The sequence below is a fragment of the Micromonospora orduensis genome, from assembly GCF_006228125.1.
Classification (GTDB): Bacteria; Actinomycetota; Actinomycetes; order Mycobacteriales; family Micromonosporaceae; genus Micromonospora; species Micromonospora orduensis.
In genome coordinates, this window is sequence record NZ_VDFY01000181.1 from 1 (window position 1) to 46,399 (window position 46,399).

Here is a 46,399-nt window from a genome sequence, read left to right on the forward strand (position 1 = left end):
CCCGTCCCTTGCGCAAGATCCGGGCACCTTCCCCGATGTTGCTGCCTCCGGCGCGCGGAAGGCAGCAACATCCCTGATCCTGCCCGGATCTTGCGCAAGGGACGGGCACGCCGGCGCAAGGTCGTGCTCGATCCAGAATCGAGTGGCATCCCACGACGCCGAGGCCACTACTTCCTGGATGTAGCGCGATCATGGCCGGCCGGTCCGGCGGGTCCGACGGGTCCGGCGGGTCCGGCGGGTCCGGCGGGTCCGGCGGGTCCGGCGGGGGCGGATCCGCCAGGTCCGGCGGCGGGTCGGGCGCGGTCGGCGCGATCACGACCAGCGCGACCAGCGCGACCAGCAAGTCCAGCGCGGGCTGACTGCGGTGCGCGGGTGGGGTGGCGGCCCCACGGCTTGTAGGTGGAGAGCACCGTCGCGATGATCATCAGGCTGGTCGAGACGGCGGGGGCGATCACCAGGTCGGCGCGGTCCCGGGCGGGCAGTGCGGCGCCCAGCGTTCCGGCGTGGCGCAGGTTCGGCGTGAGCAGGAACAGGACCAGCCCCACCATCACGGTGGTGATCACGAGCTTGACAAGTACCCAGCGGTAGCGCAGCAGTCCCCACGGGGTGAGCAGTGCGCTGGCCACGCCGATCAGCCAGACCAGCACGCTCAGCGGCGCGAACAGCACGGTGCCGAGCAGCGCGGTGACCGGGTAGACGGCGGCCGGGTCGGCGCCGCTCTGGACCGCCACGCCGAGGGTGAGCAGCACCAGGTCGGTGCCGAGCCAGCCGAGGGAGGTGACCAGGTGCAGGGTGAGCAGCGCCTTGCGGGCCGTGGGCGGAAGTCGCATGGGAACGATGCTGCCGCCGGGCCCCCGCCGGGTCGTCCGACCGTCGGCGACATCCGGGGTACGCCCGCTGACGTACCCGTGGCCGGCACCCCGCTTCGGGCGCCGGCCACGGGTGAGGTCAGTACACCGACAGGTGCACGTGGTTGGTGTGGTCGCTGGACGGGTCGCCACCCGCCCCGCTGTACGACTTCCACCCGCTGCTGGGCAGCCAGATCTGCCTGTACCAGATCACGTACAGCACGGCGAGCCGGTCGGCGTTGCGGATGAAGTACGCGGCCAGGTTGTTGCCGTACGTCTTGTCGCCGCCGGTGGCGTCACCGCCGAAGCCGTTCTTCTGCGCGGCGAAGTCGCAGGCGCGACCCTTGGGGTGTTCGCCGGAGCCGCCGGAGCGGTGGCAGGAGACGTACCTGGTGAAGCCGGCGGCCTTGGCCTGGTTGAGCGCGTGCAGGGTGCGCGGGGTGATGCAGCCGCTGGCCGGGGTGGGATCGTTGATGCTGCACGACTCCGAGGGCCAGGAGCCGTCGGAGTTGCGCGGCGCGGCCGTGGCGTTCGCGCTGGAGGTGCCCCGGTTGGAGCCGCTGTCGGCGGTGGTCTGCGGCTTGGGTGTGGTGGCCACGGTCAGGGCGCGTTCGGCCTGTTCCTTGCGTTTGGCCATCACCGCGACCTGCTTGCGCTGCTCGCGGATCTCGCCGTCCAGGGCGACCCGGGTGCGGGTGGCCTCGTCCTTGGTGGCGAGCAGGTCGCGCAGCACCCGGTCCTCGTTGGCGGCGACCGCGTCCAGCGCGGCGGCCCGGTCCATGAAGCCTTCCGGGGTGTTGCTGTTGAGCAGCGCCGACATCGCGCCGAGGCGGCCGGTGCGGTAGGCGACGCCGGCGATCTCGCCGACCTTGCCGCTGCGGGCGTCCAGCTCGGCCTCGGTGGTCTTGAGCTGGGTGGCGAGCTGCTGCTGCCGCTGCACGGAGGTGTCCAGGGCGCGCTTGGCGTCCAGGTACCCCTTGCTGGCGGCTTCCAGTTGCGCCCGCAGCGCCGGGGTGCCGCCCTCTTCGTCGCCGTCGGGCGCCGCGGCGGCCCGTTGGGTGGTCGGGGGAGCGGCCGCCGCGCCGGCCGGGAGTGCGACGCCGAGGGCGAGCATCGCGACGATCAGGGCCGCCAGGCGGGCGGCGGGTGGTCGTGCTGGTGCCACTACTCATGTCCTTCCGTCAGCCGCCGACCGGGTTAGCTGACGGGTTCGGGACGGAAGATCCCTACCGCTGACGCGGATGCACCCCTGGAACATGGTTCCCCGGTTCGCCCGCTCGGGCGATTAGGCGGCGGCCGCCACCGGCGCCGGGAGGGCGCCGCCTGGTGGAGGCCGGGACCGAGCCTACCGGGGCAGGTGGGGCGCTTGCAGCCGATGTGACGGACGGTGCGTGCGCCATGACCAAAAAGTCAGACAAATCCGAGCGTACTTCTCTAAACGCGGTCACCATTCGACCGAGCCGCAGGCGCCAGGTGCGGCACCGGGCTCGATCTGGAGCGTCGCGTGCTCGATCCGGAAGTCGTCCCGCAGGGCGGTGCGCGCGGCGCTGAGCACCGTGCCGACCTCCGCTCCGGGCGCCATGGTCAGGTGCGCGGAGGCCACCTCCATGCCCGAGGTGAGCGTCCAGACGTGCAGGTCGTGCACCTCGACCACGCCGGGCACGGCGGCGAGCCGGTCGTGTACGGCGGTGACCTGGAGGTGCTCCGGGGCGGCCTGCACCAGGATGCGGACGGCGGCCCGGCCGAGTCGCCACGTGCGCGGCAGGATGAACACGCCGATGGCGACCGCGACCAGTGGGTCGGCCCACCACCAGTCGGTGACCGTGATGAGCAGCGCCGCGCCGATCACGCCGAGCGAGCCGAGGAGGTCGCCGAGTACCTCCAGGTACGCCCCCTGGAGGTTGATGCTCTCCCGCGCGCCGGCACGCAGCAGCGCGAAGGCGGCCACGTTCGCGAGCAGACCGAGCACGGCGACCGCGAGCATCGGGCCGGCCAGCACCTCGTGCGGGTCACCGAACCGGCGGATCGCCTCGATCACCACGTAGACCGCGACACCGGAGAGCAGGACGGCGTTGGCGAGCGCGGCGAGCACCTCGAGACGGTAGAGCCCGAAGGTGTGCTGCGGGTCGCCGGTCGCCCGGCGGGTGGCGGTGATCGCGGCGAGTGCCATGCCGATGCCGAGCACGTCGGTGAACATGTGCCCGGCGTCGGAGAGCAGAGCCAGCGAGCCGGTGCGGAAGGCCGCCACCGCCTCGACCACCATCAGGGCGGCGAGCAGCCCGAACGCTGCCCAGAGCCGTCCCCGGTGCTGGTGTGCGGCATTGGCGACCGACGCGTGGTGGTGGTCATGACCTGCGCCCACGAAACCCACCCTCCGTCGCCAGTCGGAACCCGGTCAAATGTATGCGCACATCGCTATGTGTGCAACTGTACGGCGGCGCCCGGCCCCGACGGTGCTGGTCCGGGCCGGATCAGCCGGTCGGGTCGACGGTGGTGAGCCGCTGCGTGGCCCGGGAGAGCGCGACGTAGAGCGTCCGCACCCCGGCACCCGGATCCGCCCGGATCTCGCTCGGGGCGACCAGCACCACCCCGTCGTACTCCATGCCCTTGGCCTCCAGGCTGGTCACCACCTGAAGGCGCGGTGCGCCGAGCGTGCCGAGCCAGCCGGCGACCTCGTCGCGGCGGGGGACCGGCGTGATCACGCCGACCGTGCCGTCCACCTCCGCCAGCAGACCAGTGGCCGCCTCCACGACGGCCGTCTCCAACCCGGCGGCGGGCACGACCAGCTCGACCGGGTCGACCCCGGTGGACCGCACGGCCGTCGGCAGCGGCAGGTCCGGGTAGAGCCGGCGGATCTCCGCCGCCGCCACCGCGAAGATCTCCGACGAGTTGCGGTAGTTGGTGGTGAGCGTGAAGTCGTGCCGCTTGCGCCGGCCCAGCGCCTGGTCCCGCGCGCGGGTCAGCTCCTCCGGGTCGCCGGTCCACGCCGTCTGCGCCGGATCGCCCACCACCGTCCAGGACGCCAACCGACCGCGCCGACCGATCATGCGCCACTGCATCGGCGAGACGTCCTGCGCCTCGTCGACCACCACGTGCGCGTACTCCCGGTAGTCCGCCGGCCGCTCCCGGGCCGCCGCCCGCGCGGCGCGCTGCCGGTCGCCGAAGGTGCTCAGCTCGCGGACCCCGCCCGCGAGCTGGAACGGGTCGCGCCGCGCCCGCGCCGGCTGCGCCGGCTTGCCGAGCAGCGCGTCCAACTCGTCCAGCAGCGCCACGTCCGCGATGGTCAACCCGGTTGAGTCCAGCTCCCGGTACGCCGCGCCCAGCAGCCGGATCTCCGCGCCGGAGAGGATCCCACCCGCGTAGCGGCGCAGGCGGTCCGGTCGGGCCAGCCAGCCGAGCACGTGCCGGGGGTGCAGTCGCGGCCACCAGGCCTTGAGGAACTCCCGGAACTCCGTGCGCTCGGCGATCTCGTCCTCGAAGGCCCGCTGCTCCGGCAACCGGCCCACGTTCAGCCGGCGGGCCTGCGCCCAGAGCGCGGCGAACACCCCGTCGAAGCCGGCCCGCCGTACCTCGTTGCGCCGGGCGCCCCGGTGCAGCGCGCGGTCCCGGATCGCGTCCAACTCGGCCCGGTCCAGCCGCAGCAGCGCACCCCGGTAGAGCAACCGCAGCTCGCCCGGCCCGCCCGGCACCGCGTCGCGCACCGCCCGCTCCAACACCCGGCGCATCCGCAGTGAACCCTTCACCGCAGCCACCTCAGGCGGGTCGGTGCGGGTCGCGGTCATACCCGGGAAGAGGGTGCCCAACGAGTGCAGGGTCGCGGTGTCCTCACCGAGCGACGGCAGCACCGAGGCGATGTACTCGACGAAGACCGACGACGGGCCGACCACCAGGATGCCGCCGCCGGCGTACCGGCTGCGGTCGGAGTACAGCAGGAAGGCGGCCCGGTGCAGGGCGACCGCCGTCTTGCCGGTCCCCGGACCACCGGCGACGATCGTCACACCGGAACCGGGCGAGCGGATCGCCTCGTCCTGCTCCCGCTGGATCGTCGCCACGATGTCGCGCATGCCCCGGCCGGTGGCCCGCGACAGGGTGGCCAGCAGTGCGCCGTCACCGACCACCGTCATCCCCTCCGGGGCGGCGGTCGGGTCCAGCAGGTCGTCCTCGATACGGGTGACCCGTTCACCACGCGACTGGATGGTGCGGCGACGCACCACACCCAGCGGCTGGTTCGGGGTGGCCTGGTAGAAGGCGGCGGCGGCCGGCGCCCGCCAGTCGACGACGAGCGTGCTGGCGTCCTCGTCGCGGATGCCGAGCCGCCCGACGTGCAGCGTCTGCCGTTCCCGCAGGTCCAGCCGGCCGAAGACCAGCCCCTCGTGCTCGGCGTCGAGGGTGTGCCGCCGCTGTGCGGCGTGGAAGACCATCGCGTCGCGTTCGACGAGCGCGCCGAACGTGCCCACCCGCGCCATCCGGTAGCCGTCCCGCTCGGCGCGAACCGCCGACCGGCGCAGCTCGGCCAGCCGGGCGTACACCCGGTCGAGGTGCCGTTGCTCTACGGCTATCTCCTGCTCCAGGGCGGTCTGGTCGGTCAACGCACGCTCCTTCGATGTCGCCGGCAGACGGCGCGAACCGCGCGGGCCAACCGCAGAAGGGTACGGCCCCGAGCCCGGCCCGCCGCGCCCGAGGTGCGCGAACGTGCGCTCAGGCGCCCGTGCCGGCGGAAGTCGCGCCGCCCACCGGCGTCCCGGCGAGTACGCGACGCAGGACACCTGTCAACGCGGAGTTCACCTCGTCCGGGCGTTCCATCATCAGCATGTGCCCGGCGCCTGGGCAGACGGTCAGCTCGGTGGCCGGCAGCGCCGCGGCGATCGACTCGGCACACGGGGGCGGGGTCAGCCGGTCGCGGTCGCCGACGAGCGCGGCGGCCGGGAGGTGGGCCAGCGCGGCGAGGGTGTCCAGCCGGTGCTGGGCGCCGATGGAGGCGCGGAAACCACCGATCGAGCGCAGCGAGGCGCGGGCGACCGCCGAGGTCACCAGCCGGATGTCGGCCGGTTCGCACCGGTCGCCGAAGAGCATCCACCGGATGCTCGGTTGCAGCGCGCGCAGCAGCGCCCGGGGCGCCCGCCAGGACCCGCACCGGGCCAGCACCCCGGCGCCGGTGGTCTCGGCGAGCCGGATCAGCCGGGCGATGCGGGGCGAGAGGCCGTACACCGTGTGCGTGTGCCCCTCGGCGGTGGTCGAGACGAAGACCAGCCCGGCCGTACGGGCGGCGAAGTGCGCGGGATGGCGGTGCGCGTACTCCATGATCGTCATGCCGCCCATCGAGTGCCCGACCAGGACGGCCCGCCCGGTCGGCGCCACGGTGTCGAGCACGGCTGCCAGGTCGTCGCCGAGCTGTGCCAGGGTGGCGGTCGGCAGCGCCATGCAGCTGGACCGCCCGTGCCCCCGCGCGTCGTAGGTGACCACCCGCACCGCCCCGCCGCCCGCTGCCGCGGTGAGCGCCTCGACCTGCCGGTGCCAGGCACGCCCGTCCAGAGTCCAGCCGTGCAGCAGAACGGCCGTGACCTCAGCGTCTGCCGGTCCCGTCGCCTCGACGTGCAGCCGCACACCGTCGGGCATACCGACCTCGAAACGCTCCGGCATCGCCACCTCCCCAGGGCCGCCCGGCACCATCAGCACCGGGATACCCGGCGGTAACACCGGCTACCCGCCATCAGACCACGTCAATCGCGCCGTGACGAACATTCCCGACCCCGCCCGCGAACCGTGCACGGCGGGCCAAGCTGAACGGCATGGGGTCGTCGGGAGCGCCCTTGGGCGCGACGCCGGAGCCGGAGCGGCTGGCCGGTGGCACGCCCCGCGCCGCGCTGGCCGACCTGCTCAGCGGCAACCGGCGGTTCGTCAGCGGCCGACCGATCCACGGACACGACGTGACGGCCGCAGCGGCGACCGCCTCCGGCGATCAGCAGCCGTACGCCGTGGTGCTCGGCTGCATCGACTCGCGGGTCCCGCTGGAGGCGATCTTCGACCAGACCTTCGGCGCGATCTGCGTGATCCGCACCGGCGGCCACGTGCTCGACCGCGCGGTGTGCGGCTCCATCGAGTACGTGGTCGGCCAGCTCGGCGTACCTCTGGTGATGGTGCTCGGCCACGAGCGGTGCGGCGCGGTGGGCGCCACGGTGGACGCGCTGCGCGGCGGTGAGCGCCCCGGAGGTTCGCTGGCCCACCTGGTCGACGAGATCGCCCCGGCGGTGCTGGAGGTGGGGTTGGACGACCCGGCGGTGCTCGCGCTGGCGATCCGCCGGCACGTCCGCCGCACGGCTGACGCCCTACGGGTCGACGACCTGCTGGCCGGGCCGGTCGGCGCGGGGCGGGTGGCCGTGGTTGGTGGCCTCTACGACCTGGCCACCGGCGAGGTGGCCCTGATCGACCCGGCCTGACTCCGGCCCCGGCCTGACCCCGCTCGGCTCCAGCGCGGCCCGCTCCGGGGCCGGGGTGCCGCGCGCGCCCCCACGTGCTGGATGGCCCGAGCGCGGCGTACCTGCGGGTCGTGGACGCGAAACCGCCCGCCGGGACATCCCGGCGGGCGGTTCGGCGGTGCTGTGGTGGGGAGAGGTCAGCCCTCGAAGACGCCGGCCGCGACCAGGCGCTTCTCGGTGGCCTCCCAGCCGTCGTTCGGGTAGGTGGTGGCCAGGTTGTTGATCTCCGCCCGGATCTTGGCGGCGTGGCCGGCGGCGGCCAGCACCCGGATCTCCTCGACGAAGGCGTCGGAGTCGGTGCGCAGGTGCGCGGTCTTGCCGTTGGTCAGGTTCCGCACGTAGGCGTGCTTGCCGCCGTTGAGCGGGATGAGGTACTTGAACTCGCCCAGCACGCTGAGGGCGCCACCCTGGCCAGCCTGGCCGGCCCGGACGGACGCGCGCGCGGTCTTAGAGGTGTTGCTCGCCACGGAGGTACTCCTTGCAAGACGTACGGGAGGACTGGACGTCCGGGGGCTGTGTGCGGACCACACTGACTCGGCCCGCGAGGGTGTAACGCGGCATAAGCCGCCGGTGGAACTGTACATGACCACGACATCAGGCTGGTCGTCGCGGTGTCCTGAGAGGCAACGGAGACCACCCGTCCGGCTATTCCACCCGGCGTTTTTTCCGATTCCCTGGCGCACCATCCGTCACACGAGTCATCATGTGTTGCAGCAACCACTCGGGTGGACGAGGTCGTAGGGGAAGACGCACCTCGCTCTCCGGGAGGTCACCGTGCCAACGCGTGGCGTCGTATACGTCCACTCGACCCCGCTCGCCGTGTGCTCGCACGTCGAGTGGGCGATCGCGCGCGTCCTAGCCGCGCCGGTCAACCTGCAGTGGACGGCTCAACCCGTCGATACCGGCGCCCGCCGGGCCGAATGCGGGTGGACCGGTCGTCCGGGGACGGGCGCCGAGCTGGCTGCTGCCCTACGGCAGTGGCCCATGATCCGTTTCGAGGTCACCGAGGAGCCGAGCGCCGGCGCCGATGGTGAACGATTCATGTACGTGCCGGCCCGTGGTCTGTTCCGGGCCACCGTCGGCGCGGCCGGTGACATCCAGCTCGGCGAGGACCGGCTGCGGGCCCTGATGGCCGGCTCCCGTGCCCCGGAGGCGTTGGCGCACGCTCTGGACAAGGCGCTCGGCACCGCGTGGGACACCGACCTGGAGCCCTACCGGTACGCCGGGGACGGTGCGCCGGTGACCTTGCTCACCAGGGTCGGCTGACCAGGCGGTCACCCTGGTGCTCACCGGGCGGCGACCACGCCGACCGGTAAGGTCAAGTTGCCCCGATAAGGGGGAACTGGTGGGATGGTCGGCGTGCCGATTCGCCCGCTACGCGCCAGCGTCGCCGTCGCCGCCCTGACCGCCCTGCTCGTCTCCGGCTGCTCGGGGACGCCGAAGGGCCCCGAGCCGACGCCCGGCCCGACCGGCACGTCCGCCGGCCCCAGCGCCCCCGCCACGACGCCGCCCGCCGACCCCGCCGCCCGTGCCGCCGCTCTGGTCGCCACGCTCTCCGACGAGGACCTCGTCGGCCAGGTGCTGATGCCGTACGCGTACGGCGACTCGGCGACGAAGGTCTCACCCGGCTCGGCGGCCGGCAACCAGGCCCTCGCCGGTGTCGACACCCCCGCCCAGATGATCACCAAGTACCGGTTGGGTGGGCTGATCCTGGTCGGGTTCAGCGCGGACGACCCGACCAAGGGCAACCAGGAGACCACAAACGTCGACAACCCGAAGCAGGTGCACGAGCTGACCATGGGACTGCGCGCCGCCGCCGCCCGGCTCGCCACCGGCCCGGCGCCCTTCCTGGTCGGCACCGACCAGGAGTTCGGCGTGGTCACCCGCATCAGCGACGGCGTCACCGTGCTGCCCAGCGCCCTCGCGGCCGGCGCGGCAGGCGACCCGAAGCTCACCGAGGCCGCGTGGCGGGCCGCCGGCACCGAACTGGCCGCCATGGGGATCAACGTCGACTTCGCCCCGGTCGCCGACGTGCTGGCCACCCGCAGCACCGTGATCGGCTCCCGGTCGTACGGGGCGGACCCGAAGCGGGCCGCCGCGCAGGTCGGCGGCGCCGTCCGAGGCCTCCAGTCCGGTGGCGTCGCGGCCACCCTCAAGCACTTCCCGGGGCACGGCCACAGCGCCGACGACTCGCACCAGGACCTGCCGGTGCTCACCCAGTCCGCGGCCACGCTGAAGAGCGGCGCCTGGCCGCCGTTCACCGCCGGCATCGACGCGGGAGCGATGGCCGTCATGTCCGGGCACCTGGACGCGCGGGCCATCGACCCGGGGACCCCGGCGACCTTCTCGCACAAGCTGCTCACCGACGTGCTGCGCGGCCAGCTCGGATTCCAGGGCGTGGTGATCACCGACGGGATGAACATGGCGCCGGCGAAGCGCTGGGCGCCCGGAGAGGCCGCCGTCCGCGCGTTGAACGCCGGCAACGACCTCATCCTGATGACCCCGAACGTCGGCCAGGCGTACGACGGGCTGCTCGCCGCGCTGCGCGGCGGGTCGCTGCCCCGGGCCCGGCTCGTCGAGGCGGTCACCCGGGTGCTCACCATGAAGTTCCGGCTCGGCGGGCTGCCGACCGCGCCGATGTCCACGCTCAACACCCCGGCGCACCGGTCGGCCGCGGAGGCGCTGGCCGCCGGCGCCGTCACCGTGCTGCGCGGCGCCTGCGGTGGCGCGGTACGCGGACCGGTGACCGTCACCTCGTCGGACGGCCGGGACGGCACCCGGGCGGCCCTCACCTCCGCGCTGACCGCGGCCGGCGTGTCGGTCAAGCCCAGCGGCGGCACGGTGGTCCATTTGGTGGGCTATGGCGACGGTGACGGTGACCTGCGCGCCGACGCCGCCGTCACTGTCGCCATGGACACCCCGTACGTGCTGGCCAAGGCGAAGTCGCCGACACTGCTGGCCACGTACTCCTCCACCCGGGCGTCGATGACCGCACTGGCCGCGGTGCTGGCCGGCAAGGCCCGACCCGGCGGGCGCTCGCCGGTGGCGGTGCCCGGCCTGCCCGCCACCACGTGCGTCAGCGACTGACCCGGGATCTCACTTCGGGGTCGCGAGGCCCCGCACCGCGAGCCGGTACGCCGGCAGCACGTCGCCCCGTTCGGTGACGAGGCCCTCGTTGACGGTGAAGACCAGGGTCTGCCCCGTCGACTGGACGGCCAGCGCCCAGGCTCGCGACGTCTCCCCGGTCAGCTCGCTGGTGGTCAGCCAGGTGGTCTCGGTGGCGTCGAAGGCGCCGGCCCGGACGTCGCGGAACTGCTGGCCGCTGACGGTGTCGTCGGTGCCTGCGGCGAACCCCTCCAGCACGGCGCGCGGCGCGAGCGCCGGCGAGTCCGCCGTCCAGATCCGCAGGAATCCGCCGCCGGCACGTCGCCCGTCCACCTCGCAGCGGGCGGTGGTGCCGCCCTGTCTGGTGAGCGCCTCACCGATCAGCTCGGCCAACTCGCCCTCGGGGACCTCGACCGCCTCCGCCGTCCACCCGTCGGCAAGCGGAAACGAGACCGGTATCGGGCAGGGCGAGCCGGTACCGCCGGCGGTGCCGCTGGACGGGGCCGGGGCCACCTCGTCGTACCAGGGCTCGCCGGTGGCCTGCGGGGCCGGCTGCCCGGTCGTCCGCCCGGCGGGAGCGCCGGACTCCTCGCCGCAGCCGGCCAGCAGGCAGAGGGTGAGGGCGCCCAGCGCGGCGGCGCGGGTACGAGTGTCCATGGCGGCGAGTCCCCCGTGAGTCGATCTTCAGTCGGCCCATCAAAGCGGTACGGCACCGCGACGTCAATCGGGCTTGTGTCGCACCGCCGTCGGGGAAATCGGGTCGCCCCGCCCCGGCTCGGTCTGACAGCCTTCGCGGATGGGCGTGGCAGAGGGATTCCGGTTCGTGCACCGGGCGGACGGCACGGTGGTGATAACCCATCACGGGCGGGTGGCCGGCACGCTGCGCGGCGCCCGGGCGGCGCAGTTCCTCGCCGAGGTCGACGACGACCCGCAGTTGGTGATGGCCCGCTGGACGGGCAACTACCGCCGGGGCAACGAGCGCGCCGCGCGGCAACACCCCCGCAACCGGGGGTGAGAACGCGCAGCGGGCCCCCTCCGGTGCAAAGGAGGCCCGCTGCGGGGCAGGCTCAGGGACGCGTGAACACGAGCGCCACGTTGTGCCCGCCGAAGCCGAACGCGTTGTTCAGCGCGGCGGGGATCTCCATGTGCCGGGCCTTGTGCGCGGCCACCTCAAGGGTGAGGCCGGGCTCCGGGTCGTCCAGGTTGATCGTCGGGGGGACGACGCCGTCGCGGATGGCCAGGATGGTGGCGATCGACTCCAGCGCGCCAGCCGCACCGAGCAGGTGACCGGTCATCGACTTGGTGGCGGCGAGCACCGGGTGATCGCCGAGCGCCTTGTGCAGCGCGCCGATCTCCAGCATGTCACCGACCGGGGTCGAGGTGGCGTGCGCGTTGACGTGCACGATGTCCCGCTTGGCCACGTCCGCGTCCGCGATCGCCTTGGCGATGGCCCGGATGGCGCCCTCACCCTCGGCGTGCGGCTGCACGATGTCGTACGCGTCGGACGTGATGCCGGCGCCGGCCAGACGCGCGTACACCCGGGCGCCTCGGGCGGCGGCGTGGTCGGCCCGCTCCAGCACCACCACGCCCGCGCCCTCGCCGAGGACGAAGCCGTCGCGGCCGGTGTCCCACGGGCGGGAGGCGCGCTCCGGTTCGTCGTTGCGGGTCGACATGGCCCGCATCGAGCTGAACCCGGCGATCGGCAGCGGGTGGATGACCGCTTCGGTGCCGCCGGCCACCACCACGTCGGCGCGGCCGGCGCGGATGATGTCCAGACCGAGCGCGATCGCCTCGGCGCCTGTCGCGCAGGCGCTGGCCACCGTGTGTACGCCGGCCTTGGCGCCCAGCTCCAGCCCGACCCACGCGGCCGGGCCGTTCGGCATGAGCATCGGGATGGTGTGCGGGGAGACCCGCCGCGGCCCGGACGCCTCCAGGATGTCGTCCTGGGCGAGCAGGGTGGTGGCACCGCCGATACCGGAGCCGACGCTTACCGCCAGGCGCTCGGAGTCGATGCCGGAGTCGGTCAGGCCGGCATCCGCCCAGGCCTGCTGGGCCGCGATGAGCGCGATCGCCTCGGAACGGTCGAGCCGGCGCAGTCGGACCCGGTCCAGCACCTCGGACGGCTCCACGGCCAGCTGGGCGGCGATCCGGACCGGCAGTTGCTCGGCCCACTCCTGGGTGAGCGCACTCACCCCGGAGCGGCCGGCGAGCATGGCGTCCCAGGTCGACGCGACGTCCCCGCCAAGCGGGGTCGTCGCGCCGAGCCCGGTGACGACGACGTCAGGACGACTCATGATCAGGACTGCGCCTCGATGTAGCTGACGGCGTCCCCGACGGTCTTCAGGTTCTGCACCTCGTTGTCCGGGATCTTGACGCCGAACTTCTCCTCGGCGGCCACGACGACCTCGACCATGGACAGCGAGTCGACATCGAGGTCGTCGGTGAAGGACTTCCCCTCGGCCACGTCGTCCGGGTTCACCCCGGCAACCTCTTCGAGGATCTCGGCGAGGCCGCTGGTGATCTCGTCACGGGTCATTGCGGTTGGTTCCTTTCATCGGGGGTTGTCCGACGGTCGGCGTCGCCGGCCGCCACTCCTGGGCGCGTACGCGCCCGAGGGGATCTCAGGGACAGCGGACGACCTGACCGGCGTAGGTCAGACCGCCGCCGAAGCCGAACAGCAGCACCGGTGCGCCCGAGGGCACCTCCCGCCGCTCGACCAGCTTGGACAGGGCCAGCGGGACGCTCGCCGCCGAGGTGTTGCCCGACTCGACGATGTCCTTGGCGATGATCGCGTCGGGGATGTTGAGCCGCTTGGCGATGCCGTCGATGATCCGGGAGTTGGCCTGGTGCGGCACGAACGCGGCAAGCTCCGACGGGGCGACCCCGGCGCGCTCGCACGCCTGCAGGGCCAGCGGCGCCAGCGCGGTGGTGGCCCAGCGGAACACCGCCTGCCCCTCCTGCTGGATGTACGGGCGCCAGCCCTCGATGCGGACCGCGTCGCTCTTCTCCGGCACCGAACCCCAGACCACCGGGCCGATGCCGGCCGGCTCGTCCTCGGCACTCGCGGTCACCACTGCGGCGCCGGCGCCGTCGGCGAAGATGATGCAGGTGGAGCGGTCGGTCCAGTCGGTGAAGTCGGAGAGCTTCTCCGCGCCGATGACTATCGCGTTGCGCGACGCGCCGGCCCGGATGGCGTGGTCGACGATGCCCAGTGCGTACGCGAAGCCCGAGCAGGCGGTGTTGACGTCGAACGCGCCCGGCGCGGTGATGCCCAGCTTCGCGGCGACCCGGCAGGCCACGTTGGGGCTGCGGTCGATCGAGGAGCAGGTGGCGACCACGACCAGGTCGATGTCGGCGGGGCTCAGGCCGGAGTTGGCGAGCGCCTTGCCGGCGGCGGCGGTGGCCATGTCGGCGACCGTCTCGCTGTCGGCGATCCGCCGGCTGACGATGCCGACCCGGTCCCGGATCCACTCGTCGTTGGTGTCGACGAGCTGGGCGATGTCGTCGTTGGTCACCACCCGCGAGGGCTGGTAGTGCCCCATCGAGACGATGCGACTGCCAGTCATGAGAGACCTCCGGTGGGGGCGGGCGGTTGGCCGGGCGTGCCGTGTCGGGCGATGAGGTCGCGGGCGGCGGGCAGGTCGTCCGGGGTGTTCAGGGTGACGATCTCCGGGGCGCCGTCGCCCTTCAGCTCGCGCTTGACCAGCCCGGCGAGCGTGCCCGCCGGGGGCAGCTCGATCACGCCGGTCACCCCGAGGTCGGCCAGCGCGCGCATGCACAGGTCCCACCGGACCGGGGCGGTGACCTGGCGGACCAGGCGCCGCACCATCTCCTGGCCGTCCTCGACGGCGGTGCCGTCGAGGTTGGACAGCAGGATCCGCTGCGGGTCGGCGGGCGTGATCCCGGCGGCGACAGCGGCCAGCGCGGTCTCGGCCGGCGCCATGTACGGGGTGTGGAACGCGCCGGCCACCTGGAGCCGGATGACCCGGGCCTTCGCCGGCGGTTCGGCGGCGAGCTTGTCCAGCCCGTCGACCGAGCCGGCGGCGACGATCTGGCCGGCCCCGTTGCGGTTGGCGGCGTGCAGTGCGTGCGCCGCGATGGCGGCGAGCACCTCCTCGGGGTCCCCACCGAGAACGGCCGCCATGCCGGTCGGCTCCAGCGCGCACGCCGCGGCCATCTCCCGGCCGCGTACGCCGGCGAGGGTGATCGCGGCGTCGGCGGTCAGGACTCCGGCCAGCGCCGCCGCGCCCAGCTCGCCGACGCTGTGGCCGGCGGTGAGCGTCACGTTCTGCAGCGGCAGGTGCTCGGCGGCGAGCAGCGCGGCGGCGACGAGCAGCGGCTGGGTGCGGGCGGTGTCCTTGATCTCGTCCGCGTCGGCGGTGGTGCCCAGGTGCGTCAGGTCGACCCCGGCCAGCGCGGACCACGAGCGCAGGCGCGCCTCGGTGCCGGTCAGGTCGAGCCAGGGGGTCAGGAAGCCGGGTTTCTGGGAACCCTGGCCAGGACTAAGTACGGCGAGCACGACTATGACTCTCCCGGATAAGCGCCGCCGACGCGGTGCCGGCCCCGACCAAACCGCACTAGAACGCTTGGAGGTTTCCTACAAAGATCGTCGGTGATCATCATCGGTTTGGGCGGTTTTCCGGGTGGTCGGGGTCATTGTCTGAGTCGGGACCGACGAGGTCACCGGGACCGGATCCAGCCGGCCGACGGTCAGGGCCACCTGGAGCGCGAACGCGTCCCGGGGCGACAGCGGCGAGAATCCCGTCACCTCGGCGATCCGGCGCAGCCGGTACCGCACCGTGTTCGGGTGCACGAACAGCGCCCGCGCGGCGCTCTCCAGCGTGCCACCGGCCGCCAGGAACGCGTCCAGGGTGCCCAGCAGTTCGCCTCCGGCGCGCACCAGCGTCGCGTACACGTCGTGCCGCAGCCGGCGGCGGGCCTCCGCGTCGCCGGCGAGGGCCCGCTCGGGCAGCAGGTCGGCTGCCGGCACCGGTCGGGGGGCCGTCGGCCACGCGGGCGCCGCCCGGAAGCCGGACAGCGCGGCCCGCGCCGACTCCGTCGCCTCGTCCAGGCTCGGTACGGCCGGACCGACCACCACCGGACCGTCCCCGAACGCCTCCAGCAGGTTGGCCGTCGCCGTCAACGGGTCCGCCGCACCGCCCAGCACGATCACCAGCCGGTCGCCGTGCACCCCGCCGATCACCTCCACGCCGATCCGGCGGGCCTGGCGGTAGACCACGTGCAGCACGGCGGAGACCTCCCCGCCGGGGGAACGACCGACCGCCACGGCGACCGGTGGCGCGTCCGCCCAGCCCAGCGCGGCGGCCCGGCTGGCCAGCACGTCCGGCGAGTCGCCCCGCAGCAGCGCGTCGACCAGCAGGGCCTGCAACCGGGCGTCCCACGCGCCGCGCGACTCGGCGGCCCGCGCGTACACCCGGGCGGCGGCGAACGCGATCTCCCGGGAGAAGCGCAGCACCGCCTCGCGCAGTTGCTGCTCCTCGCCCTCGGCGGCCAGGTGCGACACCTGCTCCTCGACCACGTCGATGGTCACCTTGATCAACGCAACGGTCTGCTGGAGGGTGATCGACCGGGCCAGCGCCTGCGGGGCGGCGGCGAAGACCTCGTCGGAGACCTCCTGGGTGCTGTCCGCCGTGCCGCCGCCGTCCCGCAGCCACTGCACCAGCGACCGGGCGCCCGCCTGAGCCACAAGCATCACCCAGGACCGCTGGTCGGCCGGCAGGGCGCGGAACCAGGGCAGGGTGTCGTCCATCCGGGCCACGCTCGCGGTGGCGAGGGCCCCCGCCGCGCGCTCGATGCGGCGCAGCGTGGCCGTCAGCTCTCCACCGCCCGGCGTACCCACGGGCCTAGCCTGACACGCGCTGACCTGGATCTTCCGGTCGGGCCGGGGTGGGCGCGGTCACGGCGGCGCGGGCAGCCCCACCTCCTGGGCCAGGATCGCGGCCTGCACCCGGCTGCGCAGGTCCAACTTCGCCAGGATCCGGCTCACGTGTGTCTTGGTGGTGCTCTCCGCCATCGCCAGCCGCTCGGCGATCTGCTGGTTGGACAGTCCCAGCCCCAGGCAGGCCAGGACGTCCCGTTCCCGTGGGGTGAGCGTGCCGAGCGCGGCGTGGGTGGCCGTCGACGCGCCCGGCGCGGTCGACGCGAAGGCCGCGATCAGCCGGCGGGTCACGGCGGGCGCGATGAACCCGTCCCCGCGCGCCACCGTCCGCACCGCCTCGACCAGTCCGGCGGCGTCGGTGTGCTTGAGCAGGAAACCGGCCGCTCCGGCGCGCAGCGCGCCGAAGACGTACTCGTCCAGGTCGAAGGTGGTGAGCACCAGCACGTCGGCGAGCCCTTCGGCGACGATGGCGCGGGTCGCGGAGATCCCGTCCCGGCGCGGCATCCGGATGTCGAGCACCGCCACGTCCGGGCGCAGCTCCCGGCACAGCCCGACCGCCTCGTCGCCGTCGCCGGCCTCGCCGACCACCTCGACGCCGGGAGCGCCGGCCAGGATGAGCGTCAGCCCGGCGCGGACCGCCGGCTGGTCGTCCGCCAGCACCACCCGGACCGCCGTCTCGACGTCGGCCGGCCCGCTCACCGGTCGGCCCCGGTGGGCAGCGACGCCCGGACCTGCCAGCGGCCGTCCCGCGGCCCGGCGCTGAACCGCCCGGCGAGCAGCGTGGCGCGTTCCCGCATCCCGATCAGCCCGGCTCCGGCGCCGGGCAGCCCGGCCCCGCCTCGGCGCACCGGGTTCTCCACCGTCACCACCACCTCCGCCGGCCGGTACGCGATTGTCAGCTCCGCGTCGCCGGCGCCGTGCTTGAGCGCGTTGGTCAGCGACTCCTGCACGATCCGGTACGCGGCCAGGTCCACCCCCACCGGCAGCGGGCCCGGCGTGCCGTCGGTACGGACCCGCACCGCGAGCCCGGCGGCCCGGATGCCCTCGACCAACCGGTCCGTCTCGGCGAGCCGCGCGGTGACCGTCTCGGCCGGCGCGTCGTCCGGTGGCGTGCCGCCGGTTACCGGATCACGCAGCACCTCGATCATCTGCCGCATCTCCGCCAGGCCCTGCACGCTGCTCTCCCGGATCACCCGCAACGCCGACTCGACCTGGCCGCGATCCAACCCGCGCACCGACAGCGCGGCTGTCGCGTGGATGGCCACCGCGCTCAGGTGGTTGGCCACCACGTCGTGCAGCTCCCGCGCCATCCGGGCCCGTTCGGCGCTGACCGCCTGCCGGCGGTCCAGCTCGACCAGTCGGGCGGTCTGCTCGGCCCGGGCCCGCTCGGCGACCGCCTGGTCGCGGTACTGCCGCACGCTGATCCCGGTCAGCACCGGTAGCAGTCCCGCGAGCACCACCGGAACCCCGACCGCCGCACCGCGCCACTGGCCGAACCCCAGCACGCCGGCCGCGACACCGATCAGGCTCAGCGCCACGGTGATCCGCAGCAGCCACCGCCACAGCCGGGGCGGGCCGTACACGCAGGCGTCGTAGAGCACCTGCGTGTAGACCACGACGGTGCCCAGCGAGTTGCCCAACGCCGTGTCCACCACGAGCGCCGCCGTCCCCACGGCCAGGCTGGTGCGCGGTGCGGCCCGACGGAGGCCGACGGCGACGCACACCGCCAGCAGGGGCGCCAGGAAGAGGGCGGGCGGTACGTCCGGGTGCGGATTGATCTGCGGTTGCATGCCCAGGCCGTACAGCACCAGGCCACCGCCCAGCGACGCGCCGGCCAGCGTGAGGTCCCGGCCGGGTGTGCCGGAGCCGAGCCACGATGGCAGTCGCATGCTCCGATCCCACCACAGCCGTCGCCCCGCGGGCTCCGACCGGGGGAGGACCCTGCCGGCCCCGGCATGCGCCGAAAGGGGTACGCGCACCCCGCGCCGGCCACCGCGCCCGATCGGCGGGTCCGTCGAAGGGTGGACCCGGATCTCCTCTTCCACGTCGAGGCCGACGCCTTCCTGATCGGCGACGCTTGTGGTGAGACGGGGGAGGTCGACGTGCTGGTCGCTGTGATCATCGGCTGCGAGATCGCGTTCTGGGTGGTGCTCGCCGCCGGACTGGTGGCCCGCTATCCGCTGCGGCGGCCCCGGCTCGGGGCGGCGCTGCTGGTCTGCGTACCGCTTGTGGACCTGGCGCTGCTCGCCGCGTCGGTGCTGGACCTGCGCCGAGGCGCGACCGCTGGCGTCAGCCACGGTCTCGCCGCCGCCTACCTCGGCTTCTCGGTGGCCTTCGGGCACTCGATGGTGCGCTGGGCGGACCAGCGCTTCGCCCACCGGTTCGCCGGTGGACCGCCGCCGGTCCGGCCACCCCGATACGGCTGGGCGCGTACCCGGTACGAGTGGCGGGAGTGGGCCAAGGCGCTGCTCGGCTGGGCCGTCGCGTGCGGCCTGCTCGGCGCCGCGATCCTCTGGGTGGACGACGCGGACCGCACCCGCGAGCTGGTGGGCTGGATCCACAAGCTCACCGTCGCCATCGTGATCTGGCTGGTCGCCTTCCCGGTCTGGGAGACGATCTTCCCGCGCCGCCCGAAGCACTGACCCCGGGGTACGCCGTGCAGGCCCGTCGGTCCCGGCCAGTACGGTGGCAGGGCACGGGGGAGCACCCGCGGGTGAGTGTGAGCGTGAGGAGACCGGGATGGCGCACGGGGAGGCCGAACACGGCTGCGCCCAGGGCGAGCCCTGCCGGCCGGGGCACCATGACCCTCAGTCGGCCGCCAAGCACCGCCGACCGGTGGGCGGTACGCCGTCGCACCCGGTCGAGCCGCTCCCCGGCCGCCCCGACGACGAGGCCATGCTCCCGCGTCAGCGCTCCGCCGAGCCCGCGGCCCTCGCCGAGTCGGAGTCGGACGTCCCGCCTGGTTGCCTCAGTGAACGTCCCGGGTGGGCCGGGGCCCACCGGCACGGTCCGGTCCGGCCCCGTCAGCGGGCCACCCGCCGCGAGCGCCCGCCGCGCCGCTGGTGCTGACCCGGGGCCGCCCGGCGGCTGGCGTGGTCTGACCCGCCGGTCGGCTCAGCTCATCGGGTGCGGCGGCGGATCAGCAGCGCGATCCCGGCGAGGCCGACCGTGATGGTCAGCATCACCGCGACGTTGAGCAGCAGCAGGTGCTGCAACTCGCCGAGCGCCTCGTCGAGGTCCTTGGCCGGATCGAGAGTGTCCTCCGGGAGCACCCGCTCGCCGCCGCCCACACCACCGCTGACGGTGTCGAACTGCCGCTCCAACGGCACGCCGGCGGCGCGCAGCGTCTCGGACATGCTGAGCCGGCCGAGGAACCAGCCGGCGCTGGTCTTGTGACCGTCCGGCTGCTTCGCCGGGCGGAAGATCCGTGGACCGCCGGCCGCCTCGGGGTAGAGGTCGTACGTCTGCTTCGGCGTGTCCCCGACGAGCACCACGACCGTGTACTTCGGACCGAGGGCGGCCGCCTTCGGCCCGGTCTGAGCGCCGGTGCGGCCGAGGAAGTTCACCTGGTCGATGACCGCGACCACGAGGTCGGGTTGCGTGTCCGCGCGCAGCCGCAGCGGCTCGGGCAGATCCGCGCCGGAGATGTCCACCCCGGCGGGCGCCGGAGCCGGTGCCGCGGCGGCCGGACCAGCGGTGCCGAGCGACAGCAGCGCCGCCGCCAACGTGCCCGCCAGCACGGTGGCCCACCGCCTCATCTGTCGGACCATCCCGCCTCCTCGCCCCGTTCGATGGATGGCTTTCGTCGCGACGTCCGGACCGGTCGGCCGGTGACGACACCGACCTGGTGGCCGGGCCCACCCTTACAGACTCGCAGAACGTCGATGAAGTGCCGCTTGTGGAACAGTAATTGGAACTATCTGCGATCTCTGCTCGACTAATGAGGAGCGGTTTGATCAGCGGGCGGATCGTACCCTTACGGAGGGGTTCATGGGGGGCAGGGTTACACGTTTGGGACGGGTCGTGCCAGTGGTCTTCGGCGTGGCGTTCGGTGTGTCGTTGATGGCCCCGGCCACGCCGGCCGCCGCCCACAACGAGCTGACCGGCAGCGACCCGCGCGACGGCGCTCGCGTGGCGACGGCACCCGCCCGGATCGAGCTGCGGTTCCTGGCCAGGCCGGCGCCGACCACGACGAAGATCACAATAACCGGACCGGACAATGTGGTCGCTGGCGGGCAGCCGACGTTCGACGGCAGCCGGGTACGGGTGCCGTTCAAGCCGGCCGCCGCGGGGCTCTACATCGTCGGCTACCAGCTCGCCTCCGCCGACGGGCACCCGGTCAAGGGTGAGGTGCGGTTCACCCTCACGACCGGCACCGCCGCCGACCCGTCCGCGACACCGTCGGCCGCTGGCGGCGCCGGCCCGTCGGGAGCGCCGGTCGGTTCGCCCTCGGCGTCTACAGTCGGCCCCTCCACGGGCAGCCCGACGGCGTCCACCGTGCCGGCGGCGTCGGAGCAGTCCGACTCCGGCGGTCGCGGCTGGCTGTGGGCGCTCGGTGCCCTGGTGCTGCTCGCCGCGCTGGTGACCGGCCTCGTGGTGCGCCGACGGCGCGGAGCTCAGTGATCATGTGATGCCCAGCAGCTCAGGATCGGTCCCTGGAAACTGCTGGGCATCACATGATCAACCGGCGGTGCTCCGTCAGACCAGGCGGAGGCGGGCGGCGCGCATCCGGGTCAGGGTGCGCTCGCGGCCGAGCACCTCAAGCGACTCGAACAGCGGCAGGCCCACGGTGCGGCCGGTGACCGCGACCCGGACCGGCGCCTGCGTCTTGCCGAGCTTGAGGCCGCGCGCGGTGCCGACCGCCTCCAGCGTCGACTTCAGCGACTCGGCGTCCCAGGACTCCAACGCCTCGAAGGCCGCGACGGCCTCGTCCAGCAGCTCCGCCGAGCCGTCCTTCATGGTCTTGGTCCAGGCCGCCTCGTCGATCAGCGGCGAGGCCAGGAAGAGGAAGTCGACGTTCGGCACGATCTCGCTGAGCACCGCGATCCGGGTCTGGGCCAGCGGCGCGACGGCGGCGAACGCGTCGGCGTCGTACTCCTCGGGCTGCCACGGCGGCGGCGCGATGGTGCCGGTGCCGGTCAGCCACGGCTGACAGGCGTCGATGAACTCGGGCACCGGCAGCGCGCGGATGTACTCACCGTTGAACGCGCGCAGCTTCTTCTCGTCGAAGAACGCGGGTGAGGGGTTGACCTCCTCCAGCCGGAACTCCTCCTCGATGACCGACCAGGGAACGATCTCCCGGTCGCCGGAGGGCGCCCAGCCGAGCAGCATGAGGTAGTTGCGCATCGCGCCGGAGAGGTAGCCCTCCTCGCGGTACGCCTCCAGGGCCACCTTGTCCCGGCGCTTGGAGAGCTTCTGCCGCTTCTCGTTGACCACCACCGGCACGTGCGCCCAGACCGGCGGCTTGACCCCGAGGGCGTCCCAGAGCAGCTGCTGCTTGGGCGTGTTGGGCAGGTGCTCCTCGGCCCGGATCACATGCGTGATCCCCATGGTCATGTCGTCGACGACGTTTGCCAGCAGGAAGACCGGCGAGCCGTCGCCCCGGGCGATGACGAAGTCCTCGATGAGCTTGTTCTCGAAGGTGGGCTCGCCGCGGATCAGGTCCACCACGACGGTCAGGCCCTCGTCGGGCGTACGGAAGCGCAGCGCCCGACCCTCGCCCGGGCCGAGGCCCAGGTCGCGGTGGTAGCCGTCGTAGCCCTGGTACTGCGAGCCGGTGCGCGCCTGGACGTCCTCGCGGGTGCAGTCACAGTAGTAGGCGCGGCCGGACTCGTAGAGCCGGGCGGCGGCGGCGCGGTGCTCGCCGGCGTTCTCCGACTGGAAGTACGGCCCCTCGTAGCTGCCCCGGGAGATGCCGATCCAGTCCAGCGCGGAGAGGATGCCCTCGGTCCATTCGGGCTTGTTGCGCGCCGCGTCGGTGTCCTCGATGCGCAGCACGAACACGCCGCCCTGCTGCTTGGCGTAGATCCAGTTCTGCAGCGCCGAGCGGGCGCCGCCGACGTGGAACATACCGGTCGGGGAGGGGGCGAAGCGCACACGTACTGTCACGTCCCCCAGCCTACGGCGGCGGTCGAGCGCATTCCGCCAGGGGCCTCGACTCAGGGAACCGAACGGATCTTGACGACCAGGACGCTGCCGATGAGGGTGATCGCGGCGGTGACCGCGTAGAGCGTCGGATAGCCGCCCAGGTGCACGACGAGCGGCGCGGAGAGCGCGGGGCCGAGCACCTGCGGTGCCGAGTTGGCGATGTTGATCACGCCGAGGTCCTTGGCCCGGTCGGTCGCCCGGGGAAGCACCTGGGTGATCAGCGCGGCGTCGACCGAGAGGTAGACGCCGTAGCCGGCGCCGAGCAGCAGCGCGGCGACGATGGCCATCGGCCAGACCGGCGCGACCGCGAGCAGCAGCGCCGCCACCGCCATGACCAGTCCGGAGGTGATCACGTAGATCTTGCGTCGCCCGGAGCGGTCGGACAGCCGGCCGGCGACCACGGCGGTCAGCATCATGCCGAGCGTGTAGAGCAGGATCAGCACCAGCAGACCACCCTCGGGGTCGGGGTGGCGCACCCCGTCGGTGAGGAAGTACAGCAGGTAGAGGGTGCCCAGGGCGTTGCCCAACTGGACCAGGAACCGGGTGATCCACGCCCAGGCGAAGTCCGGGTGCCGGCGGGGGCTGATCCACATCGAGGCCAGCAGCGCCCGGGCCCGCAGCGCCGGCCGGTGCGTACGCGGCAGCGGCTCGTCGGCTGTGAACAGCGCGAACGGCAGCGACAGCAGCAGGATGGCCACCGCGATGGCCAGGTAGCCGGCCGCGTTGCCGGTGACCACTGCGGTGACCAGCACCGCGCCGAGCACCAGCCCGAGCGCCTGCGGGATGCCCACCCAGCCGGAGACCCCGCCACGCTGCGTCACCGGCACCCGGTCCGGGATGGCGGCGGTGAGGCTGGCGAGCATCGCGTTGAAGCACACCTGGGCGGCGACCCAGCCCAGGGCGACCCCGAGGATGGTTCGCTGCTGGGCCAGCAGCACCAGCGCGGCCGCGCCGATCAGCGCCCCGCCCGCCGTCCAGACGTGCCGCCGGCCGAACTCTCGGCCGCCGATCCGCAGGCAGGTCCGGTCGGACAGCGCGCCCGCGAGGGGGTTGGCGAGCACCGCGGCCAGCGCGCCCAGGCCGGTGACCACGGCCAGCATGTTCTCCTTGTCGCCCGGCGCGATCTGCTCGATCTGCTGCGGCAGCAGCACCTGGATGGGCGTGAAGAACGCCATCCAGACGCCCAGGTTGGCCGCGAAGATCAGGCCGATCCAGCCGCGCCGCACCGGGTCCGTCGGCTCGGCGAGGGCCACCGGCAGCGACGCCGGCGTCGGGTCGAGGGTGGTCACCGCGCCGACCCCGGCCGGCTGGCCGCGATCACGTCCCGCAGCCAGGTGTACGACGACTTGGGCGTACGCCTCTGGGTGGCGTAGTCGACGTGCACCAGACCGAAGCGCTTGGTGAACCCCTCGGCCCACTCCCAGTTGTCCAGCAGCGACCAGACGAAGTACCCGCGCACGTCCACCCCGTCGTCGATGGCGGCCCGGACGGCGCGCAGGTGCCCGTCGAGGTATGCGATCCGCTCCGGGTCGGCCACCTGGCCGTCCGCGCCCGGCACGTCGTCGTACGCGCAGCCGCTCTCGGTGATCTCGATGGGTGGCAGGGCGCCGCCGTACGTGTCGTGGAGCCAGCCGAGCAGTTCGCGCAGCCCGTCGGGGGCCACCGGCCAGTCGAAGGCGGTACGCGGGTAGCCGTCCAGCGGCACCAGGTCGAAGGGGAGCGGCGAGCCCTCCTCGGCGGCCCGTACGCCTGTGGGGTTGTAGTAGTTGACCCCCAGCACGTCGATCGGCGCGGCGATGGTGTCGAGGTCGCCGGGGTGGACGAGGCCCGGGTCGAAGCCGGGCAGGTCCGGGTAGCCCCGCCCGAGCAGCGGGTCGGTGAAGAGCCGGTTGTGCAGCGTTCCGTACGCGGCCCCGGCGGCGCGGTCGGCGTCGCTGTCGCCGAGCACCCGCACCGGGGAGTAGTTGTTGGCGATCGCCACCGGGCTGGTGGTGCGGGCGCGCAGCGCGGCGACCGCGAGCCCGTGCCCGAGCAGTTGGTGGTGGGCGACGCCGAAGGCGTCGAAGAGCAGCATTCGGCCGGGGGCGTGCGTGCCCATGCCGTAGCCGAGGCTCATGTGGATGAACGGTTCGTTCAGGGTGATCCAGAGCCGGACCCGGTCACCGAGCCGGGTGGCGGCCAGGTCGGCGTACTCGGCGAAGCGGGCGGCGGTGTCGCGGTTCAGCCAGCCACCGGCGTCCTCCAGGGACTGGGGCAGGTCCCAGTGGTAGAGCGTCGCCACCGGGTCGACGCCGGCGGCCAGCAGCTCGTCGACGAGCCGGTCGTAGAAGTCCAGGCCCGCGGCGTTGACCGGGCCGGCGCCGGTGGGCTGCACCCGGGGCCAGGCGATCGAGAACCGGTACGCGGAGACGCCCAGCCCCGCCATCAGCGCGACGTCCTCGGCGTACCGGTGGTAGTGGTCGCAGGCGACCGCGCCGCTGCTGCCGTCGCCGATCCGGCCGGGGGAGTGCGCGAACGTGTCCCAGATGGACGGTCCGCGTCCGTCGGCCGTGGCGGCGCCCTCGATCTGGTGGGCGGACGTGGAGACGCCCCAGCGGAAGCCGCCGGGGAACTCGGGCATCGGTGCGGTCGGCATGCGCCCTCCCGGTCAATGTGAAACGTGCTCGGGACTCTAGGACGCCGTCGATGAATGCGCCATAGGCCGGGCTGCCGCTTTCCGCAATGGTTGATCGGCGTGTCTTTTTCCGAACCCGTCCAGGTAAGTCCGATTTAGCGCATAGAGTGCCGATATCGTGGGATGTCCTCACTGGAGGAAAGACGGAAATGATCCTCGTGGAACGCAGTGCGCACGTGGCGGCGCCGATGGAAGTGGTCTGGGACGTCGTCCAGCGGGCCGAGCAGTTGCCGGCCTGGCTGGCGGGGGTCCGCGCGGCCGAAGTGCTCTCCGGAGAGGGCTTCGGGCGGCGGCAGTTGGTCCAGGCGGGGCGCGGTTCGGCGCATGAGGCCGAGGTGATCGCCTATCAGGAGCCGACCCTGATCGGCTGGCGGGAACGGGCCAAGGGCGCCGGTGCCCGCGCGGAGGCGCGCACCGAGATCTACGTCCAGCTCACTCCGGACGAGGAGGAGGGCGGGACCATCGTGCGGCTCATCGTCGTCCGCTGGCCGGCCGGCCCGGTCAAGGCGGCCCTGCTGCGCCTCGGCCTGCGCCGGGTGGGCGCCGACCTGGAAGACTCGCTGGCCCGCCTGACCGACCTGGCCGCCGTCGGCTGACGCCCTCCCCGGCCCCGCCCCCCGCCCCGGCGTCGATCATGGAGTTGTGGCGCCTCGCGAAAGCCGCATCCACCGCATCTCGACCACCAGAAGTCCATGATCGACGCGGCCAACCCGGCGCGGGCCGTCAGAGGCGCTCGAAGCCACGGGTCAGCTCCCAGTCCGTCACCGCCGCGTCGAAGGCCGCCAGCTCGACTCTGGCCTGGTTGGCGTAGTGGGCGACCACCTCGTCGCCAAAGGCTTCCCGGGCCACCGCCGAGCCCTCCCAGAGGGTCAGGGCGTCGCGCAGGGTGCCGGGGACCCGCTCGGCCCGCGGGTCGTCGTACGCGTTGCCGGTGCACTCCTCGCCCAGCTCCAGCTCCCGGTCGATGCCGTGCAGCGCGCCGGCGACCAGACCGGCGATCGCCAGGTACGGGTTGACGTCGGCGCCGGGCACCCGGTTCTCCACCCGCATGCCCTGCCCGTGCCCGACCACCCGCAGCGCGCAGGTGCGGTTGTCCACACCCCAGCGCAGCGCCGTCGGGGCGAACGACCCCGGCTGGTAGCGCTTGTAGGAGTTGATGTTCGGCGCGAAGAGCAGGCTGAACTCGCGCATGGTGGCGAGCAGCCCGGCGAGCACCCGCTGCCCGGTCTGCGACAGGTGTGCCGGCCCGTCACCGAGCATCGCCGACGAGCCGGACGGGTCCCGCAGTGAGAAGTGGATGTGGCAGGAGTTGCCCTCCCGCTCGTTCGGCTTGGCCATGAAGGTGATCGACATACCCTCCTGGGCGGCGATCTCCTTGGCGCCGTTCTTGTAGATCACGTGGTGGTCCGCGCAGGCCACCGCCTCGTCGTACCGGAAGGCGATCTCGTGCTGGCCGAGGTTGCACTCGCCCTTGGCGCTCTCCGGGGTGAGCCCGGCGCCGGCCATCTCGGTGCGGATCCGGCGCAGCAGCGGCTCGACCCGGGCGGTGCCGAGCAGGGAGTAGTCCACGTTGTACTGGTTCGCCGGGGTGAGGTCGCGGTAGCCGCGCCGCCAGGCGTCCTCGTACGAGTCACGGAACAGCACGAACTCCAGCTCGGTGCCGGCGTACGCGGTGAGCCCGTGCTCGGCCAGCCGGTCCAGTTGCCGGCGCAGGATCTGCCGGGGTGAGGCGACCACGTCACCGGAGCCGTCCAGCCAGGTCAGGTCGGCCAGCAGCAGCGCGGATCCGGGTTGCCAGGGCACCCGGCGCAGGGTGGCGAAGTCCGGCACCATCGCGAAGTCGCCGTAGCCGCGTTCCCAGCTCGACATCGCGTACCCGTCGACGGTGTTCATGTCGACGTCCACGGCGAGCAGGTAGTTGCAGCCCTCGCTGCCGTTGGCGACCACCTGGTCGAGGAAGAACGGCGCGTGGAACCGTTTGCCCTGGAGGCGGCCCTGCATGTCGACGAGGGCCAGCACCACGGTGTCGATCTCACCCTCGGCGACGGCGACCCGCAGTTGTTCCAGCGTAAGCGGTGCTTTCCTCATGGGTGCGCCTCCATCACCAAGGTCTACTGGCAAACCGGATCACCGTCAATGCCCCCGGCGCCGAGGGCGGCAAACCCGGCGGGGCGGCAGTGGGTGCCCGCCCCGCCGGGCGCGGGTCAGGCCGGGCCGTCGACCGGTGCCGGGTCCGCCACCGGCGTGGTCTCCTCGACGGTACGGACCGGACCGGTGAACCACTTGCGGGCCGAGGCGTACCACCAGACGGCGACCACCAGCAGCACCCCGCCGACGGCGAGCGGCGCGTAGTTCACCGCCGACCAGGTGAAGTCGTCGTTGCCGGGCACACCGGCGGGCACGATCGGCAGCACGAAGTAGACGGCGATGACCGCGATCTCGACGACCGCGATCCAGCCGAGCAGCTTGTACTTCCGCCCGAGCGTCCACGGGCCGGGGCTGAACCGGTCGCCCATCCGCAGCCGCAGCGCGATCGGGATGAGGAACGACAGGTAGAGCCCGAGCACCGCGACGGACACCACCGCGTAGAAGGCGATGGGGATGCCGGCGGAGCTCTCGTAGAGCGCCGGAAGGGTCAGCACCAGGCCGGCCAGGGTGGCCCCGATGATCGCGTTGACCGGGGTGCCGTTGCGGTCGACCTTCGACCAGAGCCGCCAGCCCGGCACCGCCCGGTCGCGGCTGAACGCGTACGCCATCCGGCTCATCGAGGTCACGCAGCTCATCCCGCAGAAGAACTGCCCGATGGTGGAGATGATGATGACGACCTTGAAGAAGACCGGGGTCAGCGCGGACTCGAAGATGGCACCGGAGAAGCCGCCGGCGGCGTTGACCGCCTCGACGTCGGTGGCCGCGAAGAGGAACGCCAGCAGCAGGATCCAGCCGCCGACCGCCGAGTAGAAGATCGACTGCCAGAGGCCTCGGGCGGCTGCCTGCGACGCACCCCGGGTCTCCTCCGAGACGTGCGCGCAGGCGTCGAAGCCCGTGATCGTGTACTGGGTGAGCAGGAAGCCCAGCGGCAGCACGTAGAACCAGAAGGTGAGCCCGCCGACGTCCCCGTCGCCGAAGCCGGAGTTGTTGAACCGCTCGGTGAACACGAACTGGAAGCTCTGGTGGTTGTCCGGGACGAAGACCAGGATGGCCACCACGACTGCCGCGCCGGCCACGTGCCACCAGACCGAGACGTTCTGGAGTACGTCGATGATGCGGTGCCCGAAGATGTTGATCAGACCGTGCAGCACCAGGATGATCACGAAGAGGACGAACGCCTGTCGCAGCGTCCCCACCCAGCCGTCGAAGAGCGCCGACAGGGTGAGGTTGAGGAACGTCGCGCAGCCGTAGTCGACCGACGCGGTGACCGCTACCAGGCCGATCAGGTTCAGCCAGCCCGTGAACCAGCCGTGCACCGGACGACCCATGGTCGCCGCCCACCAGTAGATCCCGCCCGCGGTCGGGTACGCGGACACCAGCTCGGCCATGCAGAAGCCGATGATCAGGATGAACAGCGAGATCAGCGGCCAGCCCCAGGAGATGGCGACCGGCCCGCCGTTGTTCCACGCCTGCCCGAAGGTCGTGAAACAGCCGGCCAGGATCGAAATGATCGAGAACGAGATGGCGAAGTTGGAGAAGCCACTCCATTTGCGGCGCAGCTCCTGTTTGTAGCCGAGTTCGGCGAGCCGTCGGGCATCGTCGTCCATCGGCTGCTCGGCGGTCGGCACGGGCGTCGTGGCCACTGCACACCTCCCTGAGGTGATTCCGCGTACGAGTGCGCAAAGTGTGATCCCGGTCGATCAAGGCGGTCAATACGTACCCGGGTGGGAATCTCACCGCCTTCGGCTAATTGCGTTGCCCTGACCCCGGCCAGACGCCATCCTTGACCCCGTGACCAGGCCCGATCGGGCCGACCTCCGGGCACTCGGACCGCCCGGACCTCGGCGGCGCGGGGCACACCTCTCTCTCACGTACGGCGTTCCGCCGTACCCGACCAGTGCCCCGCGCCCCTCCACCGTGTTGATCAAGAGATTCGCGTCAGAATCCGGGTCCCGCCTGACGCGAAGCTCTTGATCACCGACAAGAAGGGGGGCCGGTCAGGTCAGGAGCAGGCCGGCCAGCCAGAGCGCGGCGACGAGCAGGCCGGCGGTGAACTCCACGAGCATGGACAGGCCGGCGGCCTTGAGCGCCTGCACGGTGGACGGCCAGGCCAGGCGATTGCTGCCCAGCCGGAGCCGTTCCGCTCCCCACACCCCGGCGACGAAGCCGAGCACCAACCCGACCACCGGCACCACGAAGAACCCGATGATGCCGAGCACCGCGCCGGCGAGCAGCGTGGACGTGGGCACGCCGGTGCGCTTCAGGTTCCGGCCGGGCCAGGCGTACTTGACCACAGTGCCGCCGGCGGCGACAAGCGTCGCGGCGGCGAACACCGCCCAGCCACCCGGGCCGGCGCCGCCGAAGATCGCCCAGACGAGCACCCCGCCCCAGCACAGCGGCAGCGCCGGCAGGCCGGGCACCACCACGCCCGCCAGCCCGGCGACGATGGCAAGGGCTGCCACCACCGTCACCACCGTCTGCGAGTCGTTCAGGCTCACGCCGCCACCCTCCGTCGCCACCATCGGGGCCGTACCGACCCCGCGCTCACCCGGCCGCCCCACCGCGCAGCCGGGCGGTGATCACCTCGGCCGGGGCGGGAGCGCCGAAGTACCGCCCCTGCCCGGTGTCGCAGCGCAGCGCGCGCAGCCGTTCGGCCTGCACCCCGGTCTCCACCGCCTCGGCGGTGACCCACAGCTCCAGGGCGTGCGCCAGCCGGACCAACGCGTCGACGATCCGCTCGTCGCGATGGTCCGCCGCGACGTCCGTACCGTCGGCGCGGATGCCCTCGACGAACGGGCCGGCCAACTTCAGGCAGTGGATCGGCAGCCGGCGCAGGTACGCCAGGTTGGAGTAGCCGGTGCCGAAGTCGTCCACGGCCAGCCGGATGCCCAACGCGGCGAGCCGGTGCAGGCTGCGCAGCGGCTCACCGGCGCTGCCCATCACGGCGCTCTCGGTCAGCTCCAGTTGCAGCAGTTCCGCCGGCAGCCCGGTGGTGGCCAGCACGTCGGCGACGGTGTCCACGATCGCGGGGTCGTCGGCCTGCCGGGCGGCGAGGTTGACGCTGACCACCAGCCGCGCGTCGGGGAACTCCCGCCACCACCGCTCGGCGTCCCGGCACGCGGTGCGCAGCACCCATTCGCCGAGTCCGACGATCAGGCCGGTCTCCTCGGCGAGGCCGATGAACCGGTCCGGTCCGATGAGGCCCAGCTCGGGGTGCTGCCAGCGGACCAACGCCTCCACGGCGAGCATCCGGCCCTCCAGCAGCGACACGATCGGCTGGTAGTGCAGCACGAATTCGCCCCGCTCCAGCGCCGCCGGCAGCCCGGCGACCAGCGCCGCGCGGGCCAGGTCCCGGGCGCTGCGCTCCGGGTCGTAGACCGCGTACCGGCCCCGGCCCGCCGCCTTCGCCCAGTAGAGCGTCGCATCGGCGGCCTTCATCAGCTCCGAGGCGGTGGTCTCCTCGGCCGGGCACTCCACGACGCCGACACTTGCCGACACCGCCAGCTGCTGATCGCCGACGTGCACCGGGGCCGCGACGGCGGCCAGCGCCGTCTGCGCCACCGCCACGGCGTCCTGGCCGCCGTCGACCAGGATCACGAACTCGTCGCCGCCCATCCGGGCCACCAGGTGACCGTGCTCGGCCACGCACTCGGCCAGCCGACGGCCGATCACCACCAGCAGCCGGTCGCCGAGGTCGTGGCCGAGACTGTCGTTGATCGCCTTGAAGCCGTCCAGGTCGAGGAAGCACACCCCGACGCGGCGTTCCGGCGCGGCGGAGTCGAAGACCCGGCCCAGCGTCTCGAAGAAGAGCGTCCGGTTGGGCAGCCCGGTCAGCGGGTCGTGCAGGGCCTGGAAGCGCAGCCGCTGCTGGAGTTCGTACCGCTCGGTGATGTCCTCGATCATCGCGACGGTGAACCGGGGCCGGCCGTCGTCGTGCCGGATCAGCGACACGGCCAGGTCCGTCCAGACGACGCTGCCGTCCTTGCGGTAGTAGCGCTTCTCCAGCCGGGCCGAGTCCTGCTTGCCCTCGACCATCTCCTGGTACAGGTCCCACATGCCGGCGGCGTCGTCGGCGTGGAACAACTCCGCCACGTTGGCCTGGCACAGCTCCTCGATCGAGTAGCCGAGCATGTCGGCGAACGCCTGGTTGACGTCGATGATCTGACCGTCCACCCCGGCGATGCCGATCCCGATCGCCGCACCGGTGAACACCGCCCGGAACCGTGCCTCGCTGTCGCGCAGCGCCTGCTCGACCTCGTCGCGCGCCTGCCAGGCCGACCGGGCGATCCGTTCCTGCTGGGCGAAGGTGCGGTCGCGCAGCGCGCGAGCGTACCCGGCGGCCAGCCCGCCCTGCACGGCCGCGATCCGCTCGCTCAGGTCCGCCGGCCGGCCGGCGGCGGCAAGCACCCGGTGGGGGAAGTCCGCACCGAGGGCACGCAACGCCCATTCCAGTGCCCGAGGCTCGGTGAGGTGCGCCTCCACCAGGGCCCGGCCGACCTCCTCCGCGGGGCGGGCGGTGAACGGCTCCGCGCGCACCGCCTGCGCCAACCGGACGGTGTGCACCAGCAGCAGCCGCTCGGTCTCGGCCGCGCTGAGCGGCACGAAACCGAGCCGGCGTACCGCACGGGCCCAGTCGGCGGCGTAGCCCTGGGCACCGCCCCGGCCGACGTCGGCCCCGATGGGCTCCGGGACGGCGGCCACGGGATCAGCCGGCGGACTGGTCGTACCGGGCGACGCCCCCGAACGCGCCGAACCGCTCCGGGTGCTCGTCCACGTCGGACGGCGAGTCGGGACGCCAGAGCGGCATGTGCACGACGCCCGGTTCGAGGACGGTCCAGTCGCCGAAGAAGCCGGTGATCTGGGCGCGGGAGCGCAGGGTGATCTCCGTGTCGGTACGCGCGGAGAGGCGCTGGGCGTCCAGCATCTCCTGTGGCTGGTCCTCGAAGGTGGAGTGTGAGATGACCAGGAAGCTGCCCGGCGCGGCGGCGGCCCGCAGGGTGGAGAGGATCTCCTCGGGACGGGCGGCGTCCGGGACGAAGTGCACAACCCCGGCCAGCAGGATGCCCATCGGCCGGCTGAAGTCGATCAGGTTGAGCTGGTGGGTCTCGGTGAGGATCCGCTCCGGCTCGCGCAGGTCGGCGTGGACCACGCCGGTCAGGTCGTTGCCGGCGAGCAGTTCCCGGCTGTGCGCGACGGCCACCGGGTCGATGTCGACGTACACCACCCGGGCCTTGGGGTTCGCCGCCTGGGCCACCTCGTGCACGTTGCCCACGGTGGGAATTCCGGAGCCGATGTCGAGGAACTGGTCGATGCCCGCGTCGAGCAGCGCGCGGACGGCTCGGCGCAGGAACTCCCGACCGGACCGCATGGTGGCGGCGAGGTTCGGGGTCATGCTGGCGATCTGCTCGGCCAACTGCCTGTCGATCTCGAAATTGTGCGCCCCACCCAGGAAATAGTCGTACACCCGGGCCGCACTCGGCCTGGTCAGATCGATCTCGGTCGGCAGTCCGTCCGGCATCAGCGTGCTCCCCAGTTCATCGCCGCGGCGCGGGGCGGCACCGGCGTCGGCGGGCGTGCGCGACCACCGGCGGCCCCATGGGTCGTGTGGTGTGGACCACTCTAGGCCGCCGACTCCAGCGTTCGGGAGATCCGTTCACGCTGTTTCCACGCTCAGTCGGCGGACTCCAGCAGCAGCGAGATGCCCTGCCCGACGCCGATGCACATGGTGGCCAGGGCGCGACGGCCTCCGCGCCGGCGCAACTCCAGGGCGGCGGTCAGTGCCAGCCGGGCGCCGCTGGCACCGAGCGGGTGCCCCAACGCGATGGCGCCGCCGTTCGGGTTGACGTGCTCGGCGTCGACGGGCAACCCCAGCTCGCGCAGCACCGCCACGGACTGCGCGGCGAACGCCTCGTTCAGCTCCACCACGTCCACCGCGCCCACCTCGACGCCGACCCGGTCGAGGAGCTTGCGGGTGGCCGGCACCGGCCCGATCCCCATGATCCGGGGCGGTACGCCGGCCGCGGCCGCTCCGCCGATGCGGGCCAGCGGGGTGAGGCCGTACCGGGCCACCGCCGCCTCGCTGGCCACCAGCAGCGCGACAGCGCCGTCGTTGACACCCGACGAGTTGCCGGCGGTCACCGTGCCGCCGTCGCGGAACGGGGTGGGCAGCGCGGCCAGCTTCTCCAGCGACGTCTCCCTGGGGTGCTCGTCCACCTCGACGAGGCGGGTCTCCCGGCGGCCGGCCGGCACGGACACCGGCACGATCTCCTCGGCGAACCGGCCGTCGGCCTGCGCCCTGGCCGCCCGCTGCTGCGAGCGGTACGCGAACGCGTCCTGCTCGGCCCGGCTCACGCCGTACTCGGCGGCCACGTTCTCCGCCGTCTCCGGCATCGAGTCGATCCCCCACCCGTCGCGCATGAGCGGGTTGACCAGCCGCCAGCCCAGCGTGGTGTCGTACACCTCGGCCGAGCGGGAGTACGCCGACGTCGCCTTCGGCATGACGAACGGCGCCCGGCTCATACTCTCCACGCCGCCCGCGACCACCAGCTCGGCGTCCCCGGCGACGATCGACCGCGCGGCGGTGGCCAGGGCGTCCAGGCCGGAGCCGCAGAGCCGGTTGACCGTGCTGCCCGGCACCTCCTCGGGCAGGCCGGCGAGCAGCGCCGCCATCCGGGCCACGTTCCGGTTGTCCTCGCCGGCCTGGTTGGCGCAGCCGAGCACCACGTCGTCCACCCGCGCCCAGTCCACCGACGGGTGGCGGGCGACCAGCTCACGGATCACGTGCGCGGCCAGGTCGTCGGGGCGGACTCCGGCAAGCGCGCCGGCGTACCGGCCGATCGGGGTGCGGACACCGGCCACCAGGTATGCCACGGTCATCGCGAGTGTCCTTCGGGGGTGCGGACGGCGGGGGTGGGGCACGCCCACCGGTCACGGAGGGCTGCCGGCCGCCAGGATATCCGCGCCCGCAGCGGATAGGTTGACGGCATGGCCCGGGCCCAGTTCAGCGCAGAGAGCAGCAGTGGTGGCGCGTTCGTCCGCCAGCCCAACCGGTTCACCGGTCGGGTCACCCCGCACTCGACCTCGCCGCCCGGCGGCGGCCCGGACGAGCAGGACCGCTGGCCGCTGGAGGCCGGCCGTTACCGGCTGATCTGGTGCCGCGCCTGCCCGTGGGCGCACCGGGCGAGGATCGTGCGCGGCCTGCTCGGGCTGGACGACGCGATCTCGCTGGGCACCGTCGACCCGATCCGCGACGAGCGGGGTTGGGCGTTCGCCCTCGACCCGGACGGCTTCGACCCGGTCCTCGGCGTGAGCTTCCTCTCCGAGGCGTACCTGGCCACCGACGAGGACTACACCGGCCGGGTGACCGTGCCGGCGCTTGTCGACACCCTGACCGGTCGGGTGGTCACCAACGACTACCCGCAGCTCACCCTCGACTTCTCCACCGAGTGGCGGCGGCTGCACGCGCCCGACGCGCCGGACCTGTACCCGGTCGAGCTACGCCCGGAGATGGACGCGCTGATGGCCGACATCCACGCCGACGTCAACAACGGCGTCTACCGGTGCGGGTTCGCCACCTCCCAGGAGGCGTACGACGAGGCGTTCCGGGCGGTCTTCGCCCGGCTCGACATGCTCTCCGACCGGCTGGCCGGGCAGCGCTACCTGATGGGCGACGCGATCACCGAGGCCGACGTGCGGCTGTTCACCACACTGGTCCGCTTCGACGCCGCGTACCACGGGCACTTCAAGTGCAACCGCAACAAGCTGACCGAGATGCCGGTGCTCTGGGCGTACGCCCGGGACCTGTTCCAGACTCCGGGCTTCGGCGAGACGGTCGACTTCGACCACATCAAGCGGCACTACTACGGCACCCACCGGGAGATCAACCCGACCGGGATCGTGCCGCTGGGGCCCGACGAGTCCGGCTGGACGACGCCGCACGGGCGTGGCTGAGCGGGGGCGGGCCGGCACCACGAGCGCGCCGGGCGTCGGCGCGGACGTCGCCCGCAGGGTCGCCGCGTCGGTCGCCGCCGGCTGCACGCTGGCCGGCGCGGTCGCGGTGACCGTCGCCGTGCTCGCCGGTCCCGGTCCGGGCCTCACCGGGTACGTCAGTGAGGCAGGTATCGCCGGCAGCGGCTACGCCGCGACGTACCGGATCGGGGTGCTGGCCCTGGCCGGCGCGTTGCTGCTGATCGCGGCGGCGCTGCCCCCGGGGGTACGGGCGGCGTCGGCGCTGCTCGCCGTCGGCGCCGTGTGCACGGCCGTGTCCGGGGCGGTGACCTGCTCGGCGGGCTGCCCGCTGCCGCCGTTCGAGAAGACCACGGTGGCCGACCTGGTGCACGGCGGCGCGAGTGTCGCGGCGACCGCGGCGGTCGTCCTGGCGATGGCCGCGCTTGCCGCCTCGGGTGCGGCCAATCGGGCGGTACGCCGCCTGGCCGCCGGGGCCGCCGGGCTGGCCCTGCCGCTCTGCGCCGCGGTGGGGCTGGCCATGCTCGTCGTGGGCCGGGGCGCAGTGGTGGGTGTGCTGGAGCGGCTGGTCCTCGCGCTCGCGGCGCTGTGGGGCGTGACGACCGCCACCGCGCTGGCGCTCTGTAAGGATCGTCACGTCGTTCGCTCCTTGCGCTGAGCGGCAAGCGGCGTACCGTCGCTGAACGATGACCAATGTCTGGGGCCTCACTGTCCGCCTGTATGTCGATCTCCGACTACAGGCCAGCGGCATCTGTCCGGCGTAGCGCGCGTCACTCGCCCATCCCCGCTCGGACCAGACAATTGGAAACGTCCCATGCCATTCGGCCTGCGTAAAATCCCCTTCTCCGTGCAGATCCTGCTCGGCCTCGTGCTCGGCGTCGCGCTGGGCTTCCTCGCCCGCAGCAACGACCTGAGCTGGCTGACCAGCACCCTGCACACCGTCGGCGGCCTCTTCATCCAACTGCTCAAGCTGGCCGTGCCGCCGCTGGTCTTCACCGCGATCGTGGTCAGCGTGGTCAGCCTGCGCGGCGTCGCCAACGCCGCCCGGCTCGCGCTGAAGACCCTCATGTGGTTCGGCATCACCGCGCTCATCGCGGTGAGCATCGGCATCGGCCTCGGCCTGCTCACCAACCCCGGCAAGGGTGTGACACTCGACGTGGGTGGCGCCGCGCCGCCGAAGAACACCGGCTCGTGGACCGACTTCCTCACCGGCATCGTGCCCACCAACCCGGTCGGCGCGTTCGTCGAGGGCAACGTCCTGCAGATCGTCTTCCTCGCCCTGGTCGTCGGTGCCGCGGCCCTGCTCGTCGGCGAGCCCGCCGAGCCGTTCGTGGCCCTGAACCGCTCGCTGCTGGAGATCGTCCAGAAGGCGCTCTGGTGGGTCATCCGACTCGCCCCGATCGGCACCCTCGGCCTGATCGGCAACGCCGTCGCCTCGTACGGCTGGGACCTGCTGGCCCCGCTCGCGAAGTTCACCACAGCCGTCTACGTCGGCTGCGCCATCGTGCTGTTCGTGGTCTACCCGCTGGTGCTGATCCTCGCCGGCCGGCTCAACCCGCTGCGCTTCTTCGCCGGCGCCTGGCCGGCCATCGAGCTGGCGTTCGTGTCCCGCTCCTCGGTCGGCACGATGCCGGTGACCCAGCGCTCCGTCGAGCGCCTCGGCGTCCCCCGCGAGTACGCCTCGTTCGCGGTGCCGTTCGGCGCCACCACGAAGATGGACGGCTGCGCCGCGATCTACCCGGCGCTCGCCGCGATCTTCGTGGCCCAGGTGTTCGGCGTCCAGCTCGGCGTCACCGACTACCTGCTTATCGCGTTCGTCTCGGTGGTCGGCTCGGCGGCCACCGCCGGCCTGACCGGCGCGATCGTGATGCTCACCCTCACCCTGAGCACGCTGGGTCTGCCGCTGGCCGGCGCCGGCCTGCTGCTCGCCATCGACCCGATCCTCGACATGATCCGCACCGCCACCAACGTGGCCGGGCAGGCTCTGGTGCCGACCGTGGTCGCCGCCCGCGAGGGCACCCTCGACCGGGCCGCGTACGAATCCGCCGGCAAGCGCGACCTGACCGAGCCGGAGCCGGCCCCGCTCGCCCGACCCGACCGGCAGGACGAGCTGAGCCCCGTCCCCGCCTGATCCCGGCACACCGACGTCGACGGACCCCTCCCCGAGGGGTCCGTCGACGTTTTCGAGAGGATGACGACATGAGTTCCCTGTTCACACCGCTGGCCCTGCGCGCGGTCACCCTGCCCAACCGGATCGCCATGGCACCGATGTGCCAGTACTCGGCCGGCCCCGACGGGCTGCCCACCGACTGGCACCTGATCCACCTCGGCACCCGCGCCGTGGGCGGAGCCGGTCTGGTGCTGACCGAGGCAACCGCCGTCCTGCCCGAGGGGCGGATCACCCCGCAGGACACCGGGCTGTGGTCCGGCGCGCACGTGGACGCGTGGCGACCGGTGACCGCGTTCGTCGCCGCACACGGCGCGGTGCCGGCCGTGCAGCTGGCGCACGCCGGCTTCAAGGCCTCGACGTACCGGCCGTGGGCGCCGGAGCGCGGCGGCGTTCCGGACGACGAGGGCGGCTGGACCCCGGTCGCCCCCGGGTCGGAGCCGTTCACCGCCGACTACCGGACGCCGACCGCGCTCGACGCGGCGGGTGTCGCCGGCGTGGTCGACGCGTTCGCGGCCGCCGCCGAGCGGGCACTGGCCGCCGGGTTCGCCGCCGTGGAGATCCACGCCGCGCACGGCTACCTGCTCAACGAGTTCCTCTCCCCGCTGACCAACCACCGCACCGACGGCTACGGCGGCGACCGGGCCGGCCGGATGCGGCTCACCCTTGAGGTCGCCCGCGCGGTACGCGCCGCCGTCGGCGAGAACGTCCCGGTGCTCACCCGGATCTCCGCCACCGACTGGGTCGAGGGCGGCTGGACGATCGAGGACAGCGTGGTGCTCGCCGGCGAGCTGGCCGCCGTCGGCGTGGACCTGATCGACGCGTCCTCCGGCGGCGTGAGCACGGACCAGCGCATTCCGCTCGGTCCCGGCTACCAGGTGCCGCTGGCCGCCCAGATCCGCCGCGAGGCCGGCGTGCCGAGCGGCGCGGTGGGCCTGATCGTGGAGCCGGAGCACGCCGAGCAGATCATCGCCAGCGGCGACGCCGACCTGGTGCTGCTCGGCCGGGAGCTGCTGCGCGACCCGTACTGGCCGCGCCGGGCCGCCGCGAAGCTCGGCGTCGCGTACACCGGGCCGGCGCAGTACGCCCGCGCCGCCTGATGCCCGCCGGTCGGGCGGCTGCCGTACCCCGGCAGCCGCCCGGCCGTCAGCCGGCCAGGTGCGACCAGTCGCCCTCCAGGTCCCGCCAGGCACCCTGAGCCGCCACGGCTCCGCCGAGCAGCACCACCACGTGGTCGGCGCGGACCAGCGCGGCCCGCTTCGCGGTCGACCCGACGACTGTCACCCCGTGCGCCCGCAGCGCCTGCCACAGCGCCAGCTCGGTGGTGACGTCCAGCGCCGACGAGACGTCGTCGGCGACCAGCAGCTCGGTCCGCGGCGCCAGCGCCCGAGCCAGGGCCAACCGCTGCAACTGCCCGCCGGAGAGCCGGGTGCCCTTGTGCCCGATGAGCAGGCCCAGCCCGCCACCGGCGGCGGCCAGGTCGTGGTCGAGCTGCGCGGTGCTGACCGCCCCGGCCGCGTCCACCTGGTGCCCGAGGGCGATGTTGTCGGCCACCGTGCCGGACAGCACCCGGGGCAACTGGCCGACGTAGCCGACCTGGTTGGGGCGCAGGAACAGCTCCGGCTCGGTGACCGGGTCGCCGTTCCAGGACAGCTCGCCGGTGTGGTGCACGATGCCGGCCAGCGCCCGCAGCAGGGACGACTTGCCCGACCCCACCGGCCCGACGACAAGCACCAGCTGTCCCCGTTGGACGGTCAGGTCCACGTCCCGCACGGCGACCGTGCCGTCGGAGTGCACCACGCCGAAGCCGCGCAGCTCCAGGCGGCGCAGCGGATGGCGGGGTGGTGACGTCGGCGCGGGAGCCGTCCCGGCGGCCAGGTCGACCGCCGGCACCGCCGCGGAGTACGCGCCCACCCCCGTCATCGCCACCGTCCGGCGGGTCCAGACCCGCGCGGAGGGCAGCTGGGAGATCAACGACGCTGTCGTCCAGGCGAACCAGCGGGCCGCGCCCAGGGTGGAGACCGCCACCAGCACCGCCCCGGCGGAGAGCCCGCCGCTCAGGTAGAGCGCCCACGCGCCGATCGGCAACAGCCCGCTGGCCACCGACGGCGTGGAACGCGACCACACCTGCACCGAGATCTCCCGCCGCTGCCGGTCGCTGCGCAGCGCGTCCAGGTCCGCCAAATGCCGCAGCACCGCCGCCGTCGCGCCGGCGAGCTTCACCGTGCGCGCCGCGGAGAGCGCCGAGACCAGCGCGGTGGCGAACGCGGCCCGCGCCGTCACCGTCGCCCGGGCCGCCCGCTCCAGCTTCGGCCCGAACAGCGTCGCGGCCAGCCCGGAGACGACCATCGTGCCGAGGAAGAACAGCCCAGGTACGACGCTGCCGGTGACCGCCGTCATGGCGACCAGAAGGACCAGCGCGACGGCCTGGTCCAGCACGTTGTCGGCGAGCTGGACCACCCGCTCGGTGTCGCCGCCCTGCGCCACCACCTCGGCCGGGGTGTGCGAGCTGACCCGGCGCGGCCCGGTCTGGCCGTGCACCAGGCGCAGGCCGATCCGCAGCATCTGCCGTACCCACCACTGCGGGAACCAGACGTGGGTGTAGAACGGCAGCGGCATGGTGACCAGCAGTCCGGCCACGATCCCCACCGCCGGCAGGTACGGGTTGCCGGTGCCGTCGACCAGGTCGGCCCAGAGCCAGGGCAGCACCGGGCCGTCCAGCCCGAGCAGGCTGAGCCCGAGGAACAGCACGATCGCGGTCGCCCCGTACCGGGGATCGTTGAGGCAGAGCCGGAAGATCTCCCGCAGCGTCCGGGCCGGCGGCACCGGTGGCAGTGGCGGCGGGTCGGCGCGGGTCGGCCCGACCGGCGCGGCCGGTTCGGCAGGTGTGGTCGCCGGCTCGTTCGGCCAGTCGTCGACCGGGTCGGGGCCGACCAGCAGGTCGGTACCGGCGCCGGCGCGGCCGGTCGGCGCCGACGCGGCGTACGCGGCGGCGTGGCTGGTGGCCAGCAGTTCGGCGAAGCGCGTCGACGTCTCCAGCGGGCCGGCCTCGACCACCGCGCCGTCGGCCAGCACCACCACCTCGTCGCAGCGGCGCACGGAGGAGAGTCGGTGCGCGATGACGATGCCGATCCGGTCGCGCAGCAGTCGTTCGGTGGCCCGCTGCACCCGCGCCTCGGTGACCGGGTCCAAACGGGCGGTGGCCTCGTCGAGGATCACCACGTGCGGGTCGCGGACCAGGATCCGGGCGAACGCCACCAACTGCTCCTGACCGGCGGAGAGCACGTGGCCGCCCTCCCCCAGCCGCGTCGCCAGGCCCTCCGGCAACTCGGCGATCCAGCCGGCCAGGCCCAGCTCGTTCAGCGCCCGCGCGGCGGCGTCGAGCAGGTCCGGGTCGAAGAGCGCCACGTTCTCGGCGAGCGTGCCGGCAAGGATCTCGGTGCGCTGCGGCACCAGCGCCACCCAGCGGCGCAGCTGCTCGACGTCGAGATCACACAGGTCGGTGCCGCCGAGGAAGACCGTTCCCGGCGGCACGTCGACCGCCCGGGTGAGCACCTTCGCCAGAGTCGACTTGCCCGAACCGGTCCGCCCGATCAGCGCGTACGAGCGGCCACGTGCGAAGGTCAGGCTGAGCCCGCGCAGGGCGGCCCCCCGGCCACTCTCCGGGCCGCTCACCTCGTACTCGAACGTCAGGTCACGGATGCGCAGATCGCCCGAGGTCGGGCTGGCTCCGCCGACGGGTTCCTGCCGGGCCTGCTGGAGCAACCGCACCCGGGCCCACGCCCCGAGAGCCTCCTGGATCTCCGGCACCATCCGGCTGACGTGTTCCGCGGTGGCCCCGAAGGCCAGGGCGAGCAGCCAGATGGCGGTGAGCCGGGCGGCGTCGATCCGGCCGGTGGCCAGCGCCCACGCCCCGCCGAGCACCACCGCACCGATGCCGGCCCGGATCGTCGCGGTGGCGACCGTCGCCACCCGGGCGGACATCACCCAGACCCGTTGGCCCCGGGACAGCACGGCGGCGGCGCGGCGGGCGTACAGGCGCAGCACGTACGGCCGGGCCAGGCTGGTCCGTACGTCGTCCTGGCCGTGCACCGCCTCCTCCATGACCGCGGCCAGGTCGGACCAGGCCTCCTCCTCGGCCATCCGGGCCGGGCCGATCCGTGCCGTGGGCCGACGCAGTCCGACCGCGAGCACCACCGTGAGCAGCAGCATCGCGATCCCGGCCGGCCACCACACGACCAACGCGACGACCATCGACAACAGCCCGACACAGAGCCCCTGGGCGAGTCGGGTGCCCTGGTTACGAAGCGCCGCCGCCACCTGGTAGACGTCACCGTCGATCCGGTCGAGCAGCTCACCCACCGGAGTGGTCTCCAGGGTGGGCAGGTCCTGCCCGAGGGCGACGCGGCACAGCCGGCGGCGCACGTCGGCGGACCAGTCGGCGGTCAGGCCGGCCATCAGCAGGCTCACCGCGAGGTCGCTGAGCACCACGGCGACAAGTGCCGCGGCCAGCACGGCGAAGAAGCCGGCCGAGCGGTGCACCAGCACCGCGCCGGCCAGCGCCGAAGCGCCCGCCTGGCCGGCGGCGCCGAGCACGATGAGCATGGCGACGACAGTCATCCGGCGTGGCGAGGTGTCCCACATATCTCGGAGCAGGCGCATGGAGAGTCCCTCCGGACGTGGGTGGCTGAGCACCCAGCCTGCCGGCTACGACCCCGTCCACTCAACCGAATTACCCGCTCTGAGCAGGTCTTCCGCTCACGTCTGGGCGACCCGGCGCACGATGCCGAGCAGCGCCTCCTGCACGTCGGAGATGGGCCGGTCGGGTTGGAACACCAGCCAGTCCACGGCCACCACCAGGCCCACGCCGAACAGCGCCGAGGAGGCGGTCGGCACGTCCAGATCGGGCGGCAGGTCGCCGCTGTCCACTCCGGCCCGCACCGTCTCGGCGATCACCTCGATCGCCTCGCTGCGCAGCAGCCGCAACGTCTGCTGCCACTCCCGGTTCGTCCGCCACATCTCCGACAGCAGCAACTGGGCGAACGCCCGGTACCGGCGGATGTACTCCAACTCGGCGCGGACGAGGGCCGCCAGCGCGGCGCGGGGCGGCAGCCCGGCGACCGCCGCTCGGAACTCGGCGGTGAGCAGACCGATGCCGTGCCGCAGCAACTCCTCGAAGAGCACCGTCTTGGACTCGAAGTTGTAGTAGACCGTCCCCTTCGCGACCCCGGCCCGCGCCGCGATGTCGTCCACGGTGGTCGCGGAGAAACCCTGCTCGGCGATGAGTTCGACAGCCGCGACGAAGAGACGCTGGCGGGTGTCCTCCCGCCGCCTCGACCGTCCGTCCGTCACCGGCACATCCTCACATGGCCAACTCGGGGTGCAGCTTCGACGGGGTGAGCCGGCGCGAGCGGCGGGCCGCGAGAGTGGTCAGGACCAGCGCCGCCGCCCCGAAGCCGACAAGCACCAGCACCGCCCGCAGCACCGGGGCGGTCGGGCCTCCGTTGACTGTGTGCCGCAGCCCGTCCACCACGTAGCTCATCGGCAGCCACGGGTGGATCGCCTGGAAGAAGCCGGGCGAGGTCTGCACCGGGTAGGTCCCTCCGGACGAGGTGAGCTGGAGCATCAGCAACGCCAACGCGGCGAGCCGTCCGGCCGGGCCGAGCTGGGCGCCGAGCCACTGCATGATCGCGGTGAACGCGAGCGAGACGAGGGCGAGCAGGCCCAGCGTCGCGGCGGGCCGGACCGGGTCCAGCCCGAGCAGCACCGTCACCGCCGCGAACAGCACCCCGGCCTGGGCCAGCCCGACCGCCGCGGCGGGCAGCCAGCCCGCAAGCGCCACCCGCCAGGCGGGTGCGCCGGACATGACATGCCGCCGGTTGACAGGCCGCAGCAGCATGTACGTGATCATCGCGCCGACCCAGAGAGCCAGCCCGAGGAAGTACGGGGCGAAGCCCACCCCGTACGAGGCGGCCGGGTGCCGGGCCGAACGGTCCAGCGACACCGGATCACCGAGTACGTCGGCGCGGGCGTCCGGGTCGTCGTACCCCGGGATCTTCTTCTCTCCGGCGTTCAGGCCGGCGGCGAGGTCGCCGGCCCCGCCGTCCAGGCGGGTCAGCCCGGAGGCCAGCTCACCGGCGCCGCTCTCCAGCCGGACCAGACCGTCGGCGAGCTGGTCGCTGCCGCTGGTGAGCTGGTTGAGCCCGCCGTCCAACTCCCGCGCCCCGGTGGCCAGCCGGAACAATCCGCCGCGCAGCCGCTCGACACCTGTTGCCGCGTCGCCCACGCCGTCGCGTAGCTCGGCGCTGCCGTCGGCGAGGGCGCCCAGGCCGGCGGCGAGCTCGTCGACCTTGCCGCGCGCGGCGGCGACGTCGTCAGCCAGGTGCGGTGCGGCGTCGGCGATCTGCCGGGCGGTGGCCGCCACGGTGGTCATGCGGTTCCGCAGCGCCGTCAGGTCGGCCTGGTCGAGACCGGAGACGACCGCCCGGGCCGCCTCGACGGTGGCCGTCGCGGCCGTCCGGGCGGCAGCGACGTTCGGATCGTCGGCCAGCTCCGGGTGCGCGGCGACCAGGGCGTCGAGCCGCTCCCGTACCGTCTCGGCCTGGGTCAGGGCCTTCTGCGCCCGCTGCGGCAGAGCGTCCAGGCCGTCGGCGAGCGCCTGCGCGCCGTCGGCGATGGCCGTCGCCGACCGCTCGATCCGCTCGGCGTTGTCCCGCAGCACCGGCTCGATCCTCGCGGCCGCACCGTCCACCGTGCTGGCCACCGCCCGGGTCGCGGTGGCCGCGCGGGCGGTGCCGTCGGCGAGCTGCGCCGCACCGGTCCGGAGCTGGTCCAGCCCGGCGGTCAACTCGTCGGCGCCCCGCGCGCTCTGGTCCAGCCCGTCGGAGAGACTTCCCGCACCGTCGGCGGACCGCCCCAACCCGTCGGCGACCTGCCCGGCCCCGGATGCCGACCGGTCCAACCCGTCGGCGATCCGGCCCGCGCCGGCCCGGGAGCTGCCCAACCCGTCGGCGAGCTGACCCGCACCATCGGCGGCTCGACCGGTCTCGGCCTTGGCGTCGGTGAAGCCGACAAGCATCCGGGCGAAGTAGCCCGACGCGGCGCTCTCCGCGGCGGCGGCCCGGATCTCGCTGAACGCCGACCGGGCGAGCAACCCGGACAGGTAGTTCGTGGCGTCGTCGTTGACCACCTTCAGCTCACCCCGGTGCGCCGGCTGGTCGGGCTCCGGGCTCGCGGCGAGCGTGGCGGAGAAGTCCGCCGGGATGGAGAACACCAGGTGGTAGCGGCCGGTACGCAGCCCCGCGGCGGCGTCCTCGGCATCGGTGACCTGCCAGCCGAACACCCGGCGGTCGATCAGCTCGTCGGCCAGATCCTGCCCGGCGTGCACCACCGACCCGTCGCTGGCCGTCGCCGGCCGGTCGGCGTTCACCAGGGCGACCGGAATCCGGTCCATCTTCCCGTACGGATCCCAGAAGGCGTAGAGGTAGAGGGCCCCGTACAGCAGCGGCACGACGGTCAGCACGGCCAGCGCGGCGCGCGGCAGCCGGCCCCGGGTCATCCGGCGCAACTCGAACCAGGCCAGTCGGACAACACTCATCGGTTCACCTCGGTGTCCTGGTCGGCAGCCGCCCCGACGACAACGGCGGTTTCGGGTGGGCCCAGTCGGTGCACAATCGACGGCGAATGCGCTTCCACCTCACGGGCGGTCACCACCACCGCGATGCCCCGGTCGGTCAGCCGACCGATAAGGTCCCAGAGCAGGGCGCGGTCCGCACCGTCCGCACCCGCGTCGATGTCGTCGGCGAGGATCAACCCCGGCCCCGCGAGGGTGGCGAGCACCAGCCCGAGGATTTGGCGCTGCACCGGGGTCAGGTCCCGTCCTCGGCTGGCCGGATCGAGCGGGACGTCCGTGCCCAGTCCGGCGCCTTCGATCACGGCGGCGACCGCGTCCCGCCGGCCCTGCCTCGGCGACCTGCGCCGGCCGACCCGTCGACCGCCCACCGCGCCGCACCCGAAGAACCCTCGACGGCCCGTCGACCGTCGGTCGGGCCCGCCTCGGCCTCCGGCTTGGCCTTCGACTTCGACTTCGGCTCCGGCTCCGGCTCCGGCTCCGGCTCCGGCAGCGTCGGCAAGCTCGGCAGCCGGGAGCTCGCCTGCCGCACCGGGACGAAGGGCCGTCGGCCCGGCACGGTCAACTCGCCGCCCGAGCAGCGACAGTCGTTCCGAGATGTGCTCGGCGACCGTCAACTCCGGGTCGGGCTCGTGCACCCCGGCCACCTGACCGAGCGCCGCGGCCGCACGGAGCTCCAACTGGCCTTCGCTCGTGGGGAAGCGGTTTGCCAGGGCGAGGAGCAGAGAGGTCCGTCCGCTACCGGGCGCCCCGACGATCGCGTGCAGCTCACCCGCGTTGACCGCAAGGTCGACACCCCGAAAAACCCACCCCCGAGAGGTACGCAGGCCAAGACCCCTCGCCTCGACCACCACGACGCCCACCCCGATCACTGTACTGACTGGTCAGTCTAAAAACATGACCCAGCATAGGCGTGGTGGTCGGGTTCGCGCCCGTCTGGGACGCGTGATCCCGGTCATCACGGTCGGGATATCAACCCGCCCCGGACATCCCGATATCGGCGATCCCGAGTCGATCACCGCCCGGACGCCCCCTGCCGACTGCGTCCACCGCGTCGAATGGGCGGGATGTCCGCCTCTGGGCGGCTGTTGGGGTGTGACCGGGTGCATCCGTGGGCTGGAATCGTGGCGGGCCGGGGGTCGTTAAATACCCTGACGATCGCAGGACCACGGCCACCCCGCCCGGCTCGACCGGGGCGGGAATGACCGGCCGGGCCGGGTCGTTGCAGACCCCCGAACGACCGCAGGCCCCGCCGACCGACCGGCTCGATCCGGTACCCGCACGGTAGGGGCGCGCCCGGGAATCCCACCGGCCCGACGGTCGTTACACACGGTCCCGGC

40 protein-coding genes and 1 riboswitch are annotated in these 46,399 nt (G+C 73.2%); of the genes, 12 read left to right on the forward strand and 28 right to left on the reverse strand.

From position 1 onward, the window contains the following. Positions 1-167: 167 nt before the first annotated feature. From FHG89_RS33045 to FHG89_RS19940, 5 genes are all read right to left on the reverse strand, one after another. Positions 168-830, reverse strand: coding sequence for a hypothetical protein (locus FHG89_RS33045; RefSeq protein WP_167517475.1), 663 nt, complete (start codon positions 828-830; stop codon positions 168-170). A gap of 118 nt (positions 831-948) precedes the next feature. Continuing rightward, complete coding sequence (locus tag FHG89_RS19925; protein ID WP_425280192.1) at positions 949-2,013, reverse strand: coiled-coil domain-containing protein; 1,065 nt, start codon at positions 2,011-2,013, stop codon at positions 949-951. A gap of 5 nt (positions 2,014-2,018) precedes the next feature. Further along, positions 2,019-2,150, reverse strand: a riboswitch (cyclic di-AMP (ydaO/yuaA leader). 142 nt (positions 2,151-2,292) lie between these two features. Next, complete coding sequence (locus tag FHG89_RS19930; protein WP_139585905.1) at positions 2,293-3,210, reverse strand: cation diffusion facilitator family transporter; 918 nt, start codon at positions 3,208-3,210, stop codon at positions 2,293-2,295. 109 nt (positions 3,211-3,319) lie between these two features. Continuing rightward, complete coding sequence (locus tag FHG89_RS19935) at positions 3,320-5,437, reverse strand: HelD family protein (RefSeq protein ID WP_139585906.1); 2,118 nt, start codon at positions 5,435-5,437, stop codon at positions 3,320-3,322. Positions 5,438-5,546: 109 nt separating this feature from the next. Further along, entirely contained in the window at positions 5,547-6,488 is a 942-nt protein-coding gene (locus tag FHG89_RS19940; protein ID WP_139585907.1) for an alpha/beta fold hydrolase, read from the reverse strand. Positions 6,489-6,658: 170 nt separating this feature from the next. On the opposite strand from FHG89_RS19940, the gene FHG89_RS19945 reads away from it, so the two are divergent. Further along, the gene (locus tag FHG89_RS19945; protein ID WP_425280193.1) at positions 6,659-7,285 is read left to right on the forward strand and encodes a carbonic anhydrase; all 627 of its coding nucleotides are present in this window, start codon (positions 6,659-6,661) and stop codon (positions 7,283-7,285) included. Between the two features lie 176 nt (positions 7,286-7,461). On the opposite strand, the gene FHG89_RS19950 is transcribed toward FHG89_RS19945, so the two are convergent. Then, the gene (locus FHG89_RS19950; RefSeq protein ID WP_139585908.1) at positions 7,462-7,791 is read right to left on the reverse strand and encodes a hypothetical protein; all 330 of its coding nucleotides are present in this window, start codon (positions 7,789-7,791) and stop codon (positions 7,462-7,464) included. Between the two features lie 307 nt (positions 7,792-8,098). Here FHG89_RS19950 and FHG89_RS19955 point away from each other — a divergent pair, with 307 nt between their 5' ends. Together FHG89_RS19955 and FHG89_RS19960 are read left to right on the forward strand one after the other, a co-directional pair. Further along, positions 8,099-8,590 (forward strand): DUF3145 domain-containing protein, encoded by a 492-nt coding sequence (locus FHG89_RS19955; RefSeq protein WP_139585909.1) that lies wholly within the window; start codon positions 8,099-8,101, stop codon positions 8,588-8,590. A gap of 84 nt (positions 8,591-8,674) precedes the next feature. Next, positions 8,675-10,411 carry a glycoside hydrolase family 3 protein gene (locus FHG89_RS19960; RefSeq protein WP_139585910.1) on the forward strand — a complete coding sequence of 579 codons (1,737 nt, stop codon included), beginning with the start codon at positions 8,675-8,677 and terminating at the stop codon, positions 10,409-10,411. 9 nt (positions 10,412-10,420) lie between these two features. Here the strand turns inward: FHG89_RS19960 and FHG89_RS19965 are convergent, their stop codons facing one another. Further along, on the reverse strand, positions 10,421-11,086 hold the full coding sequence (locus FHG89_RS19965) for a lipoprotein (protein WP_139585911.1): 666 nt from the start codon (positions 11,084-11,086) through the stop codon (positions 10,421-10,423). 139 nt (positions 11,087-11,225) lie between these two features. Here FHG89_RS19965 and FHG89_RS19970 point away from each other — a divergent pair, with 139 nt between their 5' ends. Next, positions 11,226-11,444 (forward strand): hypothetical protein, encoded by a 219-nt coding sequence (locus FHG89_RS19970; protein ID WP_139585912.1) that lies wholly within the window; start codon positions 11,226-11,228, stop codon positions 11,442-11,444. Positions 11,445-11,496: 52 nt separating this feature from the next. Here FHG89_RS19970 and fabF read toward each other — a convergent pair whose 3' ends face one another. The 7 genes from fabF to FHG89_RS20005 form a co-directional block, all read right to left on the reverse strand. Next, positions 11,497-12,723, reverse strand: coding sequence for a beta-ketoacyl-ACP synthase II (gene fabF / locus FHG89_RS19975; RefSeq protein WP_139585913.1), 1,227 nt, complete (start codon positions 12,721-12,723; stop codon positions 11,497-11,499). 2 nt (positions 12,724-12,725) lie between these two features. Further along, on the reverse strand, positions 12,726-12,965 hold the full coding sequence (locus tag FHG89_RS19980; RefSeq protein ID WP_074474691.1) for an acyl carrier protein: 240 nt from the start codon (positions 12,963-12,965) through the stop codon (positions 12,726-12,728). Positions 12,966-13,050: 85 nt separating this feature from the next. Continuing rightward, complete coding sequence (locus FHG89_RS19985) at positions 13,051-13,995, reverse strand: beta-ketoacyl-ACP synthase III (RefSeq protein WP_139585914.1); 945 nt, start codon at positions 13,993-13,995, stop codon at positions 13,051-13,053. Beyond that, positions 13,992-14,948, reverse strand: coding sequence for an ACP S-malonyltransferase (locus FHG89_RS19990; RefSeq protein WP_139585916.1), 957 nt, complete (start codon positions 14,946-14,948; stop codon positions 13,992-13,994). Before FHG89_RS19990 ends, FHG89_RS19985 begins: the two co-directional genes overlap by 4 nt. Before the next feature lie 78 nt (positions 14,949-15,026). Next, on the reverse strand, positions 15,027-16,319 hold the full coding sequence (locus FHG89_RS19995) for a PucR family transcriptional regulator (RefSeq protein WP_244295646.1): 1,293 nt from the start codon (positions 16,317-16,319) through the stop codon (positions 15,027-15,029). 27 nt (positions 16,320-16,346) lie between these two features. Next, on the reverse strand, positions 16,347-17,027 hold the full coding sequence (locus FHG89_RS20000; RefSeq protein ID WP_139585919.1) for a response regulator: 681 nt from the start codon (positions 17,025-17,027) through the stop codon (positions 16,347-16,349). Next, positions 17,024-18,217, reverse strand: coding sequence for a sensor histidine kinase (locus tag FHG89_RS20005; protein WP_139585920.1), 1,194 nt, complete (start codon positions 18,215-18,217; stop codon positions 17,024-17,026). Before FHG89_RS20005 ends, FHG89_RS20000 begins: the two co-directional genes overlap by 4 nt. 213 nt (positions 18,218-18,430) lie before the next feature. Here FHG89_RS20005 and FHG89_RS20010 point away from each other — a divergent pair, with 213 nt between their 5' ends. Both FHG89_RS20010 and FHG89_RS34315 read left to right on the forward strand, forming a co-directional pair. Further along, the gene (locus FHG89_RS20010; protein WP_139585958.1) at positions 18,431-18,970 is read left to right on the forward strand and encodes a hypothetical protein; all 540 of its coding nucleotides are present in this window, start codon (positions 18,431-18,433) and stop codon (positions 18,968-18,970) included. A gap of 97 nt (positions 18,971-19,067) precedes the next feature. Beyond that, positions 19,068-19,397 (forward strand): hypothetical protein, encoded by a 330-nt coding sequence (locus tag FHG89_RS34315; RefSeq protein WP_139585921.1) that lies wholly within the window; start codon positions 19,068-19,070, stop codon positions 19,395-19,397. Between the two features lie 50 nt (positions 19,398-19,447). On the opposite strand, the gene FHG89_RS20020 is transcribed toward FHG89_RS34315, so the two are convergent. Then, a complete protein-coding gene (locus FHG89_RS20020) occupies positions 19,448-20,098 on the reverse strand; it encodes a hypothetical protein (protein ID WP_139585923.1) in 651 nt (216 codons plus the stop codon). 253 nt (positions 20,099-20,351) lie between these two features. Here FHG89_RS20020 and FHG89_RS20025 point away from each other — a divergent pair, with 253 nt between their 5' ends. Next, on the forward strand, positions 20,352-20,951 hold the full coding sequence (locus FHG89_RS20025; protein ID WP_244295644.1) for a copper resistance CopC family protein: 600 nt from the start codon (positions 20,352-20,354) through the stop codon (positions 20,949-20,951). Positions 20,952-21,026: 75 nt separating this feature from the next. On the opposite strand, the gene gltX is transcribed toward FHG89_RS20025, so the two are convergent. The 3 genes from gltX to FHG89_RS20040 are packed head-to-tail and all read right to left on the reverse strand — an operon-like array spanning position 21,027 to position 25,110. Then, the gene (gene gltX, locus FHG89_RS20030; protein ID WP_139585926.1) at positions 21,027-22,436 is read right to left on the reverse strand and encodes a glutamate--tRNA ligase; all 1,410 of its coding nucleotides are present in this window, start codon (positions 22,434-22,436) and stop codon (positions 21,027-21,029) included. Positions 22,437-22,486: 50 nt separating this feature from the next. Then, positions 22,487-23,764: an MFS transporter gene (locus tag FHG89_RS20035; RefSeq protein ID WP_139585928.1), complete on the reverse strand. Its 1,278-nt coding sequence runs from the start codon at positions 23,762-23,764 to the stop codon at positions 22,487-22,489. Beyond that, a complete protein-coding gene (locus tag FHG89_RS20040; RefSeq protein ID WP_139585929.1) occupies positions 23,761-25,110 on the reverse strand; it encodes a GH1 family beta-glucosidase in 1,350 nt (449 codons plus the stop codon). Before FHG89_RS20040 ends, FHG89_RS20035 begins: the two co-directional genes overlap by 4 nt. A 188-nt stretch (positions 25,111-25,298) precedes the next feature. Here FHG89_RS20040 and FHG89_RS20045 point away from each other — a divergent pair, with 188 nt between their 5' ends. Beyond that, positions 25,299-25,745 (forward strand): SRPBCC family protein, encoded by a 447-nt coding sequence (locus FHG89_RS20045; protein WP_139585931.1) that lies wholly within the window; start codon positions 25,299-25,301, stop codon positions 25,743-25,745. Positions 25,746-25,872: 127 nt separating this feature from the next. Here the strand turns inward: FHG89_RS20045 and FHG89_RS20050 are convergent, their stop codons facing one another. The 6 genes from FHG89_RS20050 to pcaF form a co-directional block, all read right to left on the reverse strand. Beyond that, positions 25,873-27,237, reverse strand: a complete 1,365-nt coding sequence (locus FHG89_RS20050) for a glutamine synthetase family protein (protein ID WP_139585933.1) — start codon at positions 27,235-27,237, stop codon at positions 25,873-25,875. Between the two features lie 116 nt (positions 27,238-27,353). Then, a complete protein-coding gene (locus tag FHG89_RS20055) occupies positions 27,354-28,940 on the reverse strand; it encodes an amino acid permease (RefSeq protein ID WP_139585934.1) in 1,587 nt (528 codons plus the stop codon). 354 nt (positions 28,941-29,294) lie between these two features. Further along, complete coding sequence (locus FHG89_RS20060; protein ID WP_139585935.1) at positions 29,295-29,795, reverse strand: DUF456 domain-containing protein; 501 nt, start codon at positions 29,793-29,795, stop codon at positions 29,295-29,297. A gap of 46 nt (positions 29,796-29,841) precedes the next feature. Beyond that, entirely contained in the window at positions 29,842-31,998 is a 2,157-nt protein-coding gene (locus tag FHG89_RS20065; RefSeq protein ID WP_139585937.1) for a putative bifunctional diguanylate cyclase/phosphodiesterase, read from the reverse strand. A 4-nt stretch (positions 31,999-32,002) separates the two neighbouring features. Next, positions 32,003-32,815: an SAM-dependent methyltransferase gene (locus FHG89_RS20070; protein ID WP_139585939.1), complete on the reverse strand. Its 813-nt coding sequence runs from the start codon at positions 32,813-32,815 to the stop codon at positions 32,003-32,005. Between the two features lie 152 nt (positions 32,816-32,967). Next, complete coding sequence (pcaF, locus tag FHG89_RS20075) at positions 32,968-34,173, reverse strand: 3-oxoadipyl-CoA thiolase (protein WP_139585940.1); 1,206 nt, start codon at positions 34,171-34,173, stop codon at positions 32,968-32,970. A gap of 108 nt (positions 34,174-34,281) precedes the next feature. Here pcaF and FHG89_RS20080 point away from each other — a divergent pair, with 108 nt between their 5' ends. From FHG89_RS20080 to FHG89_RS20095, 4 genes are all read left to right on the forward strand, one after another. Then, on the forward strand, positions 34,282-35,247 hold the full coding sequence (locus FHG89_RS20080; protein WP_139585942.1) for a glutathione S-transferase family protein: 966 nt from the start codon (positions 34,282-34,284) through the stop codon (positions 35,245-35,247). Then, entirely contained in the window at positions 35,240-35,920 is a 681-nt protein-coding gene (locus FHG89_RS20085) for a DUF998 domain-containing protein (protein ID WP_139585944.1), read from the forward strand. The genes FHG89_RS20080 and FHG89_RS20085 overlap by 8 nt, the downstream gene beginning before the upstream one ends. Before the next feature lie 168 nt (positions 35,921-36,088). Then, positions 36,089-37,393 (forward strand): dicarboxylate/amino acid:cation symporter, encoded by a 1,305-nt coding sequence (locus tag FHG89_RS20090; RefSeq protein WP_208761030.1) that lies wholly within the window; start codon positions 36,089-36,091, stop codon positions 37,391-37,393. Between the two features lie 68 nt (positions 37,394-37,461). Further along, complete coding sequence (locus tag FHG89_RS20095) at positions 37,462-38,529, forward strand: NADH:flavin oxidoreductase/NADH oxidase (RefSeq protein ID WP_139585947.1); 1,068 nt, start codon at positions 37,462-37,464, stop codon at positions 38,527-38,529. A gap of 46 nt (positions 38,530-38,575) precedes the next feature. On the opposite strand, the gene FHG89_RS20100 is transcribed toward FHG89_RS20095, so the two are convergent. From FHG89_RS20100 to FHG89_RS34470, 4 genes are all read right to left on the reverse strand, one after another. After that, a complete protein-coding gene (locus FHG89_RS20100) occupies positions 38,576-42,091 on the reverse strand; it encodes an ATP-binding cassette domain-containing protein (RefSeq protein ID WP_139585949.1) in 3,516 nt (1,171 codons plus the stop codon). Positions 42,092-42,187: 96 nt separating this feature from the next. Then, on the reverse strand, positions 42,188-42,781 hold the full coding sequence (locus FHG89_RS20105) for a TetR/AcrR family transcriptional regulator (RefSeq protein ID WP_139585950.1): 594 nt from the start codon (positions 42,779-42,781) through the stop codon (positions 42,188-42,190). A 10-nt stretch (positions 42,782-42,791) separates the two neighbouring features. Then, positions 42,792-45,026: a YhgE/Pip domain-containing protein gene (locus tag FHG89_RS20110; protein ID WP_139585952.1), complete on the reverse strand. Its 2,235-nt coding sequence runs from the start codon at positions 45,024-45,026 to the stop codon at positions 42,792-42,794. Continuing rightward, positions 45,023-45,931: an ATP-binding cassette domain-containing protein gene (locus FHG89_RS34470; protein ID WP_139585954.1), complete on the reverse strand. Its 909-nt coding sequence runs from the start codon at positions 45,929-45,931 to the stop codon at positions 45,023-45,025. Before FHG89_RS34470 ends, FHG89_RS20110 begins: the two co-directional genes overlap by 4 nt. Positions 45,932-46,399: the final 468 nt, after the last annotated feature.

What these genes read in the sequence shown, in the direction of transcription:
- FHG89_RS20045 (WP_139585931.1), top strand. Translation starts at nt 25,299, where the DNA reads ATGATCCTCGTGGAACGCAGTGCGCACGTGGCGGCGCCGATGGAAGTG.
- FHG89_RS19960 (WP_139585910.1), top strand. Translation starts at nt 8,675, where the DNA reads ATGGTCGGCGTGCCGATTCGCCCGCTACGCGCCAGCGTCGCCGTCGCC.
- FHG89_RS19940 (WP_139585907.1), bottom strand. Translation starts at nt 6,488, where the DNA reads ATGCCGGAGCGTTTCGAGGTCGGTATGCCCGACGGTGTGCGGCTGCAC.
- FHG89_RS20040 (WP_139585929.1), bottom strand. Translation starts at nt 25,110, where the DNA reads ATGCCGACCGCACCGATGCCCGAGTTCCCCGGCGGCTTCCGCTGGGGC.
- FHG89_RS19970 (WP_139585912.1), top strand. Translation starts at nt 11,226, where the DNA reads ATGGGCGTGGCAGAGGGATTCCGGTTCGTGCACCGGGCGGACGGCACG.
- pcaF (WP_139585940.1), bottom strand. Translation starts at nt 34,173, where the DNA reads ATGACCGTGGCATACCTGGTGGCCGGTGTCCGCACCCCGATCGGCCGG.
- FHG89_RS33045 (WP_167517475.1), bottom strand. Translation starts at nt 830, where the DNA reads ATGCGACTTCCGCCCACGGCCCGCAAGGCGCTGCTCACCCTGCACCTG.
- FHG89_RS20110 (WP_139585952.1), bottom strand. Translation starts at nt 45,026, where the DNA reads ATGAGTGTTGTCCGACTGGCCTGGTTCGAGTTGCGCCGGATGACCCGG.
- FHG89_RS34315 (WP_139585921.1), top strand. Translation starts at nt 19,068, where the DNA reads ATGGCGCACGGGGAGGCCGAACACGGCTGCGCCCAGGGCGAGCCCTGC.
- fabF (WP_139585913.1), bottom strand. Translation starts at nt 12,723, where the DNA reads ATGAGTCGTCCTGACGTCGTCGTCACCGGGCTCGGCGCGACGACCCCG.
- FHG89_RS20080 (WP_139585942.1), top strand. Translation starts at nt 34,282, where the DNA reads ATGGCCCGGGCCCAGTTCAGCGCAGAGAGCAGCAGTGGTGGCGCGTTC.
- FHG89_RS20070 (WP_139585939.1), bottom strand. Translation starts at nt 32,815, where the DNA reads ATGCCGGACGGACTGCCGACCGAGATCGATCTGACCAGGCCGAGTGCG.
- FHG89_RS19980 (WP_074474691.1), bottom strand. Translation starts at nt 12,965, where the DNA reads ATGACCCGTGACGAGATCACCAGCGGCCTCGCCGAGATCCTCGAAGAG.
- FHG89_RS20005 (WP_139585920.1), bottom strand. Translation starts at nt 18,217, where the DNA reads ATGCGACTGCCATCGTGGCTCGGCTCCGGCACACCCGGCCGGGACCTC.
- FHG89_RS19965 (WP_139585911.1), bottom strand. Translation starts at nt 11,086, where the DNA reads ATGGACACTCGTACCCGCGCCGCCGCGCTGGGCGCCCTCACCCTCTGC.
- FHG89_RS20020 (WP_139585923.1), bottom strand. Translation starts at nt 20,098, where the DNA reads ATGGTCCGACAGATGAGGCGGTGGGCCACCGTGCTGGCGGGCACGTTG.
- FHG89_RS20050 (WP_139585933.1), bottom strand. Translation starts at nt 27,237, where the DNA reads ATGAGGAAAGCACCGCTTACGCTGGAACAACTGCGGGTCGCCGTCGCC.
- FHG89_RS20100 (WP_139585949.1), bottom strand. Translation starts at nt 42,091, where the DNA reads ATGCGCCTGCTCCGAGATATGTGGGACACCTCGCCACGCCGGATGACT.
- FHG89_RS19985 (WP_139585914.1), bottom strand. Translation starts at nt 13,995, where the DNA reads ATGACTGGCAGTCGCATCGTCTCGATGGGGCACTACCAGCCCTCGCGG.
- FHG89_RS20095 (WP_139585947.1), top strand. Translation starts at nt 37,462, where the DNA reads ATGAGTTCCCTGTTCACACCGCTGGCCCTGCGCGCGGTCACCCTGCCC.